General features: G+C 61.9%; 53 protein-coding genes and 1 tRNA gene (1 of these 54 only partly in view). 15 read left to right on the top strand and 39 right to left on the bottom strand.

What is annotated here, in order from left to right; genetic code table 11:
• The 19 genes from der to trmJ all read right to left on the bottom strand — a co-directional run.
• Positions 1-1398, bottom strand: partial view of a ribosome biogenesis GTPase Der gene (gene der, locus H3221_RS21835; protein WP_017675169.1) — the 5' portion only. The gene continues 81 nt to the left of window position 1, outside the view; 1398 of the gene's 1479 nt are visible here — the first part of the coding sequence; its start codon is at positions 1396-1398; the stop codon falls past the left edge of the window.
• A 113-nt stretch (positions 1399-1511) separates the two neighbouring features.
• Entirely contained in the window at positions 1512-2663 is a 1152-nt protein-coding gene (gene bamB, locus H3221_RS21830) for an outer membrane protein assembly factor BamB (RefSeq protein ID WP_160019810.1), read from the bottom strand.
• Positions 2656-3294 (bottom strand): tetratricopeptide repeat protein, encoded by a 639-nt coding sequence (locus H3221_RS21825; protein ID WP_160019811.1) that lies wholly within the window; start codon positions 3292-3294, stop codon positions 2656-2658. Before H3221_RS21825 ends, bamB begins: the two co-directional genes overlap by 8 nt.
• Positions 3295-3326: 32 nt before the next feature.
• Positions 3327-4613, bottom strand: a complete 1287-nt coding sequence (gene hisS / locus H3221_RS21820; RefSeq protein WP_160019812.1) for a histidine--tRNA ligase — start codon at positions 4611-4613, stop codon at positions 3327-3329.
• 20 nt (positions 4614-4633) lie between these two features.
• Positions 4634-5746, bottom strand: a complete 1113-nt coding sequence (gene ispG / locus H3221_RS21815) for a flavodoxin-dependent (E)-4-hydroxy-3-methylbut-2-enyl-diphosphate synthase (RefSeq protein WP_160019813.1) — start codon at positions 5744-5746, stop codon at positions 4634-4636.
• A gap of 3 nt (positions 5747-5749) precedes the next feature.
• Positions 5750-6739, bottom strand: coding sequence for a RodZ domain-containing protein (locus H3221_RS21810; protein ID WP_196476544.1), 990 nt, complete (start codon positions 6737-6739; stop codon positions 5750-5752).
• Positions 6736-7497, bottom strand: coding sequence for a type IV pilus biogenesis/stability protein PilW (gene pilW, locus H3221_RS21805; protein WP_196476545.1), 762 nt, complete (start codon positions 7495-7497; stop codon positions 6736-6738). The genes H3221_RS21810 and pilW overlap by 4 nt, the downstream gene beginning before the upstream one ends.
• A gap of 13 nt (positions 7498-7510) precedes the next feature.
• A complete protein-coding gene (rlmN, locus tag H3221_RS21800) occupies positions 7511-8659 on the bottom strand; it encodes a 23S rRNA (adenine(2503)-C(2))-methyltransferase RlmN (protein ID WP_196476546.1) in 1149 nt (382 codons plus the stop codon).
• A gap of 26 nt (positions 8660-8685) precedes the next feature.
• Positions 8686-9117: a nucleoside-diphosphate kinase gene (ndk, locus tag H3221_RS21795; RefSeq protein ID WP_072426064.1), complete on the bottom strand. Its 432-nt coding sequence runs from the start codon at positions 9115-9117 to the stop codon at positions 8686-8688.
• A 101-nt stretch (positions 9118-9218) separates the two neighbouring features.
• Positions 9219-9419 carry a Fe-S cluster assembly protein IscX gene (iscX, locus tag H3221_RS21790; RefSeq protein WP_196476547.1) on the bottom strand — a complete coding sequence of 67 codons (201 nt, stop codon included), beginning with the start codon at positions 9417-9419 and terminating at the stop codon, positions 9219-9221.
• A 105-nt stretch (positions 9420-9524) separates the two neighbouring features.
• A complete protein-coding gene (fdx, locus tag H3221_RS21785) occupies positions 9525-9866 on the bottom strand; it encodes an ISC system 2Fe-2S type ferredoxin (protein ID WP_037049601.1) in 342 nt (113 codons plus the stop codon).
• Between the two features lie 3 nt (positions 9867-9869).
• Positions 9870-11735 (bottom strand): Fe-S protein assembly chaperone HscA, encoded by a 1866-nt coding sequence (gene hscA, locus H3221_RS21780; RefSeq protein WP_196476548.1) that lies wholly within the window; start codon positions 11733-11735, stop codon positions 9870-9872.
• Positions 11736-11780: 45 nt separating this feature from the next.
• Complete coding sequence (gene hscB, locus H3221_RS21775) at positions 11781-12302, bottom strand: co-chaperone HscB (RefSeq protein WP_196476549.1); 522 nt, start codon at positions 12300-12302, stop codon at positions 11781-11783.
• A gap of 9 nt (positions 12303-12311) precedes the next feature.
• Complete coding sequence (gene iscA / locus H3221_RS21770; protein ID WP_017675181.1) at positions 12312-12635, bottom strand: iron-sulfur cluster assembly protein IscA; 324 nt, start codon at positions 12633-12635, stop codon at positions 12312-12314.
• Between the two features lie 13 nt (positions 12636-12648).
• Positions 12649-13035, bottom strand: coding sequence for a Fe-S cluster assembly scaffold IscU (gene iscU, locus H3221_RS21765; protein ID WP_003246233.1), 387 nt, complete (start codon positions 13033-13035; stop codon positions 12649-12651).
• 73 nt (positions 13036-13108) lie between these two features.
• Positions 13109-14323, bottom strand: coding sequence for an IscS subfamily cysteine desulfurase (locus H3221_RS21760; RefSeq protein ID WP_196476550.1), 1215 nt, complete (start codon positions 14321-14323; stop codon positions 13109-13111).
• A gap of 30 nt (positions 14324-14353) precedes the next feature.
• Positions 14354-14845 carry a Fe-S cluster assembly transcriptional regulator IscR gene (gene iscR / locus H3221_RS21755; protein WP_196476551.1) on the bottom strand — a complete coding sequence of 164 codons (492 nt, stop codon included), beginning with the start codon at positions 14843-14845 and terminating at the stop codon, positions 14354-14356.
• Between the two features lie 138 nt (positions 14846-14983).
• Positions 14984-15769 carry a serine O-acetyltransferase gene (cysE, locus tag H3221_RS21750; protein WP_160019821.1) on the bottom strand — a complete coding sequence of 262 codons (786 nt, stop codon included), beginning with the start codon at positions 15767-15769 and terminating at the stop codon, positions 14984-14986.
• On the bottom strand, positions 15762-16541 hold the full coding sequence (gene trmJ / locus H3221_RS21745) for a tRNA (cytosine(32)/uridine(32)-2'-O)-methyltransferase TrmJ (protein WP_196476582.1): 780 nt from the start codon (positions 16539-16541) through the stop codon (positions 15762-15764). Before trmJ ends, cysE begins: the two co-directional genes overlap by 8 nt.
• A 145-nt stretch (positions 16542-16686) precedes the next feature.
• On the opposite strand from trmJ, the gene suhB reads away from it, so the two are divergent.
• Positions 16687-17502 (top strand): type III secretion system regulator SuhB, encoded by an 816-nt coding sequence (gene suhB / locus H3221_RS21740; RefSeq protein ID WP_196476552.1) that lies wholly within the window; start codon positions 16687-16689, stop codon positions 17500-17502.
• 57 nt (positions 17503-17559) lie between these two features.
• Here the strand turns inward: suhB and H3221_RS21735 are convergent, their stop codons facing one another.
• From H3221_RS21735 to H3221_RS21705, 7 genes are all read right to left on the bottom strand, one after another.
• Complete coding sequence (locus H3221_RS21735; RefSeq protein ID WP_196476553.1) at positions 17560-18102, bottom strand: glycine zipper 2TM domain-containing protein; 543 nt, start codon at positions 18100-18102, stop codon at positions 17560-17562.
• 118 nt (positions 18103-18220) lie between these two features.
• A complete protein-coding gene (gene secF, locus H3221_RS21730) occupies positions 18221-19138 on the bottom strand; it encodes a protein translocase subunit SecF (protein WP_196476554.1) in 918 nt (305 codons plus the stop codon).
• 9 nt (positions 19139-19147) lie between these two features.
• Positions 19148-21016, bottom strand: a complete 1869-nt coding sequence (gene secD / locus H3221_RS21725) for a protein translocase subunit SecD (protein WP_196476555.1) — start codon at positions 21014-21016, stop codon at positions 19148-19150.
• A 242-nt stretch (positions 21017-21258) separates the two neighbouring features.
• Positions 21259-21588 carry a preprotein translocase subunit YajC gene (gene yajC / locus H3221_RS21720; protein ID WP_160019827.1) on the bottom strand — a complete coding sequence of 110 codons (330 nt, stop codon included), beginning with the start codon at positions 21586-21588 and terminating at the stop codon, positions 21259-21261.
• 40 nt (positions 21589-21628) lie between these two features.
• Positions 21629-22744: a tRNA guanosine(34) transglycosylase Tgt gene (gene tgt, locus H3221_RS21715; protein ID WP_196476583.1), complete on the bottom strand. Its 1116-nt coding sequence runs from the start codon at positions 22742-22744 to the stop codon at positions 21629-21631.
• 20 nt (positions 22745-22764) lie between these two features.
• Positions 22765-23808: a tRNA preQ1(34) S-adenosylmethionine ribosyltransferase-isomerase QueA gene (gene queA, locus H3221_RS21710; RefSeq protein ID WP_196476556.1), complete on the bottom strand. Its 1044-nt coding sequence runs from the start codon at positions 23806-23808 to the stop codon at positions 22765-22767.
• Between the two features lie 35 nt (positions 23809-23843).
• Positions 23844-24605, bottom strand: coding sequence for a substrate-binding periplasmic protein (locus H3221_RS21705; protein WP_224490734.1), 762 nt, complete (start codon positions 24603-24605; stop codon positions 23844-23846).
• 216 nt (positions 24606-24821) lie between these two features.
• Here H3221_RS21705 and H3221_RS21700 point away from each other — a divergent pair.
• The 3 genes from H3221_RS21700 to H3221_RS21690 all read left to right on the top strand — a co-directional run bounded on the left by H3221_RS21700 (position 24822) and on the right by H3221_RS21690 (position 26110).
• Positions 24822-24906 (top strand) — tRNA-Leu (locus tag H3221_RS21700).
• A 336-nt stretch (positions 24907-25242) separates the two neighbouring features.
• Positions 25243-25455 (top strand): cold-shock protein, encoded by a 213-nt coding sequence (locus H3221_RS21695; protein ID WP_003459665.1) that lies wholly within the window; start codon positions 25243-25245, stop codon positions 25453-25455.
• 157 nt (positions 25456-25612) lie between these two features.
• Complete coding sequence (locus H3221_RS21690) at positions 25613-26110, top strand: RDD family protein (RefSeq protein WP_017675206.1); 498 nt, start codon at positions 25613-25615, stop codon at positions 26108-26110.
• A gap of 61 nt (positions 26111-26171) precedes the next feature.
• Here the strand turns inward: H3221_RS21690 and lptG are convergent, their stop codons facing one another.
• Entirely contained in the window at positions 26172-27236 is a 1065-nt protein-coding gene (lptG, locus tag H3221_RS21685; RefSeq protein ID WP_196476558.1) for an LPS export ABC transporter permease LptG, read from the bottom strand.
• The gene (gene lptF, locus H3221_RS21680; protein ID WP_196476559.1) at positions 27229-28353 is read right to left on the bottom strand and encodes an LPS export ABC transporter permease LptF; all 1125 of its coding nucleotides are present in this window, start codon (positions 28351-28353) and stop codon (positions 27229-27231) included. Before lptF ends, lptG begins: the two co-directional genes overlap by 8 nt.
• Before the next feature lie 143 nt (positions 28354-28496).
• Between lptF and H3221_RS21675 the strand changes: the two genes are divergently transcribed.
• From H3221_RS21675 to H3221_RS21645, 7 genes are all read left to right on the top strand, one after another.
• A complete protein-coding gene (locus H3221_RS21675) occupies positions 28497-29984 on the top strand; it encodes a leucyl aminopeptidase (protein ID WP_196476560.1) in 1488 nt (495 codons plus the stop codon).
• A gap of 111 nt (positions 29985-30095) precedes the next feature.
• Positions 30096-30515, top strand: coding sequence for a DNA polymerase III subunit chi (locus tag H3221_RS21670; protein ID WP_196476561.1), 420 nt, complete (start codon positions 30096-30098; stop codon positions 30513-30515).
• Between the two features lie 60 nt (positions 30516-30575).
• A complete protein-coding gene (locus H3221_RS21665; RefSeq protein ID WP_196476562.1) occupies positions 30576-31004 on the top strand; it encodes a DNA polymerase III subunit chi in 429 nt (142 codons plus the stop codon).
• A gap of 183 nt (positions 31005-31187) precedes the next feature.
• Positions 31188-34019 carry a valine--tRNA ligase gene (locus H3221_RS21660; RefSeq protein ID WP_196476563.1) on the top strand — a complete coding sequence of 944 codons (2832 nt, stop codon included), beginning with the start codon at positions 31188-31190 and terminating at the stop codon, positions 34017-34019.
• Positions 34020-34219: 200 nt separating this feature from the next.
• Positions 34220-35653 carry a Na+/H+ antiporter NhaC gene (nhaC, locus tag H3221_RS21655; RefSeq protein ID WP_196476564.1) on the top strand — a complete coding sequence of 478 codons (1434 nt, stop codon included), beginning with the start codon at positions 34220-34222 and terminating at the stop codon, positions 35651-35653.
• 254 nt (positions 35654-35907) lie between these two features.
• Entirely contained in the window at positions 35908-37284 is a 1377-nt protein-coding gene (gene nhaD / locus H3221_RS21650) for a sodium:proton antiporter NhaD (RefSeq protein ID WP_196476565.1), read from the top strand.
• A 274-nt stretch (positions 37285-37558) separates the two neighbouring features.
• Entirely contained in the window at positions 37559-37855 is a 297-nt protein-coding gene (locus H3221_RS21645) for a winged helix-turn-helix domain-containing protein (protein WP_017675215.1), read from the top strand.
• Here the strand turns inward: H3221_RS21645 and H3221_RS21640 are convergent.
• Positions 37830-39308, bottom strand: a complete 1479-nt coding sequence (locus H3221_RS21640) for an amidase (RefSeq protein WP_196476566.1) — start codon at positions 39306-39308, stop codon at positions 37830-37832. The two genes, H3221_RS21645 and H3221_RS21640, sit on opposite strands and share 26 nt — an antisense overlap.
• A 305-nt stretch (positions 39309-39613) precedes the next feature.
• Here H3221_RS21640 and H3221_RS21635 point away from each other — a divergent pair, with 305 nt between their 5' ends.
• Positions 39614-41443, top strand: coding sequence for an SLC13 family permease (locus H3221_RS21635; RefSeq protein WP_196476567.1), 1830 nt, complete (start codon positions 39614-39616; stop codon positions 41441-41443).
• Positions 41444-41449: 6 nt separating this feature from the next.
• Here the strand turns inward: H3221_RS21635 and H3221_RS21630 are convergent, their stop codons facing one another.
• Positions 41450-41920, bottom strand: a complete 471-nt coding sequence (locus tag H3221_RS21630; protein WP_196476568.1) for a bacteriohemerythrin — start codon at positions 41918-41920, stop codon at positions 41450-41452.
• Positions 41921-42129: 209 nt separating this feature from the next.
• Here H3221_RS21630 and rlmF point away from each other — a divergent pair, with 209 nt between their 5' ends.
• On the top strand, positions 42130-43131 hold the full coding sequence (gene rlmF, locus H3221_RS21625; RefSeq protein ID WP_196476569.1) for a 23S rRNA (adenine(1618)-N(6))-methyltransferase RlmF: 1002 nt from the start codon (positions 42130-42132) through the stop codon (positions 43129-43131).
• Between the two features lie 32 nt (positions 43132-43163).
• On the opposite strand, the gene H3221_RS21620 is transcribed toward rlmF, so the two are convergent.
• The 9 genes from H3221_RS21620 to H3221_RS21580 form a co-directional block, all read right to left on the bottom strand.
• Positions 43164-44408, bottom strand: coding sequence for an SLC13 family permease (locus H3221_RS21620; RefSeq protein ID WP_196476570.1), 1245 nt, complete (start codon positions 44406-44408; stop codon positions 43164-43166).
• A gap of 342 nt (positions 44409-44750) precedes the next feature.
• A complete protein-coding gene (locus tag H3221_RS21615) occupies positions 44751-45293 on the bottom strand; it encodes a hydrolase (protein ID WP_196476571.1) in 543 nt (180 codons plus the stop codon).
• Between the two features lie 2 nt (positions 45294-45295).
• Positions 45296-48730: an AAA family ATPase gene (locus H3221_RS21610; RefSeq protein ID WP_196476572.1), complete on the bottom strand. Its 3435-nt coding sequence runs from the start codon at positions 48728-48730 to the stop codon at positions 45296-45298.
• A gap of 59 nt (positions 48731-48789) precedes the next feature.
• Positions 48790-49155, bottom strand: a complete 366-nt coding sequence (locus H3221_RS21605; protein WP_196476573.1) for a hypothetical protein — start codon at positions 49153-49155, stop codon at positions 48790-48792.
• A gap of 70 nt (positions 49156-49225) precedes the next feature.
• A complete protein-coding gene (locus H3221_RS21600; protein ID WP_224490733.1) occupies positions 49226-50206 on the bottom strand; it encodes a GGDEF domain-containing protein in 981 nt (326 codons plus the stop codon).
• 201 nt (positions 50207-50407) lie between these two features.
• Positions 50408-51013, bottom strand: coding sequence for an HD domain-containing protein (locus H3221_RS21595; protein WP_196476575.1), 606 nt, complete (start codon positions 51011-51013; stop codon positions 50408-50410).
• 164 nt (positions 51014-51177) lie between these two features.
• A complete protein-coding gene (locus tag H3221_RS21590; protein WP_196476576.1) occupies positions 51178-52137 on the bottom strand; it encodes a quinone oxidoreductase family protein in 960 nt (319 codons plus the stop codon).
• Between the two features lie 311 nt (positions 52138-52448).
• A complete protein-coding gene (gene sbcD / locus H3221_RS21585) occupies positions 52449-53669 on the bottom strand; it encodes an exonuclease subunit SbcD (protein WP_196476577.1) in 1221 nt (406 codons plus the stop codon).
• The gene (locus tag H3221_RS21580) at positions 53666-54085 is read right to left on the bottom strand and encodes an Lrp/AsnC family transcriptional regulator (protein WP_196476578.1); all 420 of its coding nucleotides are present in this window, start codon (positions 54083-54085) and stop codon (positions 53666-53668) included. The genes sbcD and H3221_RS21580 overlap by 4 nt, the downstream gene beginning before the upstream one ends.
• A 123-nt stretch (positions 54086-54208) precedes the next feature.
• Here H3221_RS21580 and yjeH point away from each other — a divergent pair, with 123 nt between their 5' ends.
• Together yjeH and H3221_RS21570 are read left to right on the top strand one after the other, a co-directional pair.
• A complete protein-coding gene (gene yjeH / locus H3221_RS21575) occupies positions 54209-55462 on the top strand; it encodes an L-methionine/branched-chain amino acid transporter (protein WP_196476579.1) in 1254 nt (417 codons plus the stop codon).
• A 127-nt stretch (positions 55463-55589) separates the two neighbouring features.
• Positions 55590-56915 carry a TAXI family TRAP transporter solute-binding subunit gene (locus H3221_RS21570; protein ID WP_196476580.1) on the top strand — a complete coding sequence of 442 codons (1326 nt, stop codon included), beginning with the start codon at positions 55590-55592 and terminating at the stop codon, positions 56913-56915.
• The last annotated feature ends 178 nt before the right edge of the window (positions 56916-57093 follow it).

Genomic DNA, 57093 nt, shown 5'->3' with positions numbered 1-57093 from the left:
GGTGAGCTTGTTCTTGTTGCCCTCGTAGGGGTTCTCGCCGCCCTTGTACTCGATGCGAATCGGCGTACCGACCAGTTTCAGCACACGGCGGAAGGTGTTTTCCAAATAACGGGAATAGGCACGCGGGACCGCGTCGACCTGGTTACCGTGGATCACGATCAGCGGCGGGTTGGCGCCCCCCAGGTGGGCATAGCGCAGCTTGATGCGGCGACCATTGACCAGAGGCGGCGCGTGATCGCTCACGGCATCTTCGAGAATCTGCGTCAGGCGGCTGGTGGGCCAGCGAGTGATGGCTGACTTGAACGAGGCCTGCACCGACTTGTACAGATGGCCGACACCAGTGCCGTGCAAGGCGGAGATGAAGTGGATATCGGCAAAGTCGACGAAGAACAGCCGGCGCTCCAGCTCGGTCTTCACGTAATCCTTCTGGCCCTGATCCATGCCGTCCCACTTGTTCAGGGCGATGACCAGAGCGCGGCCGCTTTCCAGCACGAAGCCAAGCAGGTTGAGGTCGTGGTCGACCACACCCTCGCGGGCGTCCATGACAAACACCACGACGTTGGAGTCCTGAATGGCCTGCAGCGTCTTGACCACGGAGAACTTCTCCACGGCCTCGAAGATCTTGCCGCGACGGCGCACGCCAGCGGTATCGATCAGCGTGTACTTCTCGTCGTCACGCTCGAACGGGATGTAGATGCTGTCGCGGGTGGTGCCGGCCTGGTCATAGACGATGACCCGCTCTTCACCCAGCATGCGGTTGACCAGGGTCGATTTGCCCACGTTGGGGCGGCCGATGATGGCGAGCTTGATGCCATCCTTCTCGCTCGGACCGGGAATGCGCTTGGCCTCCTGGCCTTCGAGCACCTCTTCCTCTTCTTCGGCGCCCTCTTCCGGCTCACCGGCATCCTTGGGGAAGGCGCCGAGCACCACTTCCAGCATCTGGGTGATGCCACGGCCATGAGCACCGGCAATCGCCAGCGGCTCGCCCAGCCCCATGGGACTGAACTCGGCGCGGGCCAGGTCAACGTCAAGGTTGTCGACCTTGTTCACCACCAGGAAGCTCTGCTTGTTACGACGACGCAGGTGCTCACCGATCATCTGGTCGGAAGCGGTCATGCCGGCGCGCGCGTCCACCAGGAACAGCACGGCGTCAGCCTCTTCGATGGCCTGCAGCGACTGCTCGGCCATCTTCGCGTCGATGCCTTCTTCGTCACCGGAAATACCACCGGTGTCGATCACGATATAGGTGCGCCCCTGCCACTTCGCCTCGCCATACTGGCGGTCGCGGGTCAGACCGGACAGGTCGCCGACGATGGCGTCGCGGCTGCGGGTCAGGCGGTTGAAGAGTGTGGACTTGCCGACGTTCGGCCGGCCCACCAGGGCAATTACGGGAACCATCAGGCTCTCCACTTGAGTTAATTCAGAAAATGCAAAGGCCGCTGCAGGGGCAGCGGCCGGAATCTGTTGCGCTGCGGCATCCAAGACTCAGGTCTGGATGCAGCATAGTCGGTTCATTTGATGGTCAGTGCCACCAACTTGCCGCTGTTGCCGTAGACGTACAGCCAATCCCCCACCACCAACGGCTGGGCGCGAAGGCCATCACTGTCGATACGGGTACGACCGACGAAACGGCCATCGACCTGGCTCAGCAGATGCAGATAGCCCTCCACATCACCCACGGCCACATAACTGGAGAACACTTGCGGTGCCGACAACTGACGGCGCGCCAGGGAATCGTTGCTCCACAGCGCCGAAGCACTGCGCTCGTCGATACCTTCGACGGTGCCGCTGGCATGGCTGACGTACACGTTACCGAAGCCCTGAGCGACGCCTACCGAACTCGATGCCTCGCGTTGCCACAGCACGCGGCCGGACTCCAGATCCATGGCCACGACTCGACCCTGGTAGCTCACCGCGTAGACAGTGCCACCGGACAGCAGCAGGCCGCCGTCGATGTCTACCACGCGCTCCAGCTCGGAACGGCCTTGCGGAATGGCTACACGCTGTTCCCACACGGGCAGGCCGCGCTGGGCGTCGACCGCGACCACCTTGCCACTGGACAGGCCAGCGACCACCAGACGGTTGGTCACCAGCGGAGCGCCAGTGCCACGCAGGGTCAGTACGGCCGGAGTATTTTCAACGATCCAGCGCTGGCTACCGGTGCTGGCATCGAAAGCGATCAGACGATCGTCCTGGGTCTGCACCACGACGATATCGCCGTTGCTGGCCGGCGCAGCCAGCACTTCGCTGGTCACGCGCGAGCGCCACTGTTCTTCACCATCGCTGGAGTCGAGCGCTATCACTTCGCCCTTGAGCGTACCCAGCAACACCTGGCCGTAGCCAACGCCAATGGCACCGGAAACCGGGATTTCGAGTTTCTTGCGCCAGATGACCTTGCCGCTGTTGCGGTCCATGGCCATGACCAGGCCTTCGACGTCGGCGGCGTAGATCACCTCGCCATCGATGGCCGGTACCAGCATGTTGAAGGTTTCGCCCTGACCGTCACCGACAGAGCGGCTCCACTCGGTGCGCAACTCGACTTCTTCGTCGAATTTGGTCAGTTCGGCGGGTGGCAGTTCCTTCTTGCTATTGCTGCTGCAACCCACGACCAGAACGGCCAGAGCCAGCAGTGCGGCATTTTTCCAACGCATCACGTCACGCATCCCCTTTTGCCAGGTCGTCCAGCTTCATCTGCAGACCGCCAACAGCGGCATCTTCGGCCAGCGCATCCTTGGCCTTCTGATAGGCAGCGTGCGCGTCATCGCTGCGACCCAGCTGTACCAGCAGGTCGCCCTTGAGCTCTTCACGGCTGGCGAGGAAGGCATCCTCGACCTGGGCATCGAGCAGTTTCAGTGCATCATCGGCCTTGTCCTGCGCGGCCAGCACACGCGCCAGACGCTGACGTGCCAGCTCACCGAGCGTGGCGTCAGCAGGCTTGTCGAGTACGCGCTGCAGCGCTGCAGCGGCATCATCGAGGCGGTCTGCCTCGACGGCGACCTTGGCGACGAACAGGCTGCCGTACTGGGCGTAGTGGGTACCGCCGAACTCGTTGTCGAGCTTGCCGGCCAATTCGGCAACTTTCGCGGCATCGGGCTTGCCGGCCGGGTCCAGCGCGGTTTCCAGCAGTTGCTGGTAAAGCACCGAGGCCCCTTGCGCCTGATTGTCCTGGTACTTCTGCCAGCCCTGCCAGCCGAATACGGCTACCAGTGCCAGTACGCCACCGGCCAGCAAAGGCTTGCCGTTACGATCCCACCAGTCCTTCAGTTGCGCGATCTCTTCGTCTTCGGTCTGCATGTCTAACCCCGTACTCCTAATCGAGAACCTGCTCAGGCCTGCTGGCAGGCAGCCAGATGCTCAGCCAGAGCATCCCAGGCAACACTTTGTTGTTCACTGTCGTCGCGCAGCGGTTTGCAACCTACCACGCGCCCTGCCAATTCGTCGTCCCCCAGAATCAGCGCATAGCGTGCGCCGCTCTTGTCGGCCTTCTTGAACTGGCTCTTGAAACTGCCACCACCGGAGTTGAGCAACAGGCGCAGCCCCGGCAACTCGTCGCGCAGACGCTCGACCAGCGTCAGCGCCGCCAGCTCAGCCGCCTCGCCAAAGGCGCAGACGTAGACATCGGCGGCACGGTTGAGCTCGGCCGGCAGCAGTTGCAGGGTATCGAGCAGCAACACCAGGCGCTCGACGCCCATGGCGAAGCCGACACCCGGCGTGGCCTTGCCACCCAGTTGCGCCACCAGGCCATCGTAACGACCACCGGCACATACCGTGCCCTGGGCGCCAAGCTTGTCGGTGACCCACTCGAACACGGTGCGATTGTAGTAATCCAGGCCACGCACCAGCTTGTGGTTGATCTGGTAGCGAATGCCCGCCGCATCCAGGCGCGCCTTGACGCCCTCGAAGTGCAGGCGCGACTCCTCATCGAGGTAGTCGCCAAGTGTCGGCGCGCCAACCAGCGCGGCTTGGGTCGCCTCGTTCTTGCTGTCGAGGATGCGCAACGGATTGGTGGTCAGACGGCGCTGACTGTCTTCGTCGAGCTGATCGAACCGTTCCTGCAGGTAGGCCACCAGTGCATCGCGATAAGCCGCACGCGCCTCGCTGGAGCCCAGGCTGTTGAGCTGCAGGGTCACGGCATCGGCCAGGCCAAGCTGCTTCCACAGGCGCCAGGTGAGCACGATCAATTCCGCATCGACGTCCGGCCCAGGCAGGTTGAACGCTTCCACGCCCACCTGATGGAACTGACGATAGCGGCCTTTCTGCGGCTTCTCGTAACGGAACATGGGGCCGGCGTACCAGAGCTTCTGCACCTGGCCACCACCGGACAGACCATGCTCGAGCACGGCGCGTACGCAACCGGCAGTGCCCTCGGGACGCAAGGTCAGGGATTCTTCGTTGCGGTCGAGGAAGGTGTACATCTCCTTGTCGACCACGTCGGTACCCTCGCCGATACCACGAGCGAACAGCTCGGTGTACTCGACGATGGGCAGGCGGATTTCCTTGTAGCCATAGCCATCGAGCAGGCTGACCAGAGTATTTTCCAGGTAGCGCCAGGCAGGCGTCTGCTCCGGCAGGATGTCGTTCATGCCACGAATGGCTTGCAGGGACTTGCTCAATTGTATTCCTTACGCACGGATCAGCCGCGCACGATCACAGCGGCATCGGCGGCGACCTTTTCGGCTGCCTTGTCGCGAATGAGCTTCTCCAGCTCGTCCACCAGATTTTCATTGGTCAACTTAGAGGCCGGCTTGCCGTCGATGTAGACCAGGTTGTTCGGGCTACCGCCAGTGAGGCCGATATGCGCCTCCTTGGCTTCACCGGGACCATTGACCACGCAGCCGATCACGGCCACATCCAGCGGCACCAACAGATCTTCGACGCGGGCCTCCAGCTCGTTCATGGTCTTGACCACATCGAAGTTCTGCCGGGAGCAGCTCGGGCAGGCGATGAAGTTGATGCCACGCGAACGCAGGCGCAAAGACTTGAGAATGTCGAAACCGACCTTGATCTCTTCCACCGGGTCGGCGGCCAGCGAGATGCGGATGGTATCGCCAATTCCGTCGGCCAGCAGCATGCCCAGGCCGACGGCGGACTTTACAGTACCGGAGCGCAGCCCGCCGGCTTCGGTGATACCCAGGTGCAGCGGTTGCTCGATCTGCTTGGCCAGCAGGCGATAGGCCTCAACGGCCATGAACACATCCGATGCCTTCACACTGACCTTGAAGTCCGGAAAATTGAGACGATCGAGGTGCTCGACATGGCGCAGCGCGGACTCGACCAATGCTTCGGGAGTCGGCTCGCCGTACTTCTTCTGCAGATCCTTTTCCAGTGAGCCGGCATTGACGCCGATACGGATCGGGATGCCCTTGTCACGGGCTGCCTCGACCACCGCCCTGACGCGATCTTCGCGGCCGATGTTGCCGGGGTTGATACGCAGGCAGTCGACGCCCAGTTCAGCCACGCGCAGCGCGATCTGGTAGTCGAAGTGAATATCGGCCACCAGCGGTACGCGCACCTGCTGCTTGATCAGGCCGAAGGCTTCGGCGGCGTCCATGTCCGGCACCGAAACGCGCACGATATCGGCGCCGGCATCTTCCAGGCGCTGAATCTGCGCCACGGTAGCCGCCACATCGTTGGTGTCGGTGTTGGTCATGCTCTGGACCGCGATCGGCGCATCGCCGCCCACCGGAACCGAGCCAACCCAGATCTTGCGCGACAGTCGGCGCTTGATCGGTGATTCGCAATGCATGCTTTACAACCCCAATTTCAGGCGCGCGGTTTCGCCAGTCATGTGCGGCTCAATGTCCACGCTTTCGCCGTTGTAGGTCACTTGGGCACCACGGGCAAAGCCCAGGCGCAGTTCCAGAGGTGCCTTGCCGGCAAGTTCGACGCGCTCACCACTGCGTTTGAGTGCACTGAGCAGGACCTTACCGTCGGCATCAGTAACCTGAGTCCAGCAATCGGCGGTGAACTGCACGTTGAGCGCGCCCTGTCCTGCAGCAACAGCGACGGGTGCAGACGGCTCGGCAACAGGCGCAGACGGTGTGGCGACGACTGCCGGCGCGCTCGCCACAGGGTCAGCAGGAGCTTCTGGTGCGCTTTCAGTGGTATCTGCTTCGACAGCAGGGGCAGGCTGCACCGTGGAAACAGCCTCTTCCGCTGTTTCGCCTGGTGCCTCCGGCAGCAGCAGTGGGGTGCCCTGCTCGCCACCCTGAGCAGCGATTACCGCCTGATCTTCCGGCTCGGCGAGCGAGTGCACCTGAGTGGTACCGTCGGCACCCTCCACTTCCACATGCTCGAGCCCCAGGTCAGCCAGACTGGCCACCGGACGGCCCTGATCCTGCCACCAGAGAAAACCAGCGCCGATCAATGCCAGCAGCAGCAGAAAGCTCACTAAGCGCAGGATGCTCTGCGAATAACGAACGGGCTCTTCGATGCGGCCAAGAGCGTGCACGCTACTGCCGGTGGCATCGGTCCCCGTGAACTGATCGAACTCCAGCACCAGCCGGTTCTGGTCCATTTCGAGAAGCTTGGCATAGGCGCGAATGTAACCACGGGCGAAGGTGGTACCCGGCAGTTTGTCGAACGCTCCGGCTTCGATCTGGGCAAGACGCTGCGGAGTCAGGTTGAGCTGAGTCGCCACTTCAGTAACGCTCCACCCCTTGACCTCCCGGGCCTGACGCAGGCTTTCACCCGGGTTGCTCGGCATCGGCTGAGTCACTTCGCTATGTGCCGCTTTCATTGTTGCCCCGAAACAAATTGCTGATATTCCTGAGAGGCCGGATACAGGCGACGCAACTGCAGCCCCAGGCTGGCGGCTTTGTCACGATCCTCGAACACCTCGGCCAGACGCGCGCCGAGCAGCAGGCTGCGCGCATTCTGTGGCGCTATTTCGCTGTAGCTGTCGTAGTAGGCACGAGCCGGTACATATTCTTTGTCCTCGTAGGACATCGCAGCCATCTCCAGCAATGCGCGCGGCTGTCTGCTGCTCAGGCGCAAGGCGCGCTGGAAGTACTCTTTGGCCTGCTCACGCTGGCCGAGTTGCACAGCAGTCATCCCCAGGTTCTCGAAAACCCTCGAGCGCTCTGGATAGAGGTTGTCCTCCGCGGCCTTGAGGTACGTGCTCATCGCCTCCTTGTAGCGCTTCTGCTCGAACAGGAAGCCGCCGTAATTGTTGAGCAGGCGGGCATCATCCGGCCGCTGGGACAGAGCCTTGCGAAAATGCTCATCGGCCAGCTTCGGTTCCATCTCCAACTGGAAGGCCAGGGCCAGAGCGGCATGCGCGTCGGCACTGGAGGAATCCAGATCGAGGGCATTCTTCAGCGGCACCTTGGCGCGCTGGGTATCGCCCTGCTGGATGTAGGCAAGACCCAGTTGCACATAGGCATCACGTGCTTCGTCACGCCCTTTCGCCGTACGCATGGGGTCGACATCGCCCGTGGTCACACAACCACCAAGCAGACTGACAACGAGCAATAACAGCGCTGGGCGCAGGGTCATAGACATCCTCTCTTCAATTTCGATTGGTGGCAGCATGAGGCTCTTGCGCCTCGTTGCCCAACTGGCGCACGGCGATGTAGCGCTCGCTGCGCCGAGTACGGTCCATGACCTGACCAACCAACTGGCCACAGGCAGCATCGATATCGTCACCACGGGTAGTACGTACCGTGACGTTATGGCCAGCCTTGTGCAACAGGTCCTGGAAGCGGCGAATGGCGTTATTGCTCGGCCGCTCGTACCCCGAGAAGGGGAAGGGATTAAACGGAATCAGGTTGATCTTGCAAGGTACATCGGCCAGAAGTGCGATCATCTGCTCAGCGTGCTCGGGCTGATCGTTGACCCCCTTGAGCAGGGTGTACTCGATGGTCAGCACACGTTTCTCGCCAAGCTTGGAGATATAGCGCTTGCAGGCGGCCAGGAGCATTTCCAGCGGGTATTTCTTGTTGATCGGTACCAACTGGTTGCGCAGTTCGTCGTTGGGCGCGTGCAGCGACAGGGCCAGGGACACGTCGATGACTTCAGCCAGCTTGTCGATCATCGGCACCACGCCGGAGGTGGACAAGGTGACCTTACGCTTGGAAATACCGTAGCCAAGGTCGTCCATCATGATCTGCATGGCTGAGACGACGTTATCGAAGTTCAACAGCGGCTCGCCCATGCCCATCATCACCACGTTGGTGATGGCACGGTCGACCTTGGCCGGCACGCTGCCGAAGGATTTGTTGGCGATCCATACCTGGCCAATGATCTCGGCGCTGGTCAGGTCGCTATTGAAGCCTTGTTTGCCGGTGGAGCAGAAGCTGCAATCCAGGGCGCAGCCGGCCTGCGACGAGACGCACAGGGTGCCACGGCCGTTCTGCGGGATATACACGGTCTCCACACAGCTACCCGACGCCACCCGCACTACCCACTTGCGCGTGCCATCGGCAGAAATGTTTTCGCTGACCACTTCCGGGCCGCGAATCTCGGCAGAGGCCTCGAGCTTTTCGCGCAAGACCTTGCCGACATTGGTCATGGCGGCGAAATCATCGACGCCAAAGTGATGAATCCACTTCATTACCTGGCCGGCACGGAAGCGCTTCTCGCCAATAGACTCGAAGAACTGTTCCATTTCCGGCTGGGTCAGGCCCAGCAGGTTGATCTTGCCGGTGGTATTGGTCATGGCTTCACCCTCGCTTCATTCGCCAATCAGCGAATGCGCGCGCACAGCTCGGTAGCGGAGAAGAAGTAAGCGATCTCGCGAGCAGCAGAGGCTTCGGAATCCGAACCGTGAACAGCGTTTTCGTCGATGGAAACGGCGAAGTCAGCACGGATGGTGCCGGCAGCAGCTTCTTTCGGGTTGGTAGCACCCATCAGCTCGCGGTTCTTCAGAACGGCATCTTCACCTTCCAGAACCTGAACGATGACCGGACCGGAGGTCATGAAGGCGACCAGGTCCTTGAAGAAGCCGCGCTCGCTGTGCTCAGCATAGAAACCAGCGGCTTCACGCTCGGACAGTTGCACCATCTTCGAAGCGACGACGCGCAGACCGGCTTTTTCGAAACGGGTGGTGATCTCACCGATGACGTTCTTGGCAACGGCGTCAGGCTTGATGATGGAGAAAGTACGTTGAACAGCCATGTGAAGCTCCAGAAACTTTAGGGTTAAAGCGAAAAATTAAACCCGCGAATTATACGCGGGTTCCGGTTAAAAGCGTAGGGCAGGCGCCGCAAGCGCCTGTTTCAGTCAAGCTCTTCGATCCAGGCGGCCTGTATCGCCTCCAGTACCTTCTCGCCCCCACGCTGCGGGTCATCGGAGAACTCGGGCAACTCCACGACCCAGCGGTGCAGATCGACGAAGTTGACGTAGCGCGGATCGATATCCGGCTTCTGCTCGCTCAACTCGATGGCGATATCCAGCACATCCACCCATTTCAGACTCATGATGATGCTTCCTGGTTAACGTGAAGGTCACGTAGCGACGCCCTCCCCAGGCCCCTCTCCCTTCGGGAGAAGGTGGCGCGAAACGCCGGTTGAGGGAGCTACCCGTCAGTGCGGCGCTTCAGCCGCGTGATTGAGCGAATACTTGGGAATCTCGACGGTGAGATCTTCCTCACCGACGATGGCCTGACAGGCCAGACGAGACTGAGCCTCGAGCCCCCAGGCCTTGTCCAGATAGTCCTCTTCCAGCTCGTCAGCCTCGTTCAGCGAGTCGAAACCCTCGCGCACGATGCAGTGACAGGTGGTGCAGGCACAAACACCACCACAGGCACTTTCCATCTCGATATGGTGCTCATGCGCCAACTCGAGGATGGAAACGCCAGGCTCAGCCTCCACCACCAGACCATCCGGGCAGAATCGCTCGTGAGGCAGAAAAATTACCTGCGGCATCAATTATTCCTCGATCTCATTCAGATTGCGCCCGGCCAGAGCAGCTTTTACCGTCGAATCCAGGCGGCGGGCCGCGAAGGCGTCAGTGACCTGCGACAAGCGCTTGGTCTGCCGCTCGATGGCCAGACCATCGCTGCCAGCCAGCAGCTCACGCAGTTCCTGCACCTGCAACTCAATAACCTCGCGCTCCTCGGCATCCAGCAGGCGTTCGCCATCGACTTCCAGCGCACCCTCGACCGCCTCGATCAGGCGCTGGGCATCGACTTGCTGCTCACGCAGCACGCGGGCCGCCTTGTCATCACCGGCGTTCTGGAAGGAGTCCTGCAGCATGCGTGCAATTTCGCCATCGGTCAGGCCATAAGACGGCTTGACCTGAATGCTCGCCTCGACGCCGGAAGCCAGCTCCCGCGCAGCAACGCTGAGCAGACCGTCCGCATCGACCTGGAAGGTCACGCGAATCTTCGCCGCCCCTGCCACCATCGGCGGAATGCCGCGCAATTCGAAACGCGCCAGGGATCGGCAATCGGCGATCAGCTCGCGCTCGCCCTGCAGCACATGAATCATCATGGCCGTCTGGCCATCCTTGTAGGTCGTGAATTCCTGCGCACGCGCCACCGGGATGGTGGTGTTGCGCGGGATCACCTTCTCCATCAGCCCGCCCATGGTTTCCAGGCCGAGCGACAGGGGGATCACGTCCAGCAACAGCAACTCCTCGCCGTCGTCACGCTGATTGCCGGCCAGGGCATCGGCCTGGATCGCAGCACCAATGGCCACCACCTGATCCGGGTCGATGTTGGTCAGCGGCGCACGACCGAACAGCTCGCCGACAGCCTCACGCACACGCGGCACACGGGTGGAGCCACCGACCATGACCACAGCACCCACCTCTTCGAGCTCAACACCGGAATCACGCACGGCGCGACGACAAGCCTTGAGACTGCGCGCCACCATCGGCTCGATCAGCGCATCGAGCTGCGTGCGTGACAGCGAACCACGCCAATCACCGTGACTCAGCTCGACGCTATCGGCATCCGTCAGCCCTTCTTTGGCCACACAGGCGGCCTGCAGCAGACTGCGCTGGGTCGCCGGATCGAGATCACTGGAAATGCCGGCCTGCTGGATTATCCAGTCAGCCACGGCATGATCGAAATCGTCACCACCCAACGCGCTGTCGCCGCCGGTAGCCAGCACCTCGAACACGCCGCCGGTCAGGCGCAGGATGGAAATATCGAACGTGCCGCCGCCCAGGTCATAGATAGCGACCACACCTTCGGCTTTCTGATCCAGTCCGTAAGCGACTGCAGCGGCAGTAGGCTCGTTGAGCAGACGCAGCACGGTCAGACCGGCCAGGCGCGCAGCGTCCTTGGTGGCCTGACGCTGCGCGTCATCGAAATAAGCCGGAACGGTAATCACAGCACCGACCAGATCACCGCCCAAGGTTTGCTCTGCGCGTAAACGCAGGGTCTTGAGAATTTCCGCCGACACCTCGACCGGGCTCTTCGCCCCCTGCACCGTCTCGATGAAAGGCATGTGCGACTCGCCTGCCGCAAAGCGGTAGGGCATCTGTTCGCCGAGCTGATGCACGTCGGCGATACCGCGCCCCATCAGGCGCTTGACCGACAGCACGGTATTGAGCGGATCGCTGGCGGCGGCCAACTTGGCCGACTCGCCGACCTCGATGCTTCCAGCGTGGTAACGCACGGCAGACGGCAGGATGACCTTGCCATCATCGTCAGCCAAGGGCTCGGCCAGGCCGCTACGCACAGCGGCAACCAGCGAGTTGGTGGTACCCAGGTCAATCCCCACCGCCAGACGGCGCTGGTGCGGTTGCGGGCTCTGCCCGGGCTCGGCGATCTGCAATAAGGCCATGGTCTTCTTGAAGTCATCAGGCAGGCTGCCGTGGCAACCTACAGGTTAATCGTCGAGGCGCTCTTCTAATTGGCGCACTTCATGAGAGAGCTTGTCGAGGAACTGCATGCGGCGCATCAGGCGCTCGGCCTCTTCACGGCGAGTTTCGTCATCCCAGCATGCAGCAAAGCGCTCGTTGAGCTGCTCCTGCGCTGTTTTCAGGCGACGCTTGAAGACTGCGACACCAGCAAGATCGGCGTCATCCTGCAGCTCTTCCAACTCTTCACGCAGCTGCATTTGCTGCAGGAGGAAGTCAGGATCCTGCACCGTCACCTCCAGCGGCAGCTCGGGGCCACGCATCGCAAGCAGGTAGCGCGCACGCTGAGATGGCGTTTTCAGAACCTGATAAGCCTCGTTGAGACAGGCCGAGCGCTCAAGCGCCAGACGCTGCTCACGCTCACCGGCATCAGCAAAACGATCAGGATGAGTCTGACGCGCCAGCTCACGGTAGCGAGCAGCCAGCTGCTCCAGATCGAGGCGAAAGCTCGGCTGCAGGTCGAACAGGGCGAAATGACAAGGATTACCCACGCGAGCGCCTCAAACGTTGAAGCTTTCGCCGCAACCGCATTCGCCGCGCACGTTGGGGTTGATGAACTTGAAGCCCTCGTTGAGGCCTTCCTTGACGAAGTCCAGTTCGGTGCCATCGAGATAGACCAGGCTCTTGGGATCGATGATCACCTTGACGCCATGGCTCTCGAATACCTGATCCTCTGCCGCCAGCTCATCAACGAACTCGAGCACGTAGGCCAGGCCGGAGCAACCGGTAGTGCGCACACCGAGGCGAATACCCTCGCCCTTGCCGCGCCCTTCAAGAGAGCGTTGCACGTGGCGGGCAGCTGCTTCAGACATGGTGATGGCCATTACAAACCTCGTATCAGAGCAAGCCTTTCTTCTGCTTGTAGTCGCGCACGGCAGCCTTGATGGCATCTTCGGCGAGCACGGAGCAGTGAATCTTCACGGGCGGCAGTGCCAGTTCTTCGGCGAGCTGAGTGTTCTTGATGCTCTCGGCCTCATCCAGGGTCTTGCCCTTCATCCACTCGGTAGCGAGAGAGCTGGAGGCGATAGCGGAACCGCAGCCGTAGGTCTTGAACTTGGCGTCTTCGATGACGCCGCTCTCGTTGACCTTGATCTGCAGGCGCATCACGTCGCCGCAGGCCGGCGCACCGACCATGCCGGTACCGACATCCGGGTCTTCAGCGTTCAGCTTGCCGACGTTACGCGGGTTTTCGTAGTGGTCGATGACCTTGTCACTGTAAGCCATGTTGTACTTCCTCTCTCATCAGGTGCCGCTCTTCAGGCGGGATCGCCCATCGAGCGATCCACCTCGGCAGCTATCAGTGTGCTGCCCATTCCACGGAGGAAATGTCGACACCTTCTTTGAACATATCCCACAGGGGCGACAGCTCGCGCAGCTTGTCCACGGCCTCACGGACCTTGGCAGCGGCATAATCGACCTCTTCTTCGGTGGTGAAACGACCGAAGGTGAAGCGAATCGAGCTATGCGCCAGCTCATCATTGCGGCCCAGGGCGCGCAGCACGTAGGACGGCTCCAGGGAAGCCGAGGTGCAGGCCGAACCGGACGATACGGCGAGGTCCTTGAGCGCCATGATCAGCGACTCACCCTCGACGTAGTTGAAACTCAGGTTGAGGTTGTGCGGCACGCGAGCAGTCAGGCTGCCATTCACGTACAGCTCTTCCATGTCTTCCAGCTGGCGGTAGAAACGATCACGCAGAGCAGCAATACGCTGATTTTCTGCAGCCATTTCTTCCTTGGCGATACGAAACGCTTCGCCCATGCCGACGCACTGGTGAGTGGCCAGGGTACCCGAACGCATACCGCGCTCGTGACCGCCACCGTGAGTCTGCGCTTCCAGGCGCACACGCGGCTTGCGGCGCACGTATAGAGCACCGACGCCCTTGGGGCCGTAGGTCTTGTGCGCGGAGAAGGACATCAGATCGACCTTCATCTTCTCCAGATCGATTTCCACCTTGCCGGTGGACTGCGCAGCATCGACATGCAGCAGTACGCCACGGGAGCGGGTCAGCTCACCAATGGCAGCGATATCGTTGATGGTGCCAATTTCGTTGTTGACGTGCATGACCGACACCAGCACGGTGTCCTCACGCAGCGCCGCCTCGATCATGGCCGGCGTGATCAGGCCGTCTTCGCCCGGTTCCAGATAGGTCACCTCGAAGCCTTCGCGCTCGAGCTGACGGGTGGTGTCCAGCACCGCCTTGTGCTCGATCTTCGAGGTAATGATGTGCTTGCCCTTGCTGGCGTAGAAGTGCGCAACGCCCTTGATCGCCAGGTTGTTGGACTCGGTAGCGCCGCTGGTCCAGACGATCTCGCGTGGGTCGGCATTGACCAGCTCAGCCACCTGGCGACGAGAGTTTTCTACAGCCTCTTCAGCCTTCCAACCAAAGACGTGGGAACGCGAGGCCGGGTTGCCGAAGTTACCGTCGACCAGCAGGCATTCACTCATCTTCTGCGCAACACGCGGATCTACCGGCGTGGTGGCGGAATAATCGAGGTAAATGGGCAATTTCATTGGGTTTCTCCTATCAGGCAAACGCCCTGCTCACTCGATGGCAGACGCTTCAATCTTATCCAGACGCGGCGTCCTGCCAGTGCAGCGGCGCTGATCCTGGCGCAACGCGACCTCTTGAACCTCACGGCGCGCGACCAGATCGGCCAGGCTGATGCCACTGAGGAACTCATGAATCTGCTGACTGAGATCGCACCACAGGTGATGGGTCAGACAGGTGTCGCCAGAGTGGCAATCGCCCTGCCCCTGGCAACGCGTGGCATCGACCGACTCGTTGACCGCATCGATCACCTGAGCCACCTGAATGCCGCGCATGTCACGCGAAAGCTGATAGCCACCACCCGGGCCACGGACGCTGGAAACCAGACTGCCACGGCGCAGTTTGGCGAACAGTTGCTCGAGATAAGACAGGGAAATGCCCTGCCGCTCGGATATATCGGCCAGGGAAACGGGACCGTGCTGTGCGTGCAGCGCCAGATCCAGCATGGCGGTAACGGCGTAACGGCCTTTGGTGGTCAGTCGCATGGCTCTCTACCACGAATCACTGAATTGCGGCGAAGTATGCAATTTCCGAGTATTTAAGTCAACTATAAGACCGATTGATTTACTCAGGATTGACCGCAAAAAGAGGCGACATGATAGCAAATGCCGCCTCTGCGCGCATCAGGCAGCAGGCTTGTCACTCTGCTGCTGATCCTTGCACACGTCGGCGAAGTCCTCGTCGCGCAAGGTAGGCAAATCCTTGGCGCAATAGTCGCTACCCAGGGCCGTCAACGCCTTGCACACCCCCTCCAGGCGACCATCGACAGCATGCAGATGATCGAGCAACTGGCCGATGGCGCGCGCCACCGGGTCGGGCATGTCCTGACCGACGCCATAGGCATCAAAACCGATCTTCTCGGCCATGGCCTGACGCTTGGCTTCCTGCTCATCATCGGACTTGACGATGATCTTGCCGGGAATGCCAACTGCAGTCGCCCCAGCCGGCACGGCTTTGGTCACCACCGCATTGGAGCCGATCTTGGCACCCGCACCGACCGTGAACGGCCCCAGCACCTTGGCCCCAGCGCCAACCACGACACCGTCCTCCAAGGTTGGATGGCGCTTGCCCTTGTTCCAGCTGGTACCGCCCAGCGTCACACCCTGATAGAGCGTAACGTCATTACCGATCTCGGCGGTCTCGCCAATCACGATACCCATGCCGTGATCGATGAAGAAGCGCCGTCCGATCTTGGCACCCGGATGGATTTCGATACCGGTCATCCAGCGCCCGAAGTTGGACACCACGCGCGCCAGCCACTTCCAACCCGAACGCCACAGAGCATGCGCCACACGATGCAACCAGACCGCATGCAGACCCGGATAGCAGGTCACCACCTCGAAGGCATTGCGCGCTGCCGGATCACGATGGAAAACACTTTGGATATCTTCTCGAATGCGCTCAAACATCAGACTTCCCCTGCTTGTGAGGCTCTCCACGCACGGCCTTCTCTGTCTCGGTAAGGATGCCGCGCAGGATATTCATCTCCAGCTTACTCACCGCACTGCGCCCATAAAGGCGACGCAGGCGCGTCATCAGGTGCCGCGGCTTCTGCGGATCGAGGAACCCGATCATCACCAGTACGCGCCGCAGATGACCGTAGAAGGACTCCAACTCATCTGCCGTCGCTGCCTGGGTGTTAAGCATCGCAGTGGCTTCCAGCTTCTCTACCTTGGTCGGCAGATTCTGCGCCGTGAGCCACGCCATACGAACCTCGTAGGCCAGCACCTGCACCGCCGCCGCCAGATTCAGCGAACTGAACTCGGGATTGGACGGGATATGCACGTGATATTGACATCGCTGCAGCTCCTCGTTGGTCAAGCCGGCATATTCACGACCGAACACCAACGCCACTTCGCCGCCAGCAGCAGCCTGCTCGCAACTGGTCACGCCGCACTCGCGCGGATCCAGCAGCGGCCAGGGAATGCGCCGATCACGGGCACTGGTGCCAATCACCAGACTGCAACCGACCAGCGCCTCTTCAAGACTACCGACGACATGAGCAGCATCCAGCACATCGGTCGCGCCGGACGCACGCGCCACAGCATCGCCACTAGGAAAATCCTCCGGCTCGACCAGCACCAGGCGCGACAGACCCATGTTCTTCATCGCCCGCGCCGCGCCGCCGATGTTGCCCGGATGACTGGTGCCCACCAAAACCACGCGAATATTGTCCAGCAACGCAGACACTCTCAGAAATCTTCAGGGGGCATCGATCTTACCCAAGCCCTCCGATTAATGCCATGCAACGTACAGACGGCGCTTCAACGACAACGGTTTTCTGCTAACATGGCCGGCTTTCTTTAACGCCCCAGGTGAACCTCCCATGCAGCCCATGCTGAATATCGCCCTGCGCGCCGCTCGCAGCGCCGGTGAAATGATCTTTCGCTCCATCGAGCGCCTGGATGTCATCTCGGTAGACGAGAAGGATGCCAACGATTACGTCACCGAGGTCGACAAGGCCGCCGAGCTGATGATCGTCCAGGCCATTCGCAAGGCCTACCCGACCCACAGCTTCCTGGGGGAAGAAGGTGGCGTCCTGGAAGGCAGTGGCGACGGCGCTGACTATCAGTGGATCATCGACCCGCTGGATGGCACCACCAACTTCATCCGTGGCGTTCCACACTTCGCCATCAGCATCGCCTGCAAATACCGGGGCCGCCTCGAGCATGCCATCGTTCTCGACCCGGTTCGCCAGGAAGAGTTTACCGCCAGCCGTGGCCGTGGCGCCGCTCTCAACGGTCGCCGCCTGCGCGTGAGCAACCGCAAGAGCCTGGACGGCGCACTGCTGGGCACTGGCTTCCCGTTCCGCAACGAGCAGCTGGACAACCTCGAGAACTACCTGGGCATGTTCCGCAGCCTGGTCGGCCAGACCGCCGGCGTACGCCGTGCCGGTGCCGCCAGTCTGGACCTGGCTTATGTCGCAGCCGGCCGCTACGACGCCTTCTGGGAATTCGGCCTGTCCGAGTGGGACATGGCAGCTGGCGCCCTGTTGATTCAGGAAGCAGGCGGCCTGGTCAGCGATTTCAGCGGCAGCCACGAGTTCCTCGAGAAAGGCCAGATCGTTGCCGGCAACACCAAGTGCTTCAAGGCCGTACTGACTGCGATCCAGCCGCACCTGGCACCGTCGATGAAGCGCTGATTATCCATCGAGCAATAAAAAAACGCCCCGAGGGGCGTTTTTTTTTGCTTTAGATTCTTACTGAGCCTGCTGCACCAGCACCAACTCACCCTGATCATTGATCGGAATGCGGCTACCCGGATCACGATCCATGCGCACGGTACCGACCTTCTCGCCCAACTGATACTTCACGTCATAGCCCACCAGCTTCTCACTGGTGTCAGTCACGGTATTGCAGCGGGTTTCGGTGGTCGTATAGGTGTCACGCTGCTGCATGCCTTCCTGAATCTTGTTGCCGGCGTAACCACCGCCGACCGCACCAGCGACGGTGGCGATCTTCTTGCCAGTACCACCACCGACCTGATTACCCAGCAGACCGCCCGCAATGGCGCCGATAGCGGTGCCGGCAATCTGGTGCTGATCCTGCACCGGACGCTGACGAGTGACCGTCACGTCCTTGCACACTTCCCGCGGGGTTTTCACGGTTTCATTGATCGGGGTTACAGCCAGCACCTCGGCATAATCCGGGCCGCGATCAACCAGGCTGTAAGTGGCGACAGCACCACCAGCGGTCACACCCACAGCACCCAGTACGGCACCTACCAACAGTGATTTATTCATTTTTGTGTCTCCTAGGCTCGGCGACTCGCGCCCTTTCTCCTTGCCTAGGACAGCAAAAAGCCGCGAAAAGTTCGACTTGCCGCGGCTTTCGCTGTCTTTCATGAAGTCCATCACAACATCATGGACGACCGTCGTCGGCTTCAGCTTCGGCCACTGGAGGAATCAGATCCTCCACGCTGAGCTTCAGCCACACCAGCACGGTGGCACCGATATAGACCGAGGAGTAGGTCCCCACCACCACACCGACCAGCAAGGTCAGGGCGAAGGCCGCCAGCACGTCACCACCGAAGAACAGCAACGCCAGTAGCGCCAGCGCAGTGGACAGCGAGGTGGCGATGGTACGCAGCAGGGTCTGGGTGATCGATACGTCGATGTTCTCGATCAGCGAGGTCTTGCGTAGCACGCGGAAGTTCTCGCGAATCCGGTCGTAGATGATGATGGTGTCGTTGAGCGAGTAACCGATCATCGCCAGCACCGCCGCCAGCACCGTCAGGTCGAAGGGAACCTGGAAGAACGCCAGCACACCCAAGGTGATCACCACGTCGTGCACCAAGGATGCGATCGCACCAATACCAAACTTCCACTGAAAGCGGAAAGCCAGGTAGAGCATGATCCCGCCCAGCGCCAGAAGCATGGCGATACCGCCCTGGTCACGCAGTTCCTCACCCACCTGCGGGCCGACGAACTCGACGCGCTTGACCTCGAAGCGCGCAGCCTCGTCGACCTTGCGCAGCGCAGCCGCGACTTCATTGCCCAGGTCAGGGGAATCGCCAGCCAGACGCACCAGCACATCGGTACTGGCGCCGAAACTCTGCACCACGGCGTCGGCATAACCTGCCTGGCCCAGCTCGGCCTTGATCAGATCAAGGTTGGCCGGCTGCTCATACTGCAGTTCAATCAGGGTGCCACCGGTGAAATCCAGGCCGAAATTCAGCCCCTTGGAAAACAGCGCGCCGAGACCGATCAGCGTCAGCACGACCGTAATGGAGAAGGCGATATTGCGGATCGCCATGAAACGAATGGTTGACTTGATCATGGCTGCACCTCAGATCCACAGCTTCTTGAAGTTACGGCCACCGAAGATCAGGTTGACCAGGCCACGGGTGAACATGATGGCGGTGAACATCGATGTAATGATGCCCAGCGACAGCGTCACCGCGAACCCCTTCACCGGACCGGTCCCCATGGCGAACAGGATGCCGCCCACCAGCAAGGTGGTCAGGTTACTGTCCAGAATCGCCGAATAGGCACGATCAAAGCCCTCGTGCAGGGCACGCTGGACCGGTAGTCCATTGGCCAGCTCCTCGCGTATCCGCGAGAAAATCAGCACGTTGGCGTCAACCGCCATACCCAGGGTCAGCACGATACCGGCGATACCCGGCAGGGTCAGGGTGGCACCGATTGCCGACATCAGACCGACCAGCAGCACCAGGTTGAATGCCAGGGCAACGGTCGCCAGCACACCGAAGAAGCGATAGATGGCGATGATGAAGATTGCCACGAAGATCATCGCCCACTCGGTGGAAGCGATACCCTTGGCAATGTTCTCGGCACCCAGGCTCGGGCCAATGGTGCGCTCTTCGGCGAAGTACATCGGTGCCGCCAGACCACCCGCGCGCAGCAGCAGCGCAAGCTCGGATGACTCGCCCTGACCGTTCAGACCGGTGATGCGGAACTGGCTACCCAGCGCAGACTGAATGGTCGCCAGGCTGATGATCTTCTTCTCTTCGACGAACGAAGAAACGGCAACTTCCTGCTCGACGCCATCGATGTTCTGGCGCACGTAGCGGGTGACCGGCTTCTGCTCGATGAAGATCACCGCCATGCTGCGGCCGACATTGTTGCGCGTGGCGCGATTCATCAGATCGCCGCCGTGGCCGTCGAGGCGAATGTTCACTTGCGGGCGACCATTCTCGTCGAAACTGGCCTGGGCGTCGGTCACCTGGTCACCGGTGATGATCAGTTCACGCTCCAACTGGACCGGCGGACGACCTTCCTCGCGAAAACCGAAGGACTCGGTCGCGCCGCGCGGGGCATCGAGGTCGGCCTGCAGACGAAACTCCAGGTTGGCGGTCTTGCCGAGAATACGCTTGGCCTCGGCAGTGTCCTGCACGCCCGGCAGTTCCACCACGATGCGATTGGCCCCCTGGCGCTGCACCAGCGGCTCGGCCACACCCAGTTCGTTGACGCGATTGCGGACAGTGGTGAGGTTCTGGCGAATCGAGTATTCGCGAATCTCGGCGATCTTCGCTTGAGTCAGGCCCAACTGCAGGACCTGCTGACCATTGCGCTCGACGGTAGTCAGTTCGAAATCGCTGTAATCCTTGCGGATCAGGCGCTGGGCCTTTTCCAGCGCGTCAATGTCGGCAAAGCCGAGCTGAATGCGCTGGTTGCTTTCCGGCATGCTGCGGTAGCGAATGCGCTCCTTGCGCAGCAGGCTCTTGATTTCACCTTCATAGACCTTGCGGCGCACATCCAGCGCCTTGTCCATGTCGACTTCCAGCAGGAAGTGCACACCGCCGGACAGGTCCAGGCCGAGCTTCATAGGGCTCGCACCCAGGTTACGCAGCCAGTCGGGGGTGGTTTGCGCCAGGTTCAGCGCCACGACGTAATCATCGCCCAGAACACGACGGACGATGTCCTTGGCCGGCAACTGGTCATCCTGCTTGATCAGACGAATCAGACCGCCACGGCCACGCTCATCGATGCTGGCCGCCTTGACGGAAATGCCGGCGTCCTGCAGCGCTTTGCTGGCACGGTCTACATCCGCCTGCTCGATGCTCAGCGCCGAACTGGCGCCACTGATCTGCACGGCAGGATCGTCTGGATAGAGGTTGGGAATGGAGTACACCAGGCCGATTGCCAGAACGGACAAAATCAGCAGGTACTTCCACAGAGGGTATTTATTGAGCATGAACGGGCCGCCCGCTTTATGACGCGGGGCGCTAAAGTGCACCTCTAAAAACTACCTGCGTTGCCATCGCTGCATTAAAAACAGGCTCGTGCGCGAGTCCGATCAAAATGCTCGGCTATCGCTCCTAACGTCGGTCGCAACCCCGGCCGTTTTCGCCTGCTTTTGCCTTGCGCTGGCTGCCTCGCCTACGTTTTTAGAAGTGCCCTAAAGCGCCCCGTGGAATGGAAAAACCGAGAACCGAATCAGATGGCTTTCAGCGTGCCCTTGGGCAGAGTGGCAGCGATGGCCTGCTTCTGGAATTTCAGCTCGACGGTGTCAGATACCTCGATCACCACGAAATCATCGGCAACCTTGGACACCTTGCCAGCGATACCACCGCTGGTGACCACTTCGTCGCCCTTCTGCAGGTTGCCGAGCAGGTTCTTGTGTTCCTTGGCGCGCTTGGCCTGCGGACGCCAGATCATCAGATAGAAGATGACCAGAAAGCCGATCAGGAAGACCCACTCGAAACCGCTGCCGGCAGGACCAGCAGCCGCAGTGTCAGCGTAAGCGGCAGGGATGAAAAAGCTCATGTAACACTCCTAATGGAAAAGATCTTGAATCGTTCGGGAATCAGTCAAGCGGCGGCACAGGCAGGCCGCGCTTGGCATAGAAGGTTTCGACGAAGGCGGCCAATGTACCCTGTCCGATAGCCTCGCGCAAACCAGCCATAACCCGCTGATAATGCCGCAAGTTATGGATGGTATTGAGCATGCTACCGAGCATTTCGCCGCACTTGTCCAGATGGTGCAGATAAGCGCGCGAGAAATGTTTGCAGGTGTAACAGTCGCAGGTCGGATCCAGCGGCGAATCATCGTGTTTATGCACCGCGTTGCGAATCTTCACCACGCCGGTATCGACGAACAGGTGGCCGTTGCGCGCATTGCGCGTGGGCATCACGCAGTCGAACATGTCCACGCCACGGCGCACGCCTTCGACCAGGTCTTCCGGCTTGCCTACGCCCATCAGGTAGCGCGGCTTGTCGGCCGGCATGTGCGGCGGCAGGAAATCCAGCACCCGGATCATCTCTTCCTTCGGCTCACCCACCGACAGTCCGCCAATGGCCAGGCCATCGAAGTCGATCTCGCAGAGCCCTTCGAGCGAGCGCATGCGCAGCTCTTCATGCATGCCGCCCTGGACGATACCGAACAGCGCTGCGCTGCTCTCACCGTGCGCGACCTTCGAGCGCTTGGCCCAACGCAGCGACAGCTCCATCGAACGCTTGGCCACGTCGAATTCGGCCGGGTACGGCGTGCATTCATCGAAGATCATCACGATGTCCGAGCCCAGGTCACGCTGCACCTGCATCGACTCTTCCGGCCCCATGAAGACCTTGGCGCCATCGACCGGCGAGGCGAAGTACACGCCCTCCTCCTTGATCTTGCGCATCGCGCCCAGACTGAACACCTGGAAGCCGCCGGAGTCGGTGAGGATCGGCCCCTGCCACTGCATGAAGTCATGCAGGTCGCCATGTTTCTTGATCACCTCCATGCCTGGACGCAGCCACAGGTGGAACGTGTTGCCGAGGATGATCTGCGCGCCGATGTCCTCGACGTCGCGCGGCAGCATGCCCTTGACCGTGCCATAGGTGCCCACCGGCATGAAGGCGGGGGTTTCCACCACGCCACGCGGAAAGGTCAGCCGCCCACGACGGGCCTTGCCGTCGGTGGCCAGCAACTCGAAGGACATGCGACAGGTGCGCGACATACTCAAACCTCGGGCCCGCGAGCGGCGGGATTGCGGGTGATGAACATGGCATCACCGTAACTGAAGAAGCGATAACCCTGCGCCACGGCTTCGCGGTAGGCGGCCATGGTTTCGGGATAACCGGCGAAGGCCGACACCAGCATCAGCAGGGTCGACTCGGGCAGGTGGAAATTGGTCACCAGAGCATCGACCACATGAAACGGGCGCCCCGGATAGATAAAGATGTCGGTGTCACCGCTGAAGGGCTTCAACTCACCGTCGCGCGCGGCGGTTTCCAGCGAACGCACGCTGGTGGTGCCAACGGCGACCACCCGCCCACCCCGTGCGCGACAAGCCGTCACGGCATCGACCACATCCTGACCGACCTCCAACCACTCGCTGTGCATATGGTGATCTTCGATACGCTCGACCCGCACCGGCTGGAAAGTGCCAGCACCGACGTGAAGCGTCACGAACGCAGTCTCCACGCCCTTGGCGCGGATCGCAGCCAGTAGCTCGTCATCGAAGTGCAGACCCGCAGTCGGAGCCGCTACGGCACCCGCCTTCTGCGCATAGACGGTCTGATAGCGCTCACGGTCCGCCTCGTCATCCGGTCGGTCTATATAAGGAGGCAGCGGCATGTGCCCGACACGCTCCAGCAGCGGCAGCACCGGCTCGGCGAAACGCAACTCGAACAGCGCATCGTGACGTGCGACCATCTCGGCCTCGCCGCCACCGTCGATGAGAATCTGCGAACCGGGCTTGGGCGACTTGCTCGAGCGCACGTGGGCCAGCACGCGATACTGATCGAGCACACGCTCCACCAGCACCTCCAGCTTGCCACCGGAGGCCTTCTGACCGAACAGACGCGCCGGAATCACCCGGGTGTTGTTGAACACCATGAGATCACCAGGACGCAGTTGTTCCAGCACATCGGTGAACTGGCCGTGGCGCAGCTCACCGCTTGGGCCGTCGAGCTGCAACAGGCGACTGGCACGACGCTCGGCCAGTGGATGACGGGCGATCAGCGACTCGGGAAGGTCGAAGTGAAAATCGGCAACACGCATGATTCGGAGGGGGTATTTCTGCAGGGTGGCAAAGCTTACCGGATTTCCACCTGCCCGACCACGTGAGCCTTAGGCGCATACCTGGCGACGATACGCGCCAAGGTGCCATCGGCCTGCAGAGAACGAATGGCAGCATTGAATAACTCGAGCCGTCCGGCCAACTGTCGATGCAGGCGCAAGCGCAGCTGTGAGCGATTGATCGCCGGGCCTTCCTCCACCTGCCAACGTGGCGCCTGCAACCGCGCGTCTTCATGCTGAAGATAGCGCCACTCCAGCCGATCCAGAATGCCGGCCTCGCTACGCCCCTGCGCCACCAGATAGATCAGCGCTCGAACATCGGCGCCATCGTTGCGCTGAAAATACTCACTGCCGGCATAGCCATAACCGCGCACCGTTGCGATCGAGCGCCCCCGCAAGTCCTGCAGATGCCGATAGGGGAAGCTCCTGCCCGGCGCGAAGATCAGCATTTCTTCGGTTTCCAGCACAGGCACCGTCCATAGCGACACCGCCTCCTGATCGCTATCGCTACGCCAGCTTTTGCTCACGCAACATTCGATCTGCAATTGCCCATCACGGAAAAGCTTTTGCGTACGCAAAGGCGGCAGCGGGTGACTGGCTTGCAGGTGCTCAGGCAATCGCTCATCCAGCGCGAGCATGAGTTCATGGAAGATGCCGCTGACGCGCTGATCCTCGACTATCCAGTAAGGCGCCCAGCTCTCGTCGGTCACGGCATAAGTCAGGGTCTGGGCCTGAACAACAGGCGCAAGCAGCAGGCCGGCGACAAGCGTTCTGCACAAGATATTGACCACTCCTCCTTCTCCCTCGCAATGCCCCAGGCTATTTATATGCGTCGCACTCGGCACGCTTGATGACAGCCGGCGATTCTAGCCGTAACCATGCAATAAAAGCCGGACGCCATCATCAACACCATTGGCCGTTAGTAGATCAGTCAAGCGCAGCACCAACGCCGATTGACCGAAGCAAGACGCATCCCTATACTGCGCCGCCATCGTGCCCCGGTGGCGGAATCGGTAGACGCGGCGGATTCAAAATCCGTTTTCGAAAGGAGTGGGAGTTCGAGTCTCCCCCGGGGCACCACGATTAGAAGCCCGCAAGACATTGGTCTTGCGGGCTTTTTCGTATCTGCGCGAACAACTTGGGCAATGGTTGCAAGCATGTTGCCGATGAACCTTTTCTGCACCTCGACAAGCCTCGCAAAACCTGGCCGGCGACCTTGCTGGCGGGGGTTGGCAATTGCGCAAAAGTTAGCGTAGAGTGAACCAACTGTTTGCATGGGTCGCTGTGAATCGTGACTCTGGTGCAGCAGATCATCCAGATCCGCTACATCCCGCTCGACTTCTATTACTCCTTGCAACCAGTCTCAGCCCTCTATACTTGGAGGCTGTCATCAACTCTAGTTTCAAGGAAAAAGACATGTCGAATCGTCAGAACGGTACCGTCAAGTGGTTTAACGACGAGAAAGGTTTTGGTTTTATCACTCCCGAAAGCGGTCCGGATCTGTTCGTGCACTTCCGCGCGATCGAAGGCAACGGCTTCAAGAGCCTGAAAGAAGGCCAGAAAGTCAGCTTCGTAGCTGTGCAAGGTCAAAAAGGCATGCAGGCTGACCAGGTTCAAGTCCTGGGCTAATCGCCGCTGCTTTGAAGAACCCCTGATATCCGTCAGGGGTTTTTTTTGCCTGTTATTCCCGTCGCAGCGCCAGGTTACATATAGCCCATGCACTTCTTTATTTCGAGAACAAAGTCGCGGTTAGAATGGCGCGCACTTTCGTCTCAGCGAGCCCATCATGCCGAAACACCAATTACGTCCGCAGGGAGACTTCCCCACTGCCGGGCTGATTCGTCGCCTGGCGGCCCTCTTCTATGATTTTCTGCTTTGCGTGGCGTTGATCATGGTGGTCACCCTGATCTATCAGCAGGGCATTCTGCGCCTGATTCACGGCGGCGATGCGCTGATGGCCATGTCCGAAGCCGGCGCCCTGGACCATGATCCGATTCTTGCCAGCCTGGTGCTGCTGTCGCTGTTCGCCTTCTTCGCCAAATTCTGGACGCACAATGGCCAGACACTGGGCATGCAGGCTTGGGGGCTGCGCATCCAGAACGCCGACGGCAGCGCCATCGATCTTTGGCAGGCCCTGCTGCGTTTCGTGGTCGCCATCGGCTCCTGGCTGTTCGCTGGGCTGGGGTTCCTCTGGTTGTTGTGGGACAAGCAGGGACGCACCTGGCACGATATCTACTCCGATAGTCGTGTGGTGCAACTGCCAAAGAATATTCACAAGAAATAGCCCTGAGCAGATGCAAAAAAGCCGGTTCACTGAACCGGCTTTTTCATGCCCCTGATTCGCCTCAGCCAGCCCGACGCAGCAGCCACACACCAGCCAGCGCACAGATACCTGCCGGTACCAGCACCGCCAGTAGCGGCGAGAAACCGAATACCAGGCTCGAAGGGCCCAGCAGATCCTGGGCGATACGGAAGATGAAGCCCACCAAAACGCCGGTGAATACGCGCTGCCCCAGGGTCACCGAGCGCAGCGGGCCGAAGATGAAGGAAATCGCCATCAACATCAGCGCACCGGTCACCAGCGGCTGCAACACCTTGGTCCAGAACGCCAGCCAGTAGCGGGCATTGTTCAGGCCCTGCTCACCCAGGTAATGGATGTATTGCCACAGCCCGGTGACCGACAGCGCTTCAGGCTCCATCACCACCGTACCGAGCAGCTCTGGGTTGAGCTCGATCTCCCAGCGTTCTTCGGATTGATTGACCACTTCGGAGCGATCTTCGTGCAGCAACGTGGTCTGCACGTTGCGCAGCATCCAGTGGCTGTCACGGTACTCGGCACGGCGAGCGAAACTGGCCGAAAGCAGATGGCGTTCGTCATCGAAGCGGTAACGCGTCACCCCCAGCAGAATGCCATTGGGCTGCACGGCGTTAATGTGTACGTATTCCTGCCCCTGGCGGTGCCACATGCCGCGCTTGGAGCTCTGCGCCGCACCGCCCCCCTGAGCCAGCGCGCGATCTGCCTGGGCCTGGTTTTCGGTAAGCGGCGCGACGTATTCGCCGATCAGAATGCCGGCCAGCATCAGCACCAGCATGGGCTTCATCACTGCCCAGACGATGCGCCCGATGGAGACACCCGCCGCACGCATGATGGTCAGCTCACTGTTGCTGGCCAACGAACCGAGACCGATCAGGCAGCCGATCAGCGCCGCCATCGGCAGCATCTCGTAAGCGCGACGCGGAGCGGTCAGCAATACGTACCAGAGCGCCTGACCAAGACCGTAATCGCCCTTGTTCAGATCGCCCAATTCGTCGATGAACGCGAACAGCAGTGCCAGGCCCAGAATGATGCCCAGCACTGCCAGAATGGCGAAGAACACCTGGGTACCGATGTAGCGATCCAATTTAGCCATGAGCCACCTCCGACACCGGCGCACGACGACTGGCCCACCACAGACTCAGACGCTCCCAATACAGCAACAACAAGCCGATGGCGAGGAAGATGCCATGCACCCACCACAATCCCAGCGCTTCGGGCAAACGCCCCTTGTCCAGCGCGCCACGTGCCGCAATCAGCAGACCGAGGTAAGCCATGTAGAGAAAGATTGCCGGCAATAGCTTGAGGAAGCGGCCCTGGCGCGGGTTGACCTTCGACAGCGGCACGGCCAGCAGGGTGACGATGAACACCAGCAAGGGCAGTGACAGGCGCCATTGCAACTCGGCCTGCAGGCGTGGGTCGTCGCTGCCGAACAGCTCACGCGTCGGCGTCGCCTCGCGCTCGCTGGCTTCGATGGCGACCTCGGGCTTGGGCAGCAATACACCATAAGTGTCGTACTGGATGGCGCGATAGTCGGCCTCGCCCGGCTCGCCGTCATAGCGATAGCCGTTTTCCAGAATCAGATAGCGACTGCCGTCTTCCTGAATTTCCTGACGACCACTCTCTGCCACCAGCACGGTAATGCCACGCTCCGAGGTGCCATCGGAGGAGAAGCGCTTCTCCGACATGAATACGCCACGCAGCTCGCTGCGATCAGGCGACAGCTCCTGCGAATAGGTCACCCGTGAACCATCGCGTAGCGACTGAAAACGCCCCGGAACCAGAGTATCGAGCTCGGTCAGGGCATCCTGCTCGTTGAGGATGCGCGACACGCTGGCCACACCTTGTGGCGCCAGGCCCAGGCTCAACCAACCCACCAGCAGGGCGACGATCAACGCTGGCGCCATACTGTAGACAGTGAGGCGCTGCTGACTGATGCCAGTGGCTGACAGCACGGTCATCTCGCTATCGAGATACAGACGACCGTAGGCCAGCAGGAAACCGAGGAACAGGCCAAGCGGCAGGATCAGCTGCAGGAAGCCGGGAATCCGGTAGCCCATGATCAGAAACAGCACGCCGGGATCGAGCACGCCCTGCGCGGCCTGGGCCAGGTATTTGATGAAACGGCCGCTCATGATGATCACCAGCAGCACGGCACTCACCGCACTAAGGGTCACCAGCACTTCACGGGACAGATAACGGAAGACGATCAAACCGGACGCTCCAGGGTTGTCAGGCTCAGGCGCGAGCGCTCACACTAGCCGCACCTACTTGCCGGCCCACCGCAGGGTGGACCCTCGAAAAATGGCGGCCATTATCCGTCAAACCCGACTCTTTGTCTTGGGGACAGCTCACTATGGAATTCCTCGTCAAAAGCACCCGTGCGGAAACCCTGAAAACCGCGACCCTGGTCGTCACCATCGGTGAAGGGCGCAAGCTCGGCGACGCCGCCAAGGCCGTCGACCTGGCCAGTAACGGTGCGCTGAGCGCCGTGCTCAAGCGTGGCGACATCGCCGGCAAGCCGGGCCAGACCCTGCTGCTGCACAGCCTGCCCGGACTGAAAGCCGAACGCGTGCTGCTGGTGGGCTGCGGCAAGGGCGACCTATCCGACCGTCAACTGCGCAAATTGGTTGCAAGCGTGCATGGCGTGCTAAAGGGCCTGGGCGGCGGCGATGCCCTGCTCGCCCTGGGCGAACTCAAGGTCAAGGGCCGCGATACCTACGGCAAGGCCCGCCTGATCGTGGAGACCCTGGCCGACGGGACCTACCTGTTCGAGCAGTTCAAGAGCCAGAAGGCCGACCCACGTGCACTGAAGAAAATCACCCTGATCGTCGACAAGGCCGAACTGGCCGCTGCCGAGCGCGGCCTGCAGCACGCCCGCGCCATCGCCAGTGGCGTCGCCTTCACCAAGGACCTGGGCAACCTGCCGCCGAACCTCTGCCACCCCAGCTACCTGGCCGAAGAGGCCAAAGCGCTGGGCAAGGCGTACAAGAGCCTCAAGGTGGAGATCCTCGACGAGAAGAAGCTCAAGGAGCTGGGTGCTGGCGCCTTCCTCGCCGTGGCTCAGGGCAGCGAGCAGCCGCCACGGATGATCGTCATGCACTACCAGGGCGGCAAGAAGGATGAGAAACCCTTCGCCCTGGTCGGCAAGGGCATCACCTTCGACACCGGCGGCATCAGCATCAAGCCGGCGGCCGGCATGGACGAGATGAAGTACGACATGTGCGGCGCCGCCAGCGTGTTCGGTACGCTCAAGGCCGTACTGGAACTGCAACTTCCGATCAACCTGGTGTGCCTGCTGGCCTGTGCCGAGAACATGCCCAGCGGCCGCGCCACCCGCCCCGGCGACATCGTCACCACCATGAGCGGGCAGACCGTGGAGATCCTCAACACCGACGCCGAAGGCCGTCTGGTGCTGTGCGACACCCTGACCTACGCCGAGCGCTTCAAGCCGCAGGCGGTGATCGACATCGCCACCCTCACCGGCGCCTGCATCGTCGCCCTGGGCAGCAATGTCTCCGGTCTGATGGGCAACAACGACGCGCTGATCAAGCAGATCCTCAAGGCCGGCGAAAGCGCCGACGACCGCGCCTGGCAACTGCCGCTGTACGACGAGTACCAGGAGCAGCTTGATAGTCCATTTGCGGACATCGCCAATATCGGTGGGCCAAAGGCCGGCACCATCACGGCGGGCTGCTTCCTGTCGCGCTTCGCCAAGAACTTCCACTGGGCGCACCTGGATATCGCCGGCACCGCCTGGATCAGCGGCGGCAAGGACAAAGGTGGCACGGGCCGTCCGGTGCCGATGCTGACCCAGTACCTGCTGGATCGCGCCAAGGTCTGATCCAGAATCCGGGCCATGCTCTTGCAGGAGCGGATTCATCCGCGATTTCATCGCGAATGAATCCGCTCCTACGACATCCAGATCACCACCGTCCGACTGTTGAAAAACCGAATGCCCAGAATCGAGTTCTACGTTCTCTCCTCCAACGACACCGTGGGCCGCCTGCGTACGGCATGCCAACTGGCGCTCAAGGCCTGGAGCGCCGGCTTACCGGTATTCGTTCGCGGTAGCGACGAGGCGCAGTGCGGTGAACTCGAGGAACTGCTATGGACGTTCAAAGCCGAACGTTTCGTGCCTCATGATCTGCATCGCGATGCGCCACTGTCACCCGTGGCGCTGGGCATCGACGAAGTGCCGAGCACCGAGCAGGGCGTGCTGATCAACCTTGGTAGCAGCCTGTCACCGCATATCGAGCGCTTTTCCCGCATCATCGAGATCGTCAATCAGCAGCCTGAACTGCTCAACGCCTGTCGCGAGAATTTCCGTACCTATCGCCAGCGCGGGTATGATCCGCAACGCGTCGAACTTTAGTGTCCGTGCACGCTCACAACACAAGTCACTCCAGCCCCTTTTCTCGCTGCGCCGATAACCATGGACACCCCCAAGCCTCCACAGAAACCTGCTCAGTTGCTGCACGACCTGGAGTCGATTCGCGAGCTGCTGGGCGATAACGGCAGCGAACCGCCGCTGCTGATCGACTCGCTCGATCCGGACAGCATTCCGGTGCTATCCGATATCGTCAGCGCGCCGCCTGGCCCGCCGCCGCCCTTTCACGCAACGCCGACGCCCGCACCGACACCAGCGCCACAGCCTACGCTGGCGCCAAGCACGCTGCGCGAGCGCATCGAGCCACGCCTGCATGACAGTGCCCGCGATATGCAACACCTCAATGCCGAGTTGCGCGCCGCCGCTCAGTTGATCCTGCAGGATGTGATCGACGACTTCGTGCCGCAGATCGAGGCCGAACTCAAGCGCCGCCTCGAAGCCCGCCTGCCGCGCCTGCTGCCGCCACGCAAGTAGACGAAGCCGCCACCCAACCGTAAAACTGAACGCGGGTCTGCCATTTCCCGTAGGGCGGGTGCAACCCGCCACACCATGGATGACGGGTTGCACCCGCCCTACAGCTCAAGGCTTATGGCTTGACGCTCAGAAGCGGTATACTTGTCGGCTTTTCCGATCAGCCGTCAAAGGGTCCCGCCGCGCATGGACAAGACCTACCAGCCGCACGCCATTGAAACCGCCCTGTACCAGAACTGGGAAGCCAAGGGCTACTTCGCCCCGCAAGGCTCGGGCGAGCCCTACACCATCATGATCCCGCCGCCGAACGTCACCGGCAGCCTGCACATGGGCCATGGTTTCAACAACTCGATCATGGATGCGCTGATCCGCTTCCGCCGCATGCAGGGCCGCAATACCCTGTGGCAGCCGGGCACTGACCACGCGGGCATCGCCACGCAGATGGTGGTCGAGCGTCAGCTGGCCGCCGACGGCATTGGCCGACACGATCTGGGCCGTGAGAAATTCCTGGAGAAAGTCTGGGAATGGAAGGAGCAGTCCGGCGGCACCATCACCCGTCAGATTCGTCGCCTGGGTAGCTCGGTGGACTGGTCGCGCGAGCGCTTCACCATGGACGACGGCCTGTCCGAAGCCGTGAAAGAAGCCTTCGTGCGCCTGCACGAGGACGGTCTGATCTATCGCGGCAAGCGCCTGGTCAACTGGGACACCAAGTTCCACACCGCCATCTCCGACCTGGAAGTGGAAAACCACGACGAGAAAGGCTCGCTGTGGAACCTGCGTTACCCGCTGGCTGACGGCAACAAGACCGCCGACGGCAAGGACTACCTGATCGTCGCCACCACCCGTCCGGAAACCATGCTCGGCGACAGCGCCGTGGCCGTGCACCCGGAAGACGAGCGCTACAAGGCGCTGATCGGCAGCTTCGTCGAACTGCCGCTGCTGGGCCGCCGCATTCCGATCATTGCCGATGACTACTGCGACCCCGAGTTCGGCACCGGCTGCGTGAAAATCACCCCGGCGCACGACTTCAATGACTACGAAGTGGGCAAGCGCCACAACCTGCCGCTGATCAACATCTTCGACAAGAACGCCGCTGTGCTGGCTCAGGCCCAGGTGTTCAATATCGACGGTAGCGTCAACGCCGAGATCGACGGCAGCCTGCCAGCCGAATACGCCGGTCTGGACCGCTTCGTCGCGCGCAAGCAGATCGTCGCTGCCTTCGACGCCGCCGGCCTGCTGGAAAAGATCGAAGACCACGCCCTGAAAGTGCCGAAAGGCGACCGTTCCGGCACCGTCATCGAACCGTGGCTGACCGACCAGTGGTACGTCTCCACCAAGCCGCTGGCCGAGAAAGCCATCGCCGTGGTCGAGAGTGGCGAAATCCAGTTCGTGCCCAAGCAGTACGAAAACATGTACTTCAGCTGGATGCGTGACATCCAGGACTGGTGCATCAGCCGTCAGCTCTGGTGGGGCCACCGCATTCCGGCCTGGTACGACGATGCCGGCAACGTCTACGTCGGCCGTGACGAAGCGGAAGTACGCGCCACGCACAACCTCGGCGATGCCAACCTGCGCCAGGACGAAGACGTGCTGGACACCTGGTTCAGCTCCGGCCTGTGGACCTTCTCCACCCTCGGCTGGCCGCAGCAGACCGATTACCTCAAGACCTTCCACCCCACCGACGTGCTGGTCACCGGCTTCGACATCATCTTCTTCTGGGTCGCCCGGATGATCATGCTGTCGACCCACCTGACCGGGCAGATTCCGTTCAAGACCGTGTACGTGCACGGCCTGGTGCGCGACGGTCAGGGGCAGAAGATGTCCAAGTCCAAGGGCAACGTGCTCGATCCGCTGGATATCGTCGACGGTATCGACCTCGAATCTCTGGTGGCCAAGCGCACCAGCGGCATGATGCAGCCCAAGCTGGCCGAGAAGATCGCCAAGCAGACCCGCGCCGAATTCCCCGACGGCATCGCCGCCTACGGCACCGACGCCCTGCGCTTCACCAACTTGGCGCTGGCTTCCACTGGCCGCGACATCAAGTTCGACATGGGCCGCGTCGAGGGCTACCGCAACTTCTGCAACAAGCTGTGGAACGCTGCCAACTTCGTCATCGAGAACACCGATGACAAGGACACCGGCATCAATGGCGAGACCGTCGAACTGTCCCCGGTAGACCGCTGGATCATCTCCGCCCTGCAGCGCACCGAGGCTGACGTCACCCGCCACCTCGACGCCTTCCGCTTCGACCTGGCCGCGCAAACCCTGTACGAGTTCATCTGGGACGAGTACTGCGCCTGGTATCTGGAGCTGGTAAAGCCCGTATTGTGGGACGAAAACGCGCCCATCGAGCGCCAGCGCGGCACCCGCCGCACGCTGGTACGCGTGCTGGAAGTGATCCTGCGTCTGGCCCACCCGTTCATGCCCTTCATCACCGAAGAAATCTGGCAGCGCATCAAGGCTCAGGCCGGCGTCAGCGGCGAGACGCTGATGCTGCAACCCTGGCCGGTGGCCAATGAGAGCCGCATCGACGCCGCCGCCGAAGGGGACATCGAGTGGGTCAAGCAACTGATGCTCGGCGTGCGTCAGATCCGTGGCGAGATGAAAATCTCCATGGCCAAGCGCATCGACATCATCGTCGCCAACGCCTCGGCCTCCGATCTGCGTCGCCTGGCCGACTTCGAGCCGCTGCTCAGCAAGCTGGCCAAGCTGGAGTCGGTGCGTGTGCTGGCTGCCGGTGAAGAAGCGCCGATGTCCGCCACCACGCTGGTCGGTGAGATGGAAGTGCTGGTGCCGATGGCCGGGCTGATCGACAAGGACGCCGAACTGGCGCGTCTGGACAAGGAAATCGGTCGCCTGGAAGGCGAAGTACAGCGCGTCGGCGGCAAGCTGAGCAACCAGGGCTTCGTCGCCAAGGCCCCGGCTGAAGTGCTGGACAAGGAACGCGCCAAACTGGCCGAGGCTGAACAGGCCCTGGCCAAGATGGTCGAGCAGCGCGGCAAGATCGCCGCACTCTGATCACTGCGCACCACCGAAAGACCCGCGCCATAACCGGCGCGGGTTTCTTTTTTGTGGGTGGGCTTCAGCTCACCATCGGTACCCCACATGGGCAGCCCGCCCCTGCACAGCGCGTCCAGCAACAGCTGGCGCAGACTTAACTTTATGGAGAGCGCCTCCCAGGCCTCTACTCCTTGTTTGATCGATCACCCGGAACACCCATGACCGCTCGCTCCCCCTCCCTGCTCGACGCGTTGCTGCCAATTGGCGTACTTGTCGTGCTGCTCAGCCTTTCCGTTTACCTGTTCGGCGACAGCTCCTCCAGCGGCCCGAACCAGATCGCTTTGATGAGCGCAGCCTTCGTTGCCGGCCTGGTCGGTCTGAAGAACGGCCTGCGCTGGGCCGAGATCGAGGAAGGCATACTCGCCGGCATCCATATGGCGATGAAGGCCAACCTGATCCTGCTGGCGGTCGGCGCGCTGATCGGCACCTGGATTCTCGCCGGCACGGTGCCGACCATGATCTGGCTGGGCCTGAAGCTGATCAGCGCCGAGTATTTCTACCTCACCAGTTGCCTGATCTGCGCGCTCACCGCACTGTCCATCGGCAGCTCCTGGACAGTCGCCGGCACCCTCGGCATCGGCCTGATGGGCGTGGCAGCCGGTCTGGGACTGGATCCGGCAATCACCGCCGGGGCGATCATCTCCGGCGCCTACTTCGGCGACAAACTGTCGCCGCTGTCGGACACCACCAATCTGGCACCCGCTGCTGCGGGTGCCGATCTGTTCGCGCATATCCGCAACATGCTGCGCACCACCGTGCCGGCACTGCTGATCGCACTGGTGATCTTCTTCACCCTCGGCCAGCAGGCCAGCGCCGAGCATGACACTGGGCGCATCGTCGAAGTGCTGGCCGCCCTGGAGGTTCAGTTCAACCTGGGCTGGCACCTGCTGCTGCCGGTGGCGTTCCTGTTGCTGCTCGCGGTGCGTCAGTGGGCTGCCTTCCCGGCGGTGTTTCTCGCCGCCCTGCTCGGTGCGGTGTTCGCCGTGCTGTTCCAGCCGGAGGTGATGGCACGCCTGGCCGACCCTCAGGCTGGCACCCTGGCGCCGCTGAAAACGGTATGGAGCGCGTTGTTTGCCGGCTATGAGTCGGCCAGTGGCAACGCCGAACTCGATGGCCTGCTGTCCAAGGGCGGCATGGCCAGCATGCTCACCACGGTGTGGCTGATCATCTGCGCCATGTGCTTCGGCGGTGTGCTGGAGCGCCTCGGCCTGCTGCAACGCCTGCTGCAGAGCGCCCTGCGCCTGGTACGCAGTGACAGCGGCCTGGTCGCCAGCACCATCACCACCACCATTGGCACCAACATCATCACCGCCGACCAGTACATCGCCCTGGTGCTGCCAGGGCGCATGTACCGCGCCGAATACGAGAAACGTGGCCTGGCGCCGACCAGTCTGTCACGCGCCCTGGAAGACGGCGGCACTCTGACTTCAGTGCTGGTGCCGTGGAACACCTGCGGCGCCTACATGGCCGCGACGCTTGGCGTTGCCACCCTGAGCTACCTGCCGTACTGCTTCTTCAACCTGATCATGCCAGTGCTGGCTATCGTCCTGGCTTATGTGCTGCCGCCCAAGCGTCGTACTCAAGAGAGCTGAGCGAGCCATCGCCCACGGCGCTGATCGAAGCGCCGTGAGCGATGCAGCAGAAACTGCCGCGCACCTTTGATCCAGGAGGGCTGGAGCTCACGCGCTTACAGAATCTCGCCATAAAGTATCGTTTGACTTCTCCCAAACAGTGTTTTCTGCGCTGCCCACTCCCAATTGCCGAACTTTTCAGGCATCTTCTGCGGCCTCCCCCGGCGGCGTCATACCGGGCGCTCATATTCTTATAAAAAATCGGAAACCTGATCATGTATGCGTTGATGGCTCTCGTCTTTGTTCTCGGCTACCTGTGCATTGCACTGGAGCACCCGTTGAAGATCGACAAGGCGGCCTCGGCGCTGCTCACCGCCGTAGCGGCCTGGACCCTGCTGGTTCTCGGCGCCGACAGCATCTTGCCGATGCTCGGTACCGGTACGGCTGGCGCCAGCACCAACACCCATCATGTCGTCGAAGAACTGCGCCACCACCTCGGCGAGATCTCCGAGATCCTCTTCTTCCTCATGGGTGCCATGACCATCGTCGAACTGATCGATGCCCATGAGGGCTTCAAGGTCATCACCGACCGCATCCGAACTCACAAACGTGTGCATCTGCTGTGGTTGGTGGGGTTGATCACCTTCTTCCTGTCCGCCGCTCTGGACAACCTGGCCACGACCATCGTGATGATCTCGCTGCTGCGCAAGCTGATCGCCGACCGTCACGAACGCTGGTTCTACGCCGGCATCGTGGTCATCGCCGCGAACGCGGGCGGCGCCTGGTCGCCCATCGGTGACGTGACGACCACCATGCTATGGATCGGTAGCCAGATCACCGCCACTGGCATCATCACCAAGCTGTTCCTACCCAGCCTGGTCTGTCTACTGGTGCCATTGCTGATCATGAGCTTTCGCCTCAAGGGTGAAGTAGCCGAGCCACGCATCAAGGAAAGCGCCGAAAGCCGCCGCGACCCAACCACCCCCTTCGAACGCAACCTGGTGTTCGGCCTCGGCCTGGGTGCTCTGATCTTCGTGCCGATCTTCAAGACCATCACTCACCTGCCGCCGTACATGGGCATCCTCTTCGGCCTCAGCCTGCTGTGGATCACCACCGAGATCATCCACCGCAGCAAGAACAGCGAAGAGAAAGATCCACTGTCGGTAGTCGGCGTATTGCGCCGTATCGACATCACCAGCGTGCTGTTCTTCCTCGGCATCCTGCTTGCGGTTTCCGCGCTGTCCAGCGCCGGTCACCTGATCCAGGTAGCGACCCTGCTCAAGGACAGCCTGGGTAACGTCTACAGCATCGCCATCTCCATCGGTATGCTCTCGGCCGTGGTGGACAACGTGCCGATGGTCGCCGGTGCCATGAAGATGTATCCGCTGGTCAGTCCCGAAAACCTGGCGGCGGCCGCAGCGCACGAACTGCCATGGCTGCGTAATTTCGTGGTCAACGGCAACTTCTGGGAAATGCTCGCCTACTGCGCCGGCACCGGCGGCAGCTGCCTGATCATCGGCTCGGCCGCGGGCGTGGCCGCCATGGGCATGGAGAAAATCAACTTCATCTGGTACTTGAAGAAAATCAGCGGCCTGGCCTTCATCGGCTACCTGGCCGGTGCCGCCACCTATATGCTGATGTTCGCCACCTGATTGGCTAACAGGCCGTTGAAAAAACGTAGGCGACGACTGCATGGATGCAGGAGGCGGAGCGAAGCAGGAAGCCCGAGCCGAGGCGGCCAGTGCAATACCGATGGCGACCCCACAAAAACAGGCGAAAAAAGCACGGGGCCCGCACTCGGGTTTACGAGTTGTAAATGAGCATTTGACCGGGCTGGCGTTCCAGCCTGTTTTTAACGCAGCAATGGCAACGTAGGTCGTTTTTCAACAGCCTGCTAAGGCGCTCGGATACGTACAGGGAGTCAGCATGCAGACGAGCAAGACCCGCACCAGTTTCTACCGCCGCCTCTACGTCGCCTGGCTGATCGACAGCGGCCAGGCTGTCAGCGTGCCGGCGCTGATGGACGCCACCGGCATGCCTCGACGTACCGCGCAGGACACCCTTGCGGCACTGGCCGAACTGGATATCGACTGCCAGTTCGAGCAAAACGAGGGCGAGCGCAACAACGCCGGCCACTACCAGATTCGCGACTGGGGGCCGATCGACAAACGCTGGATCGCCGCCAACCTGCAGCAGATCAAGACCACGCTGGGTTACCCCTGAGGCCCTCTATCAGTAGTGGCGGTCGCTGATAACCATCCAACATCGGCTCCACCTCAGAACAGACCGCCAGCAGGGCTTCGTCCTGCCAACGCCTTCCCACCCATTGCAAACCAACCGGCAAGCCATCTTCGACACCTGCCGGCATTACCACGACAGGGTTGCCTGTTAGGGAGAAAAGACTGGTCATGCCGATGCTGGCTTCGAAGTAAGGCAGCGGTTCACCCTCAACCAGAATGCTTGGAGGTTTGCTGAACTTGCCACGTCGACTGTGGGGATAGGCAGTACCAGCAGCCACAGGACACAGCCAGGCATCCCAGGAGCCGAGGAACTCTTCCAATCGCATGATCAGTTCGTCACGCGCATTCAACGCATGGCTGTAACGCGACCAACTTCCTCCCATGCCCTTAACTAGGCTACGCGTCAGCACCTGCGAACGAGGCAGAAAACCTCCGGATGCCCGCAAGATCTGGCGCTCCATAAACGGCATCCCCAGTCCGATTTCAGCACCGGCGATAATTCCATAGGCCCGCCAGGCCTGTAAAACGTCGAAATCAACCGGTGCACAACGTTGAACTTGCACGCCCGCCTGCTGCAAACGCTCCACGGTACGCAGCAGTCCTCGACGAGTTCTCGAACAGAGTGGCAAGCCTGCGAAGTCATCCCACCAGGCCACCCGTAATGGACGTCCATGCCGTACCTCTGGATATCTGGGGGTAATTGGCGGTACTTCCAGATCGATACCATCGGCCCCGCTCAAAACATCCAGCCCCAGACGAAGATCTTCTACATGCCGAGCCAATACGCCGAATGAAAGCATGTGCCGAACACTACGGGGCCTCCCTGGTAGATGAGGGATGTGCCCAGTGCGGGGAATGCGGTTTTCCGTAGCCTTGAAACCCAGAACACCACAATAGGCGGCTGGAATACGAATGGAGCCACCAATATCACTCCCCAAGTCCAGAAAGGAAAACCCCATTGCCACTGCGGCTGCGCTGCCACCGGAACTTCCTCCACTGGTAAGCGACGGGTTCCAGGGATTGTTGGTCGCACCGAACAATGGACTCCAACACTGCGGATCACTTGCAAGCTCTGGCAGGTTGGTCTTGCCGACAATCAACGCTCCTGCCGAACGTAGACGCGAAACAGCGGTGGCATCCTGCTTCGGCAGATGAGTCCGCAAGGGTGGATGGCTGCTGGTAGTCAGCAGATAAGCCGTTGCGAACGCATCTTTAATAGTCACCGGCACACCATGCAAGGGAGCTAGCGCATCACCACGAGCCGCTCGCTCATCCGCCAGAGTCGCAGTATTTTTGATCTGCGAGTCCAAGGTCACCACTGCATTGATCGCAGAGTTATGCAGTTGCAGGCGCCCCAAACACTCGTTAAGCACCTCGGTGGCAGTCAAAGTGACTGCTGCAATTTTCTCTGCCGTAGTTCTTGCCGATTCATCCATGTTTCATGTTACTCCCTGCATAAGGCGATGTAGGGCAACATTGCCCTTAACTACACCATCATAACCAACGTGTGCTAGCACTCTGCGCGACAAGCTGCCGCGTCAAAGGCACCTGAACGCCAATTAAGGCCATCGAGAAGTTAGAATACGTTTACTGCCACACGAGGGCTGCAACGTGGGGCTCCCAGCAGGGCAACAGTGCCGGACTGGACATGTTTTGGGCCATATGCCACTAGGCGGGCTGAAAGGCCATCGCATAGGCATCGCAAGGACAACTCCTGCCTTTCTCAGGTACCTCTCACCCCATGAATCCGGATCTGCTCTGGGTGCTCGGCCTGCTGGCCGGCGCCGTTACTCTGTTCATCATCGGCAAGCCACGCATGGACGTGGTCGCCCTGCTGGTGCTGGTCGCCCTGCCGCTGACCGGCGTACTCGACCTGCAACAGACGCTGGCCGGTTTCAGCGACGCCAACGTCATCCTCATCGCCGCGCTGTTCATCATCGGTGATGGCCTGGTCCGCACCGGCATCGCCTACCGACTGGGCGACTGGCTGGTGGCCAGGGCCGGCAGCAGCGAGACGCGCCTGCTGATTCTGCTGATGCTGGCGGTGGCCAGCCTGGGTTCGGTGATGAGTTCAACCGGCGTGGTGGCGATCTTCATCCCCGTGGTGCTCGGCGTGGCTGCGCGCCTGCGCATCGCCCCGGCGCGACTGATGATGCCACTGGCTTTCGCCGGGCTGATCAGCGGCATGCTGACGCTGGTCGCCACACCGCCGAACCTGGTGGTGCATGCCGAACTGCGCCGCGCCGGCCTGGATGGTTTTGGCTTTTTCGATCTCACCCCCATCGGCCTGGCGGTGCTGGTGCTCGGTGTCGGCTACATGCTGATCGCCCGACGCTGGCTGGTGCGCAAAAACGCTGGTGAGGGAGGCGAGCCGCCGCGCCTGACCCTGGCTGACCTGGCCGAGCGCTACCGCCTGGGCGAACGCGAACGGCGCCTGCAGGTACGCACCAACTCGCCCCTGACCAATCAGGTGCTCAACGAACTGCAGCTGCGTCGTGATCACGGCATCAACGTCATCGCCATCGAGCGCCGCCAGCGCCTGCGTACTCTGCTGCTGATGGCCAACGGTAATACCCTGCTGGAGCCGGGCGACGTGCTGCTGGTGGACATTGTCAGTCCCACCATCGGCCTGCTCGGCAGCTACCAGGCACTGGGCCTGGAACCGATGCCGTTGCCGCATTCGTATTTCAGCCTGCACGCGCATGAACTGGGCCTGGCCGAGGTGGCGCTGCCGCCGGAGTCGCAGTTGCCGGGCAAGACCATCCAGGAACTGGGCTTTCGCTCGCGGCACAAACTCAATGTGGTCGGCCTGCGCCGCCAGGGCCAGGCGCTGGAAGGCGTGTTGGTGGACGAGAAACTCAAGCCCTCCGACACCCTGCTGGTGGCCGGCGCCTGGCGTGACATCCACCGCCTGCAAGGACTGAGTCGGGATTTTCTGGTGCTCAGCCTGCCGGCGGAAGTGGCCGAGGTGGCGCCTTCTGCGCGCAAGGCACCCTACGCCCTGCTCAGCCTGGCAGTGATGGTGCTGCTGATGGTCAGCGGCCTGGTACCCAACGTGCAGGCCGCGCTGATCGCCTGCCTGCTGATGGGCGCGTTCCGCTGCATCGACCTGGACAGCGCCTATCGCGCCATTCACTGGCCGACGCTGATCCTCATCGTCGGCATGCTGCCCTTCGCCCAGGCCTTGCAGCAAACCGGTGGCGTCGAACTGGCCGTGCAGGGTCTGGTGGGCGGCCTGGGCGATGCCGGGCCACGGCTGATTCTCGCCAGCCTGTTCGTGCTTACCGCAGTGATCGGCTTGTTCATCTCCAACACCGCCACGGCGGTGCTGATGGCGCCGGTGGCGATTGCCACGGCGCAGGCGCTGGGCGTCTCGCCACTGCCCTTCGCCATGACCGTTGCCCTGGCTGCCTCGGCCGCGTTCATGACGCCGATTTCTTCGCCAGTAAATACCCTGGTGCTGGGGCCGGGTCAGTACCGCTTCGGCGACTTCGTGCGCATCGGCGTGCCTTTCACCCTGCTGGTGATGATCGTCAGTGTGATGCTGGTACCGCTGATCTTTCCGCTCTGAGACAGCTCACGCCGCACTGCGGAAGAATCGCCGACCGGCGCGGCGCAGCCATCCGCCCTCGGAGGTGTCGGCACTGAGCCGGCGCAGGTTGTCATTGATGGCTTCGACGTAATTGCGATCATCGCTGCGGATATGACTGAACAACCAGCGCCCCAACAAGCCCTTGAGCTCATCGGCAATATCCTCGCCGCCGATGAAGCGTTGGCGGTAGTCCTCCACACGCTTGATGAACAGCGCGTGCACCCTTTTGTGTGCCTTGGTGAAGACGTAGCCCGCCTCCTCGAGCATCGCTTCCTCGAAGGCGAAGTGAGAAACGGTGTAGTCAATCAACTCGTCGATCACCGTACCCACCTTCACCTTGTTGGCGGTGCGCTGGGCATCGTCCAACTGATTGATCATGGCAACGATACGCTTGTGCTGATCGTCGATGACCGCGATGCCGGTATCGAGGTCGTCGCTCCATTCCAGGTATGTCATGGTGCCTCCTAACTGCTGATCGAAGAGGCGCGCAGTCTAAGGCCGCAGGCGAGTCCACGATTGACCTGGATCAACACAAGGTCAGCCACTTTATGGCCACTTGCCAGCTTTCCTTGATCGCAGCACAGGTCGCTCCCGCGCTTCCATGGGTTACGAGCCGCAAGCAAAGCATGCGAAAATCCTGCGCCCGAACCGCCAGATACTCGTTCATGCCCCAGCCGCCCAGACGCCCACGCAAGCCCGCCCCCGCCGCCGTGAAAACCGCACCGAGCAAGGGCGAGCTGCATCCGCGCAACCGTCACCAGGGGCGCTACGATTTTCCCGCGCTGATCAAGGCAAGTCCCGAGCTGGGCGACTTCGTCATCACCAATCCCTACGGTAAGCCGAGCATCGACTTCGCCAATCCGGCCGCGGTCAAGGTATTCAACCGCGCGCTGCTGGCGCAGTACTACGGCATCCGCCACTGGGATATTCCCGACGGTTACCTGTGCCCACCGATCCCGGGGCGCGCCGATTACCTGCACAACCTCGCCGATCTGCTGGCGACGGACAACGATGGGCAGATTCCTCGCGGCGCCATGGTGCGAGCACTGGATATCGGCGTCGGCGCCAACTGCATCTATCCACTGATTGGTCGCTGCGAATATGGCTGGCAGTTCATGGGTGCCGACATTGCCAAGGAAGCACTGGCATCAGCACGTGCCATCGTCGCCGCCAACCCGCAACTGGCCGGCGGCGTCGAGCTGCGCCAACAGACCAATGCCGAGCACATCTTCCTCGGCCTGCTGCAGGCGCAGGAGTACGTCGACCTGAGCCTGTGCAATCCACCCTTCCACGCCAGCGCCGCCGAGGCCAGCAGCGGCAGTACGCGCAAGTGGCGCAACCTGGGCAAGCTCGACCCCAAGCGCAAGTTGCCGGTGCTCAACTTCGGCGGCCAGGCGGCCGAGCTGTGGTGCCCGGGTGGCGAGGCAGCCTTTCTCAAGCGCATGGCCAGCGAAAGTGCGCAGGTGGCCGGGCAGGTGCTGTGGTTCAGCAGCCTGGTGTCCAAAGGCAGCCATGTGGAATTGCTCCAGGGCTGGCTGGCCAAGGCCGGTACTGCCGAGGTGCGTATTCTCGGCATGTCCCAGGGGCAGAAGCAGAGTCGCCTGGTGGCCTGGACGTTCAAGAATGCCGAAGAGCGCAGCACCTGGAGCAAGCATCGCTGGCGCTGAGACCTGCTGGTGCGCGCGGCGCACCGATCTCCCTACCAGGGCAACCAGCCACCGAACACCAGCCACAGCCCGGCCACCGTCATGCTCAGCAACGTCACCGGCACACCGCTGCGCGCGTAATCGACGAAACCAAGCCTGACGCCCTGACGCTTCGCCCCTTCGGCAACGATCAGATTGACCACGCTGCCAATCAGCAGGAGGTTGCCGGCCAGGGTCGACATCACTGCCAGGCCAATCAGCACCGAATGCGACAGTTCCGGCATCAGGCCCAGCAGTAGCACCACGAACGGCACGTTGCCGATCAGGTTGCCTGCCACCAGGGATGAAGTCGCCAGCGAGATCACGCCCTGCGGCAACAGGCCATGTTCGACCATCCAGGCGGCGCTCTGCGCCAGTTGCGGCAACTGCAGCGCGGCGCCGCTGACCAGGAACAAGCCCACGAACAGCAACAGCAGGTTCCAGTCCACCTTATTCACGTAGTCGCGGCTGTCCACCCGCCGCGACACCATCACCAGCACCGCGATCAGCAGCGCCGATAGCTCACGCGGCAGCGCCGTGGCGAACAACGCCAGCAGCGCCAGGGTGGCCAGCAGCGGTTTGAGATAGCTGCGCGCGCCGTAGATATGCTCGACCGGCGTATCGTCAGCGGCCAACGGCCCGGCTTCCCCCCAACGATGGCGCCACTGCAGCCAGATCACTGCGTAAACGATGGCCATCGCGACCACGGCAGGTGGCCCGGCCACAGCCACATAACCCCAGAAATCCAGAGCGCCAGCCTGACCAATGAGGATGTTCTGCGGATTGCCGATCAGGCTCGCCGCCGAACCCGCGTTGCACGACAGCGCCAGCGCCAGAAGAAACGGCCGGGGCTCCAGCCCGCGCAGGTGCAGGCTGCGACACAACAGCGGGGTCAGGGCGAAGGCGACAATATCGTTGACCAGCACCGCCGAGAGCAAGCCGCCCAGCAGCACCACGCCGAACAACAGCACTGCCGGGTGCTCGGCATGCTCGGTCAGGTAGCGGTTGAGCCAGGCATACACCCCGGAAAAATCGAACTGCGCGGAAATCAGCATCAGCGCCAACAGCAGCAACAACGCGCCAGGGTCGAGATGATGGGCTGCGTCCTCCATGCTCAGCGCACCGCTCACCAACAACAGAACGGCAGCACAACAGGCGATCCAGCTGCGGTCGATACGCAAGCCGCGGATGCCGCCGGCAGCCATGCCCAGATAGGTGAGGACGAACAGGCCGATGGTCAGCCAGGCAGCGAAAGTCATGCGCGATTCACCTGAACGGATGCATGGGGTAAGCCGCGCAATCTAGCGAGCCCGAGGCGACACGGGAATAGTGCGCCGCACTTTTTACCGCCATCAGGGCCGCACCGGACAAGCCTTCACCCATGCCTGGTAGACCAGCGACTCACGCTGATGCGGCATCTCGGTCCAGACCCGCTCGGCCAGATCAGGGTTACGCGCCCAATACATGCCAGTGGCTCGCCCGCCTACCGCAGTTTCGCCAGTAAGGCCGTTACCAAACCAAGCCGAAGCAGGCCACCCCGTAGCCCGGATGCAATCCGGGGCAGCGGTGCCTGATATTCCCGGATTGCACCCGGCTACGCATCAACGAATGAAACCGCGGCTGATCTCGCGAAACAGCTCGGTACCTGCCCGCTCCAGCCACTCGAAGGCGACCATCTCGCGCGAGACGATCACTGCGCCTGCACGCTCCATGCGTGCCAGGCCCAGCGCCTTGTCACGCGGCCGACGCGACCCTACGGCTTCGTCGACCACGAACACCTCACGCCCGGCGGCCAGCAGACCGAGTACCGTCTGCAGCACGCAGACATGCGTTTCCGTGCCACAGACGATGAACTGCTGGCGATCACCACCCGGCAAGTCGAACAGCCCTGCTCCTGCGGTCGCCGAAAAATGAATCTTCTCCCGCAGCCCCTCGCCCGGCAGCAGCTCATGCAGGCCCGCCTCGGTATAGCCCAGGCCCTTGGGGTACTGCTCGGTCGCGATCACCGGCACGTGCAGGCGCTGCGCCACACGCACCAGCCACGAGGCCTGTTCGATCACCGCCGCCCCGCCATCGATAGCCGGCAGCAGTCGCTCCTGCAGGTCGATGACCAACAGGGTGGAGTCCTTCGCTCGCATCAGCATCACTACGCTCCTTCCTTCACGGCAAAACGCGCGTCGAGCCGGCTGTAGCCCAGGCCGACGCCCTTGTGCACCCGCAGCTGCACGGGAATGCGGTCCTTCATCGCCTCGACATGGCTGATCACACCGATGGTCTTGCCGCTGGCGTTGAGGTTGTCCAACGCATCCAGCGCCACCTCCAGCGTCTCGCCGTCGAGGGTGCCAAAGCCCTCATCGAGAAACAGCGAATCGATGCTGGTCTTGTGGCTGACCAGGTCGGACAGCGCCAACGCCAGCGCCAGGCTGACCAGGAAACTCTCGCCACCGGACAGCGTGCGGCAGTCGCGCGCCACATCGGCCTGCCAGGTGTCGCACACCTCAAGTTCAAGCTCGCCACTGCCCTTGCGCGCCAGCTGATAACGCCCGTGCAGCCGCGTCAGTTGGCGGTTGGCCAGATGGATCAGGTGATCGAGGGTCAGCCCCTGGGCGAACTTGCGGAACTTGGCGCCGTCGGCCGAGCCAATCAGGCCGTTGAGCTGTTGCCAGAGGGCGTGCTCCCCCTCCTGCGCGTCAATCTCGGCGAACAGCGCCTGCTGGCTGCTGCGCCGTGCATCGTCGGCCTGCAACTGCGCGCGCAACTCACCCTGGCGCTGGCTCAGTGCACGCAATTCGCTCTGCAGTACCTGTAACTGCTCATCCAGTTCACCAAGCGCCAGCGCTGTCTGCGGTGTGGCACTGAGCTGTTGAAGTTGCGCATCGGCGGCAGCCAACAGCGTCGAAGCCTCGGTAAGAGCGCGCTCCACACCTGCCTGCAAAGCCGCCAGACGCTCTCGCTCACCCTCTTCCAGCAGCGCAGTGAGAAACGCCGCAAGATCGCTGAAAGGACTGCTCGCCAAAGCCGTCAGCCAGTGCTGCTCGGCCTCGCTCGAACGTTGCTGCAGTTGCTGTAGTACTGTCCGCTGACTCTGCTCGCGGCCGCGCAACGCATCGCTTTCACGCTGAGCACTGGCCAGGCCGTTGGCGGCCTCATTCAACGCCGCTTGCGGCTGTGCTGATGGCTCGGGTTCGGCCAGCGTCATCGCACCTTCGTCCTGCCAGCGCTGTTGCCAGTGCTGGGCCTGTGCCTGCACTTCAGCGAGCAAGCGCTGCGCCTCGCGCTGCTGCTCCTGCAACTGTTGGTCCTGCGCCTGGGCCTGCTGCCAGTCGCGCCAGGTATTTTCCTGTTCGGCCAACCAGGCAGCGGCGTCCGCCGGCAACTCCGTGGCAAAGCCTGCAAGGCTGCTCAGCAGCATCCGCTGGTGGTCCTGCAGCTCCCTTTCCAGATGCTGCAGACGCTCGCCCTGCTCGGCTTGTCGCGTCAGTAAATTCTCCTCATCACGCGCCAATAGCGCCTGGCGCTGCTGTGCATCGGCCAAACCCCGTTCAGCCACCTCACGGGCGCTACGCGCCTGAGTCAAGTCGGCCTGCCGGCTCTCGACCGCAGCCAGTCGCTCCTGCAACTGCAGCAGGCTTTGCTCATGGCCCCTCTGTAGTTCACGCAGTGCTGCGGTGCCGGCCACCTGCAACGCCTGCTCGGCCAATTGCTGCTGCCACTGCGCGTCCTGCTGGGCGGCCTGCTGGCTTGCCTGCTCCAGTTGCTGCTGAACCTGAGCGATCTGCGTCGCCAGCCGGGTCAGTGCGTCACGCAGGGTGCCGCCCTGGCTTTCCAGTTGCGCCAGTTCGTTGCGGCACTGCTCCAGCGCCTGGCGCGTGACGGAGACGTTGAGCGCCTGGTACTGACTGACCGCCGGATGCTCGTGAGAACCACACAACGGGCAGGCTTCGCCCGGCTGCAGCTGGGCACGGTAGGCTTCCAGATCCTGAATGCGCTGTTCCTGCTCCAGCAGTTTTTCCTTGTCGGCCTGCTGTTGCTTGAGCGCCTTGTAACGCTCGCGCAGGCCGGTGATTTCATCGTTCTTGCTGGCGTGCTGCACCTGCAACTGAGCCAGACGCGGGGTCAGTTCGGCGACCTGGGCGGCCGTTTGCTCACGGACCAGTGCCAGTTGCTCCAGGCGATCCAACGCGCGCCCCTGCACTTGCAGCTGCTGCCAACGCTGACGCAGCCCAGCCTCGTCGCCCTCGCCGAGCAAGGCCTGCAGTTCGCTGTGCTGCCTGGCTTCGCTGATACGCGCGGCCTCCAGGTGCTTCAGCGCGTCGGCCTGCTGCGCACCGAGCTGATCACGCTGGCGCTGCAAGGCGGCGAGCTGTTCACGCTCCTGCACCAAGCGCGCGTGCAACGCCTGTTGCTCCTTGAGCAGTTGCCCGCGCAGATCGAACTGCGCGCGCCAGCCGCCAAGCAATTCACCCAGACGCTCCTGTTGCGGAGCACTGCTGAGACGTGCACGCAGGGTTTCGCGTTGTCTGACCAGCCCCTGCAGCTCCGTCTGACGCACGCTCAGGCATTGCTGGGCATAGCGGCTGGCCAGCCAGAGTTGCTGCTGTTCCCGTTCGCTGCTGCAGCGTTGCTGCTGGTGCAGGTCATCCAGCGCCTGCTGCGCCTGTTGCCTGTCCTGTTGCACTTGTTGCCAGGCCAGATACAGCGGCTGCAATCGCGCTGCCGGCTCACTGGCGGCCAGACGCTGCAGTTCACCGGCCGCATCGTGACGCGCCTGTTGGGCCCGCTCCAGTCCCAATCGAGCCTGCTCCCGCTGCTGTTCGGCCTGCTGCAGCGCTTCACGCCAGCGACGCTGGGCCTGCAGAGCTTGCTGCCGGGCCAACAACGGGGTCTCGTCCTGGCTCAGGCGCTGATGCTCGGCCTGCAGTTCGGTGCGCTGCGCCTCGTCCAGCAGTTCCATGCCTTGTGCGCGGCTTTTCAGCAGATTGAGTGCCTGTTCGGCAGCCTTGGTGCGCTCGTAGACCTGCTGGGATATCTGCCCGTAAACCTCGGTGCCGGTCAGCTCCTCCAGCAGCTCCGCGCGCTGGTTGGCATTGGCTTCGAGAAACGCCGCGAAACCGCCTTGGGCCAGCAGCATGGACTTGGTGAAGCGCTCGAAATCCAGGCCGGTCAGCTCGGCGGTCAGGCTTTCCTTCTCGCGAATCTTGTCGGTGAGGATTTCGCCATCGGCGATACGCGCCAGCTCGACCTTGGGCGCCTGCAGCGCGCCGTCCACCTTGTCGCGCGCACGGCGCTGGCTCCAGAAGGCGCGATAGCCCTGCCCCTTGACCTCGAACTCAACCTCGGCCAGGCAGTCGGCGGTGTGCCGCGTCATCAGTTCGTTGCCACTGGCCGACAGCGTGCTCATGCGCGGCGTGCGGTGATACAGGGCCAGGCAGATGGCGTCGAGCAAGGTGGTCTTGCCCGCCCCGGTCGGCCCGGTAATGGCGAACAGGCCACTACCGGCGAAAGGCTCGGAAGCGAAGTCGATCTTCCATTCGCCCTTGAGGGAGTTGAGATTCTTGAGGCGCAGGCTGAGGATTTTCATGCACAGGTCGTAAGCCGTTGGAGGCGGTCATTCTGGCATATCCGCCCCCACGTAAAGGCTCAGTCGCGGCAATAACCCTCGCCGCTGCGCACGGTCAGGCAATTCTGTTTATCCAGCAGCCATTTCATGCCGGTGGCTTCGCCGTCGGTGGCGCTGATGCTCTCTACCACGCCATCGCGCACGAAGACGATCTTCGCCCCCTGCGCACGGCCGACGAAGCGGCGCGGGCCGTCGAGGTTGGCGATGGTCAGACGGTAGTCGGCCGGCGTGCCACTGATATCCAGGTAGGTACCTTCTGGCCCGTTCCAGCGCCCCAGCCATTGCTCGGTCACACTGGCGTCCTGCTCGCCGGACGACCTGGCGCAGCCGGATAGCAGCAGGGGAACGGCCGCTGCCGCGAGAAGAAAGTGCGCAGTTCTGTACATGACGCTCTCCACAGGAAGGGTTGCAGCGGTTTCGACCAGTGCCGCACATGAGCGGTTCAGGCCCAAGCGTTCACAGCATCTCGATACGGTCGCGGCCACTGGCCTTGGCGCGGTACATCGCCTGGTCCGCCCGCTCCATCAGGCTGTCCAGGCTTTCGCCAGGGCGATACTCGGCGATGCCGAAACTGGCGCTCTTGCGTTGCACCCGCTCGAACGAAAAACCGTTGATACGCTTCTGCAGGGCCTGCACGGCCTGCTCTGCATGAGCCGCATCGGTCTCCGGCAGAATGATGAGAAACTCCTCGCCGCCAAGCCGCCCGACCTTGTCCATCACTCGCACACCGTCGCGCAGCAGACCGGCGAACTGGCGCAGCACGCTGTCCCCCACCGCATGGCCATGAGTATCGTTGACGCTCTTGAAGTGATCGATATCGATCAGCACCACCGAAAACGGCGTGCCATAACGGTTGGTCCGCGCCACTTCCTCGATCAGAAAACGCAGGGTACGCGAACGATTCCACAGCCCGGTCAGGCTGTCGACACTGGCGCTCAGGGCCAGGCTGTCCTGATGCAGGAACATGTGCTTGTGCGCCTTTTCCAGAAGAAAGGCGCTGAGCAGGCCAAAGGAGAACGATGCGAGAATCCAGATCAGGTGCAGGCGCTGCATGCCGGGCGTCAGCGAGTGCTCGAGCGTGACCAGCAAGATCGCGGCCAGAGAGAACAACGCGGTAGCCATGGCACGCCTGAGCGTCAGCCCGGAGATGGCGAATGTCCACATCAGGTTGAGATAGATCTCCGGCGCGTAGAAGGCGAAACGCGGTGAGCCAAAATTGAAGTAGAGATTGGACAGCACCGAAATGATGGGCGCGAGTGACAGCAACCCCAGCATCAGCGGCTGCCGACCTGGTTGAAAACTCAGCAGCCCGATAGCCAGCAACGCTACCGGTACCAACAACGCATGCACGATGAACCGCGCGAAGGGCTGATCGGCCTCGACGTTCTGCTCGATGGCGGCATAGATCAGATACAGCGCCATGGTCAGAAAAGCCACGTAGCGAATCTGCGGAATCTTCGCCTGTAGATACCAGCACGCAAACCCCTGCCGAGTCGCATCCGGCACTCCATGCAAAGGGTCAAGCGCACGCAGCAAGCTATTGAACAACGGCACTTCGCTCCCCTGTCGAATGGCCACTATTCACAGCATAGAACGCTTGTCGCATCGGAAGCGATGCAGGCTTCGCTCAATCGCCTGTCAAACCACGCCAGCCAGATTGATCCGAGCCTGTGCCTCGTAGCGCGTCCTGAAATGATCCGTGCTGTAAATCATCGAGCGCGCCAGAAATGACTTCAGAACGCTGCGCCGCTTCATGCGGTACACAAGGCCCGGCACCCAGGCGTACTCGGCACGCACCTGGGCGTCGTACTCGGCGAAACGCTCAGGCGTGGCGCCGAGAATGGCCAGGTCGATATCCACCAGCAACTGCTCATCCGGCTCGTTTGGCGTCGCGTCGTGCCGGGTGACCATGATCAGTCGTTCGACCCGCGCCAACGTCGCCTGGCTGGCCTGACAACCCGCAAGCACCCGGATGGCCCAATCCGCACTCTGGCGCTCGTTGTTCTTGCCGCGCACGTCGTAGATGGCGTCATGGAACCAGAGTGCGATGGCCACCTCGCCCGGCTGCTGCGCCAAGTGCCGCGCCTGGTCGAAATGCATCAGGCACTCGCGCAGGTGTTGCAGCGAGTGATAGTGCCGTTGGGGCTCTTCATAGGCACGAATGAGTTGCTCGAACAGCCCTGGCGGAGGCTGAAGGCCAAGATCTGACCAGGCGCTGACCCAGGAGGTTGTCAGGGTTCTCATACGCGGTTGGGCTGCCATTCCGGATATGCAGGAATACCTTCATATTCAAGCCATGGAACATCATGTGATGCCACGCGAACAATTACATGTGGTACCCCCGACGGTCAGCGATTTGGGCCATTTTTATCACAGGAAAAGGGGTCGCCGCCTTGCTCAGAATGGCTTCACGGTTTGATAACAATACGCCCGAGCGGCTTCTCCTTCTCTGCATACTCATGGGCCATGGCAGCCTCCGATAACGTAAAGGTCCGATCAATGACGCTGCGAAGAGTGCCCGTAGCGACGGCCTTCAACATGCTGTCAACAGTCGACCGTACAGCGGGCCTCTCGAAAAGGGTACCCATGAACACTCCCAAGAGTGTCTGGTTGGCCTGCATCGGTGGCCAAAGGTCGGCTGTCAGGCTACCGCCACCCGCATTACCGACAAATACAAGACGCCCCTCATGCGCGAGGGAAGACAGGGAGGCCTGCAGAGTCTTTCCGACCGGATCGATAACGAGGTCGACACCTGCGCCATGAGTGAGCTTGTGAACCGTTTCCACCACATCACAGTTAGCGCGGTCTATTACATGGTCTGCGCCGAGCTCAAGCATGCGATCTCTGCGATGCGCACCGCTTGCGACAGCGATTACTGTCGCGCCCGATTGTGCAGCGAGCTGAAGAGCAGCAACACCTACCCCGCCAGCAGCCGCCTGGACGAGAACAGTCTCTCCACGCTTAAGTGCGCCTCGCGTGAAAAGACAGTGGTAGGCGGTTCCAAACGAGATTGGTACAACCGCAGCATCCGAGGCATCTAGTTCATCAGGTATGCGCCATGTTCGCGCCTCGGGCACAGGCCAGAGTTCGGCATGCGAGCCCTGCATATCGAACGCTACCACCCTGTCCCCGACCTTGCGGTCTTTGACGCTCGCCCCGATCTCTATCACGGTGCCGGATGCCGCATAACCGACTACCCAGGACGGATGAAGCGGCGCTGTAGAGCGACGATTGATCAGATCCCCCCCCTCAAGCGAAATGGCCTCAACGGCAATCAGAACATCGCCTGCTCCAATAGCGGGTCTTGGAAGATCGATGTAGTTCAAAACGCTAGGGTCGCCGGCTGTATCGTAGACTGCTGCTTTCACAAGTTATCTACTCCTCATCCGAATCAGGCCATGGATTGGTGTGTTCAACTTGCTTCGGTTGAAGCATTTTATCGGCACCCAATCCGTATCAAGATCTGCCCCGACCACCACATTCCCGGTAGCGAAGCAACCGTGATTCAGATCATCGATCTGTCGACGTTGTTCCATCTGATTTCGCTATGAGCGCCGCCAACGGAAGTCAGTCCTGTGCCACGTCTTGGCGATCACCCTACTGTGCGGCTCGATGGCCAGCCTGGTCGTCGTGTTTCGTGCGTAGTTGTGTTGCTAACGAGCAAGGCGCACCAGGGCAGCTAGGTTCCTGGCAGCGATTCCAGTACCTGCCGATACAACGCTTGCAAGCGCTGACTATCCTCCTCAGCCAGCGTTTCCTGTTGCAGACGGCGCACGAAGACGTCCTCCACCGACAGTTCATCCAGCGTTTCCCGCGCTTCGCTGGCCAGGCCGGCACTGGCGTTGCCGCGTTCACGGCGGATGCGCAGTACTTCCACCGGCAGCCCCTCGCAAAGTGCGTTGATGCGGCTTTGCAGGTCGCTCAGGTAATCGTCGGTGCTGACTTGCACCTCCAGCCATACGGGCCGCTCGGGTGTGCCCTGAGCAGCTACCTCGGCGATGGCGCCTGCCAGTTCCTTGAGCGAGCCGCGCAGGCTGGCCATCGGCTGGAACACCGGTACGGGCAGCGGTGTGATCGATTGCAACGTGGCAGCGCCGAACTCCAGCAGCAACACTTCCTTCTGCTGACGTGCCTCGTCGAAGGACAACGCAATCGGTGAGCCGCTGTAGCGGATGTGCTCCAGCCCGCCGACCTTCTGCGGGCGGTGGATATGGCCAAGGGCGATGTAGTCCGCCGGTGGGAAGGCACTGGTGGGAAAGGCTTCCAGGCTGCCGACGTAGATCTCGCGTACCGACTCGCTGGCGCTGGCACCAACCGTGGTGAGGTGACCAGTGGCGATGATCGGCAGCGCCTGGCCCAGCTCGTCACGCCTGCTCGACGCCAGCTCGTACAGCGCCCGGTAATGCTCGGCGATGGCTTGCTGCAGCGACTGCTGTTTGTCCTGCGCGCTCTGCCCCGCCTGGCTGGCCAGCACGTCGCGCGGGCGAATGAAGGGAATGGCGCAGAGAACCGCTCTCGGCTGGCCAGTACGATCATTGAGCAGCAGTACCTGTTCGGCCAGGTCGACGCCCACACCCGGCACCACCTGGGCGCCCAGTTGCGCCAGCAGGCTGCGGCTTTCACCGAGCATCGCCGGTGAGTCGTGGTTGCCGCCAAGCACCACCAGGGCGCAGCCGGCGTCGCGCAGCGACACCACCAGCCGGTAATACTGCTCGCGGGCGTAACTGGGCGGTGCGCCGGTGTCGAACACGTCGCCGGCAATCAGCAAAACATCCACATCGTGTGCCTGCACCTGTTCCAGCAACCAGGTGCAGAAGGCCTGGTGCTCGGCCTGGCGGGTCTTGCCCATGAAGTGCTGGCCCAGGTGCCAGTCGGAGGTGTGCAGGATACGCAGGCTCATAGCGGCCAGTCCTGCACGACGATGTGGGTCTTGACCCGCTGCATCTGCGGGAAGGCTTCGATGGCCGCGCGCACTTCGCTCAGGCGCGCCATGTTTGGCGCTTCGATCAGCACCAGCATGTCCGTTTCGCCGCTGATACCGCTGCAATGGCGGATTTCCGGGTATTCGCGCATGCGCTCGACGTAATCCTGGCAACGGGCATTCTGGTAGAACAGCTCGAGGAAGGCCTTGACCCCACCTTCACCGGGCACCGCGACCTGGGCGTGATAGCCGCGAATCACCCCGCTCTCTTCCAGATGACGAATCCGCTCACTGACCGCCGAACGTGACAGGTTGACCTCACGGGCGATCTGGCTGACGGAGGTACGCGCATCACTGCGCAGCAGGGCGAGGATCTGACGATCGAACTTGTCCACGGGGCTTCTCGGGGCGGCAATCAGGTTGACGAGGGAAACCGCCATTTCGTCGGCAAAAGGCGACAACCTGCAACCAGGCGGCGCTCTACCATGGCGGTATCTGCAAAGGCGTGAGCATACCCCATGAGTCGATTGAACAAGGAATTGGGCCTCCTGCAGGGCATCGCCCTGCTCAGCACCTCGCTGCTCGGTACCGGCATCTTTGTGGTGCCGGCACTGGCGGCCACGGCGGCGGGCGAAGCGTCGTTATGGGCCTGGATGCTGCTGATCGTCCTGGTACTGCCAGTGGCGTTCACCTTCGCCCAGTTGGGCAAGCGCTTCCCTCATGCCGGCGGCGCGCCGCACCTGATCGGCCGCGCCTTCGGTGTGCGCATGGAAGGGGTCAGCGCCCTGCTGTTTCTCGCCGTGCTGCCGGTCGGTCTGCCTGCCGCCCTGCATATTGCCAGCGGCTTCTGGCTGGCGTTGTTCGATCTCGATCGCAGTGGCTTGTTGCTCATCGAACTGGCCACGCTGGGCGCCATTCTCCTGCTTGGCCAGCGTCCACCGAAAGCATCGGGCATGCTGCAGGGGCTGATCGCCGTGGCCATCGTCGCCAGCGTGGCGCTGATCTGGTGGGTCGGTGACCTGCCGCGCGCCAGCCAACCACTGCTGCCGGCGATGGATAGCCAATGGCACCTGCTGCCAACGGCGCTGGGGGTGATGTTCTGGTGCTTCGTCGGTATCGAGGCCTTCACGCATCTGGGCGAGGAGTTCAAACACCCGGAGCGCGACTTCCCCCTGGCGCTACTGCTCGGCGTGCTGCTGGCGGGCCTGGTGTACTGGGCCTGCTCGGTGGCAGTGCTGAGCTTTGCCACCTACGGCAACGTGCACAGCGACACCACCGCCCTGCCCCGTCTGTTCGAGCAACTGCTGGGTGAGCAGGCGCGCGTGCTGGTGGCGGTGCTCGGTTATCTGGCCTGCTTCGCCTCGATGAACGTGTACATCCAGGGCTTCGCCCGGCTGATCTGGAGCCTGGCCGATGAAGGTCGCCTGCCGGCCAGACTGGCCGTGCGCAACCGCCAGGGCGTACCGGGTAGCGCCTTGCTGCTGGTGGTGATCTGTTGCGCGCTGTGCGCCCTGCTCTCGGCCACCTTGAACCTCTCGGTGGACGATTTGATCCGCTATGCCAATGGCAACTTCGTGTTGATCTACCTGCTCAGCATGGCCGCCGGCTGGGTGCTGCTCAGTGGTATCTGGCGCCTGCTGGCCGGACTCAGCGGGCTGCTGTGTGCAGCGGTATTGATGATGCTCGGCAGCGATGCGCTGTATGCCGTCGGGCTGCTCGCCGCGCTGCTGCTGTTCAGTCACCTGCGTGGGAGGCACAAGGCGCTGGCGTAGGGCGGAGCACACCCCCTGTGATCCACCGCGAGCCTGATGCTGGACAAAAGGGCGTCATCCACCCAACAGGTGACCGTGAGGCGCATGGGGTTCTATCCTTACCCTGATTTCGCCGAAAGGAAGCCTCATGCGCCGCGTACTCAACGACCTGAAAATCATGATCCTGGCCAACCTGTGGATCGTCCCGGTGGTGGCCGGCCTGGTCTGGGCGCTGTTCCAGTTCGTCGCACCGCCACCGCCGATGAGTGCCAGCATGGCCACCGGCGCCCAAGGCGGTGCCTACCAGCAGTTCGCCGAACGCCTGAAGGAAGAACTGGCCAAGGAAGGATTCGAGCTGAATCTGGTGCCGACCTCTGGCTCGCGCGACAACCTGCAGCGTCTGCTGGCCAAGGACCCGGAAGTGGAGATCGCCCTGGTGCAGAGCGGCCTGGAGCGTCAACTGGCCCCCGAAGAACAGCGTCAGCTGGAAAGCCTGGGTGCGATCTATCAGGAGCCCCTTTGGCTGTTCTATCGACGTGACGTGGCGCTGGATCGCATTGCCGATCTGCTGCCACTGCGCCTCGGCCTGGGCGGCGAAGGCAGCGGCACCCGCGCAGCCAGCGATGCCATCCTCGACGCCAATGCCATCGAGCCCGAACACTATCCCGAAAGCTGGCAGAGCATCGGGGGTGGCAAGGCCGCCCGCGCGCTGATGGCCGGTGAACTGGATGCAGCATTCTTCGTTGGCCCGGCAGAAAACGCCCTGGTGCAACAACTGGCGGCCAACCCGGACATCGCCCTGGCGCACTTTCGTCGCGCCGCCGCCTACGCAGCGCGCTTGCCGTTCTTCAATCAGGTGAAGGTCGGTGAAGGTCTGCTGGATCTGGCCAGCAATGCACCTGATCGCGACATCGTCACCCTTTCTCCGGTCGCCACTCTGGTGGTCAATGACGCCTTCAACCCCGGCCTGGTGCCACTGTTTCTCGAGGCCAGTCGCGAAGTGATGCGCGACGGTACCCTGCTCGACGCCGCCGGCACCTTTCCCAGCGCCGAGCCCCGTACCTTCGAACTGCACAAGGATGCAGGGCATTACTACGACAAGGGCCTGCCAATCCTGCAGCGCTACCTGCCGTTCCGTATCGCCTCGCTGGCCGACCGCTACATCATTCTGCTGATCCCCCTGATCGTGGTGATGATCCCGCTGTTCAAGGCCGTCGGTCCGATCTACCAGTGGCGCATCCGTGCGCGTATCTACCGCTGGTACAAGCACCTGCGCGAAGTCGACCGCAAGCTGCACGCCGGCTCCCTGCCCGACGAGCTGGGCAGCGAGATCGAACGCCTGGAACAGATGGAAGACGAGCTGGCAGCCGTGGAAGTGCCACTGTCGTACTCCAACGAGTTGTACGAACTACACATGCACGTGCGCTACGTGATCGAGCGGCTGCGCGTGCTGCAGCAGCGACGGCATCCGTAGGGTGGATCACGCTTCATCGATCCACCACAGCGGTGGATGTAAAAAGCGACATCCACCCTACGCGTTCCAACGAGTTGTACGAACTGCACATGCACGTGCGCTACGTGATCGAGCGGCTGCGCGTGCTGCAGCAGCGACGGCATCCGTAGGGTGGATCACGCTTCATCGATCCACCACA

The organism is Pseudomonas chaetocerotis (assembly GCF_015712105.2).
GTDB classification, from domain to species: Bacteria; Pseudomonadota; Gammaproteobacteria; order Pseudomonadales; family Pseudomonadaceae; genus Aquipseudomonas; species Aquipseudomonas chaetocerotis.
This window is presented reverse-complemented; position numbering and strand designations above follow the sequence as displayed.

What these genes read in the sequence shown, in the direction of transcription:
- H3221_RS21810 (WP_196476544.1), bottom strand. Translation starts at nt 6,739, where the DNA reads ATGAAAGCGGCACATAGCGAAGTGACTCAGCCGATGCCGAGCAACCCG.
- H3221_RS21620 (WP_196476570.1), bottom strand. Translation starts at nt 44,408, where the DNA reads ATGACTTTCGCTGCCTGGCTGACCATCGGCCTGTTCGTCCTCACCTAT.
- nhaD (WP_196476565.1), top strand. Translation starts at nt 35,908, where the DNA reads ATGTATGCGTTGATGGCTCTCGTCTTTGTTCTCGGCTACCTGTGCATT.
- hscA (WP_196476548.1), bottom strand. Translation starts at nt 11,735, where the DNA reads ATGGCCTTATTGCAGATCGCCGAGCCCGGGCAGAGCCCGCAACCGCAC.
- iscU (WP_003246233.1), bottom strand. Translation starts at nt 13,035, where the DNA reads ATGGCTTACAGTGACAAGGTCATCGACCACTACGAAAACCCGCGTAAC.
- H3221_RS21735 (WP_196476553.1), bottom strand. Translation starts at nt 18,102, where the DNA reads ATGAATAAATCACTGTTGGTAGGTGCCGTACTGGGTGCTGTGGGTGTG.
- fdx (WP_037049601.1), bottom strand. Translation starts at nt 9,866, where the DNA reads ATGCCGCAGGTAATTTTTCTGCCTCACGAGCGATTCTGCCCGGATGGT.
- yjeH (WP_196476579.1), top strand. Translation starts at nt 54,209, where the DNA reads ATGAGTCGATTGAACAAGGAATTGGGCCTCCTGCAGGGCATCGCCCTG.
- H3221_RS21660 (WP_196476563.1), top strand. Translation starts at nt 31,188, where the DNA reads ATGGACAAGACCTACCAGCCGCACGCCATTGAAACCGCCCTGTACCAG.
- H3221_RS21635 (WP_196476567.1), top strand. Translation starts at nt 39,614, where the DNA reads ATGAATCCGGATCTGCTCTGGGTGCTCGGCCTGCTGGCCGGCGCCGTT.
- H3221_RS21690 (WP_017675206.1), top strand. Translation starts at nt 25,613, where the DNA reads ATGCCGAAACACCAATTACGTCCGCAGGGAGACTTCCCCACTGCCGGG.
- H3221_RS21615 (WP_196476571.1), bottom strand. Translation starts at nt 45,293, where the DNA reads ATGCTGATGCGAGCGAAGGACTCCACCCTGTTGGTCATCGACCTGCAG.
- H3221_RS21570 (WP_196476580.1), top strand. Translation starts at nt 55,590, where the DNA reads ATGCGCCGCGTACTCAACGACCTGAAAATCATGATCCTGGCCAACCTG.
- bamB (WP_160019810.1), bottom strand. Translation starts at nt 2,663, where the DNA reads ATGCGTGACGTGATGCGTTGGAAAAATGCCGCACTGCTGGCTCTGGCC.
- iscR (WP_196476551.1), bottom strand. Translation starts at nt 14,845, where the DNA reads ATGCGACTGACCACCAAAGGCCGTTACGCCGTTACCGCCATGCTGGAT.
- H3221_RS21610 (WP_196476572.1), bottom strand. Translation starts at nt 48,730, where the DNA reads ATGAAAATCCTCAGCCTGCGCCTCAAGAATCTCAACTCCCTCAAGGGC.
- pilW (WP_196476545.1), bottom strand. Translation starts at nt 7,497, where the DNA reads ATGACCCTGCGCCCAGCGCTGTTATTGCTCGTTGTCAGTCTGCTTGGT.
- H3221_RS21760 (WP_196476550.1), bottom strand. Translation starts at nt 14,323, where the DNA reads ATGAAATTGCCCATTTACCTCGATTATTCCGCCACCACGCCGGTAGAT.
- ndk (WP_072426064.1), bottom strand. Translation starts at nt 9,117, where the DNA reads ATGGCTGTTCAACGTACTTTCTCCATCATCAAGCCTGACGCCGTTGCC.
- yajC (WP_160019827.1), bottom strand. Translation starts at nt 21,588, where the DNA reads ATGAGCTTTTTCATCCCTGCCGCTTACGCTGACACTGCGGCTGCTGGT.
- H3221_RS21640 (WP_196476566.1), bottom strand. Translation starts at nt 39,308, where the DNA reads ATGGATGAATCGGCAAGAACTACGGCAGAGAAAATTGCAGCAGTCACT.
- iscA (WP_017675181.1), bottom strand. Translation starts at nt 12,635, where the DNA reads ATGGCCATCACCATGTCTGAAGCAGCTGCCCGCCACGTGCAACGCTCT.
- rlmF (WP_196476569.1), top strand. Translation starts at nt 42,130, where the DNA reads ATGCCCCAGCCGCCCAGACGCCCACGCAAGCCCGCCCCCGCCGCCGTG.
- H3221_RS21670 (WP_196476561.1), top strand. Translation starts at nt 30,096, where the DNA reads ATGCCCAGAATCGAGTTCTACGTTCTCTCCTCCAACGACACCGTGGGC.
- H3221_RS21595 (WP_196476575.1), bottom strand. Translation starts at nt 51,013, where the DNA reads ATGAGAACCCTGACAACCTCCTGGGTCAGCGCCTGGTCAGATCTTGGC.
- H3221_RS21605 (WP_196476573.1), bottom strand. Translation starts at nt 49,155, where the DNA reads ATGTACAGAACTGCGCACTTTCTTCTCGCGGCAGCGGCCGTTCCCCTG.
- secD (WP_196476555.1), bottom strand. Translation starts at nt 21,016, where the DNA reads ATGCTCAATAAATACCCTCTGTGGAAGTACCTGCTGATTTTGTCCGTT.
- H3221_RS21675 (WP_196476560.1), top strand. Translation starts at nt 28,497, where the DNA reads ATGGAATTCCTCGTCAAAAGCACCCGTGCGGAAACCCTGAAAACCGCG.
- sbcD (WP_196476577.1), bottom strand. Translation starts at nt 53,669, where the DNA reads ATGAGCCTGCGTATCCTGCACACCTCCGACTGGCACCTGGGCCAGCAC.
- H3221_RS21665 (WP_196476562.1), top strand. Translation starts at nt 30,576, where the DNA reads ATGGACACCCCCAAGCCTCCACAGAAACCTGCTCAGTTGCTGCACGAC.
- iscX (WP_196476547.1), bottom strand. Translation starts at nt 9,419, where the DNA reads ATGAGTCTGAAATGGGTGGATGTGCTGGATATCGCCATCGAGTTGAGC.
- H3221_RS21695 (WP_003459665.1), top strand. Translation starts at nt 25,243, where the DNA reads ATGTCGAATCGTCAGAACGGTACCGTCAAGTGGTTTAACGACGAGAAA.
- lptG (WP_196476558.1), bottom strand. Translation starts at nt 27,236, where the DNA reads ATGGCTAAATTGGATCGCTACATCGGTACCCAGGTGTTCTTCGCCATT.
- queA (WP_196476556.1), bottom strand. Translation starts at nt 23,808, where the DNA reads ATGCGTGTTGCCGATTTTCACTTCGACCTTCCCGAGTCGCTGATCGCC.
- nhaC (WP_196476564.1), top strand. Translation starts at nt 34,220, where the DNA reads ATGACCGCTCGCTCCCCCTCCCTGCTCGACGCGTTGCTGCCAATTGGC.
- suhB (WP_196476552.1), top strand. Translation starts at nt 16,687, where the DNA reads ATGCAGCCCATGCTGAATATCGCCCTGCGCGCCGCTCGCAGCGCCGGT.
- H3221_RS21825 (WP_160019811.1), bottom strand. Translation starts at nt 3,294, where the DNA reads ATGCAGACCGAAGACGAAGAGATCGCGCAACTGAAGGACTGGTGGGAT.
- cysE (WP_160019821.1), bottom strand. Translation starts at nt 15,769, where the DNA reads ATGTTTGAGCGCATTCGAGAAGATATCCAAAGTGTTTTCCATCGTGAT.
- tgt (WP_196476583.1), bottom strand. Translation starts at nt 22,744, where the DNA reads ATGTCCTTCGAGTTGCTGGCCACCGACGGCAAGGCCCGTCGTGGGCGG.
- H3221_RS21645 (WP_017675215.1), top strand. Translation starts at nt 37,559, where the DNA reads ATGCAGACGAGCAAGACCCGCACCAGTTTCTACCGCCGCCTCTACGTC.
- secF (WP_196476554.1), bottom strand. Translation starts at nt 19,138, where the DNA reads ATGATCAAGTCAACCATTCGTTTCATGGCGATCCGCAATATCGCCTTC.
- ispG (WP_160019813.1), bottom strand. Translation starts at nt 5,746, where the DNA reads ATGCATTGCGAATCACCGATCAAGCGCCGACTGTCGCGCAAGATCTGG.
- rlmN (WP_196476546.1), bottom strand. Translation starts at nt 8,659, where the DNA reads ATGACCAATACCACCGGCAAGATCAACCTGCTGGGCCTGACCCAGCCG.
- H3221_RS21630 (WP_196476568.1), bottom strand. Translation starts at nt 41,920, where the DNA reads ATGACATACCTGGAATGGAGCGACGACCTCGATACCGGCATCGCGGTC.